At 61.9% G+C, this 44,934-nt stretch carries 43 protein-coding genes and 1 pseudogene; 25 read left to right on the top strand and 19 right to left on the bottom strand.

Translation table 11 applies throughout. From position 1 onward, the window contains the following. Nucleotides 1-244 precede the first annotated feature (244 nt). The gene (locus NCT04_RS31470) at nt 245-1,384 is read left to right on the top strand and encodes a porin (RefSeq protein WP_250469768.1); all 1,140 of its coding nucleotides are present in this window, start codon (nt 245-247) and stop codon (nt 1,382-1,384) included. A 44-nt stretch (nt 1,385-1,428) separates the two neighbouring features. On the opposite strand, the gene NCT04_RS31465 is transcribed toward NCT04_RS31470, so the two are convergent. Beyond that, complete coding sequence (locus NCT04_RS31465) at nt 1,429-2,457, bottom strand: ABC transporter substrate-binding protein (protein ID WP_250469767.1); 1,029 nt, start codon at nt 2,455-2,457, stop codon at nt 1,429-1,431. Nucleotides 2,458-2,628: 171 nt separating this feature from the next. On the opposite strand from NCT04_RS31465, the gene NCT04_RS31460 reads away from it, so the two are divergent. The 16 genes from NCT04_RS31460 to NCT04_RS31385 all read left to right on the top strand — a co-directional run bounded on the left by NCT04_RS31460 (nt 2,629) and on the right by NCT04_RS31385 (nt 19,204). Further along, nucleotides 2,629-3,588: a LysR substrate-binding domain-containing protein gene (locus NCT04_RS31460; RefSeq protein WP_250469766.1), complete on the top strand. Its 960-nt coding sequence runs from the start codon at nt 2,629-2,631 to the stop codon at nt 3,586-3,588. A gap of 189 nt (nt 3,589-3,777) precedes the next feature. After that, entirely contained in the window at nt 3,778-4,815 is a 1,038-nt protein-coding gene (locus tag NCT04_RS31455; RefSeq protein ID WP_250469765.1) for a Bug family tripartite tricarboxylate transporter substrate binding protein, read from the top strand. Nucleotides 4,816-4,854: 39 nt separating this feature from the next. After that, nucleotides 4,855-5,709: an amidohydrolase family protein gene (locus NCT04_RS31450; RefSeq protein WP_250469764.1), complete on the top strand. Its 855-nt coding sequence runs from the start codon at nt 4,855-4,857 to the stop codon at nt 5,707-5,709. Nucleotides 5,710-5,782: 73 nt separating this feature from the next. Continuing rightward, the gene (locus tag NCT04_RS31445; RefSeq protein ID WP_250469763.1) at nt 5,783-7,816 is read left to right on the top strand and encodes a tripartite tricarboxylate transporter permease; all 2,034 of its coding nucleotides are present in this window, start codon (nt 5,783-5,785) and stop codon (nt 7,814-7,816) included. A 23-nt stretch (nt 7,817-7,839) separates the two neighbouring features. After that, nucleotides 7,840-8,370: a carboxymuconolactone decarboxylase family protein gene (locus NCT04_RS31440; RefSeq protein WP_250469762.1), complete on the top strand. Its 531-nt coding sequence runs from the start codon at nt 7,840-7,842 to the stop codon at nt 8,368-8,370. A gap of 49 nt (nt 8,371-8,419) precedes the next feature. Then, a complete protein-coding gene (locus tag NCT04_RS31435; RefSeq protein ID WP_250469761.1) occupies nt 8,420-9,361 on the top strand; it encodes a LysR substrate-binding domain-containing protein in 942 nt (313 codons plus the stop codon). 253 nt (nt 9,362-9,614) lie between these two features. Then, the gene (locus tag NCT04_RS31430) at nt 9,615-10,586 is read left to right on the top strand and encodes an ABC transporter substrate-binding protein (protein ID WP_250469760.1); all 972 of its coding nucleotides are present in this window, start codon (nt 9,615-9,617) and stop codon (nt 10,584-10,586) included. Between the two features lie 20 nt (nt 10,587-10,606). Next, nucleotides 10,607-11,632 (top strand): amidohydrolase family protein, encoded by a 1,026-nt coding sequence (locus NCT04_RS31425; RefSeq protein WP_250469759.1) that lies wholly within the window; start codon nt 10,607-10,609, stop codon nt 11,630-11,632. Beyond that, on the top strand, nt 11,632-12,480 hold the full coding sequence (locus NCT04_RS31420; protein WP_250469758.1) for an amidohydrolase family protein: 849 nt from the start codon (nt 11,632-11,634) through the stop codon (nt 12,478-12,480). The genes NCT04_RS31425 and NCT04_RS31420 overlap by 1 nt, the downstream gene beginning before the upstream one ends. Nucleotides 12,481-12,502: 22 nt before the next feature. Continuing rightward, on the top strand, nt 12,503-13,360 hold the full coding sequence (locus tag NCT04_RS31415; protein WP_250469757.1) for an HpcH/HpaI aldolase family protein: 858 nt from the start codon (nt 12,503-12,505) through the stop codon (nt 13,358-13,360). After that, complete coding sequence (locus NCT04_RS31410) at nt 13,360-14,910, top strand: acetolactate synthase large subunit (protein ID WP_250469756.1); 1,551 nt, start codon at nt 13,360-13,362, stop codon at nt 14,908-14,910. The genes NCT04_RS31415 and NCT04_RS31410 overlap by 1 nt, the downstream gene beginning before the upstream one ends. Nucleotides 14,911-14,945: 35 nt before the next feature. After that, nucleotides 14,946-15,839 (top strand): type 2 periplasmic-binding domain-containing protein, encoded by an 894-nt coding sequence (locus NCT04_RS31405; protein ID WP_250469755.1) that lies wholly within the window; start codon nt 14,946-14,948, stop codon nt 15,837-15,839. A gap of 47 nt (nt 15,840-15,886) precedes the next feature. Continuing rightward, the gene (locus NCT04_RS31400; protein ID WP_250469754.1) at nt 15,887-17,182 is read left to right on the top strand and encodes an MFS transporter; all 1,296 of its coding nucleotides are present in this window, start codon (nt 15,887-15,889) and stop codon (nt 17,180-17,182) included. Beyond that, nucleotides 17,179-18,432 (top strand): MFS transporter, encoded by a 1,254-nt coding sequence (locus NCT04_RS31395; RefSeq protein ID WP_250469753.1) that lies wholly within the window; start codon nt 17,179-17,181, stop codon nt 18,430-18,432. Before NCT04_RS31400 ends, NCT04_RS31395 begins: the two co-directional genes overlap by 4 nt. A gap of 31 nt (nt 18,433-18,463) precedes the next feature. Further along, entirely contained in the window at nt 18,464-18,700 is a 237-nt protein-coding gene (locus NCT04_RS31390) for a hypothetical protein (protein WP_250469752.1), read from the top strand. Nucleotides 18,701-18,925: 225 nt separating this feature from the next. Next, nucleotides 18,926-19,204, top strand: coding sequence for a DUF4148 domain-containing protein (locus NCT04_RS31385; RefSeq protein ID WP_250469751.1), 279 nt, complete (start codon nt 18,926-18,928; stop codon nt 19,202-19,204). Between the two features lie 118 nt (nt 19,205-19,322). Here the strand turns inward: NCT04_RS31385 and NCT04_RS31380 are convergent, their stop codons facing one another. Beyond that, nucleotides 19,323-19,592, bottom strand: a complete 270-nt coding sequence (locus NCT04_RS31380) for a DUF4148 domain-containing protein (RefSeq protein ID WP_250469750.1) — start codon at nt 19,590-19,592, stop codon at nt 19,323-19,325. Between the two features lie 441 nt (nt 19,593-20,033). Between NCT04_RS31380 and NCT04_RS31375 the strand changes: the two genes are divergently transcribed. The 3 genes from NCT04_RS31375 (at nt 20,034) to NCT04_RS31365 (ending at nt 22,205) form a co-directional block, all read left to right on the top strand. Beyond that, the gene (locus NCT04_RS31375; RefSeq protein WP_250469749.1) at nt 20,034-20,303 is read left to right on the top strand and encodes a type II toxin-antitoxin system ParD family antitoxin; all 270 of its coding nucleotides are present in this window, start codon (nt 20,034-20,036) and stop codon (nt 20,301-20,303) included. Beyond that, nucleotides 20,300-20,614: a type II toxin-antitoxin system RelE/ParE family toxin gene (locus NCT04_RS31370; protein WP_250469748.1), complete on the top strand. Its 315-nt coding sequence runs from the start codon at nt 20,300-20,302 to the stop codon at nt 20,612-20,614. Before NCT04_RS31375 ends, NCT04_RS31370 begins: the two co-directional genes overlap by 4 nt. Nucleotides 20,615-20,825: 211 nt before the next feature. Continuing rightward, on the top strand, nt 20,826-22,205 hold the full coding sequence (locus NCT04_RS31365) for an ISNCY family transposase (RefSeq protein WP_250469769.1): 1,380 nt from the start codon (nt 20,826-20,828) through the stop codon (nt 22,203-22,205). A 409-nt stretch (nt 22,206-22,614) separates the two neighbouring features. On the opposite strand, the gene NCT04_RS31360 is transcribed toward NCT04_RS31365, so the two are convergent. The 10 genes from NCT04_RS31360 to NCT04_RS31315 all read right to left on the bottom strand — a co-directional run bounded on the left by NCT04_RS31360 (nt 22,615) and on the right by NCT04_RS31315 (nt 33,919). After that, nucleotides 22,615-23,931, bottom strand: a complete 1,317-nt coding sequence (locus NCT04_RS31360; RefSeq protein WP_250469747.1) for an MFS transporter — start codon at nt 23,929-23,931, stop codon at nt 22,615-22,617. A gap of 51 nt (nt 23,932-23,982) precedes the next feature. Next, nucleotides 23,983-24,876: a type 2 periplasmic-binding domain-containing protein gene (locus NCT04_RS31355; RefSeq protein WP_250469746.1), complete on the bottom strand. Its 894-nt coding sequence runs from the start codon at nt 24,874-24,876 to the stop codon at nt 23,983-23,985. Between the two features lie 48 nt (nt 24,877-24,924). Continuing rightward, a complete protein-coding gene (locus NCT04_RS31350) occupies nt 24,925-25,773 on the bottom strand; it encodes an amidohydrolase family protein (protein ID WP_250469745.1) in 849 nt (282 codons plus the stop codon). A gap of 48 nt (nt 25,774-25,821) precedes the next feature. Beyond that, on the bottom strand, nt 25,822-26,793 hold the full coding sequence (locus tag NCT04_RS31345) for an ABC transporter substrate-binding protein (protein WP_250469744.1): 972 nt from the start codon (nt 26,791-26,793) through the stop codon (nt 25,822-25,824). A gap of 155 nt (nt 26,794-26,948) precedes the next feature. Next, nucleotides 26,949-27,563 carry a c-type cytochrome gene (locus tag NCT04_RS31340; protein WP_250469743.1) on the bottom strand — a complete coding sequence of 205 codons (615 nt, stop codon included), beginning with the start codon at nt 27,561-27,563 and terminating at the stop codon, nt 26,949-26,951. 11 nt (nt 27,564-27,574) lie between these two features. Further along, nucleotides 27,575-29,524, bottom strand: coding sequence for a thiamine pyrophosphate-binding protein (locus tag NCT04_RS31335; RefSeq protein WP_250469742.1), 1,950 nt, complete (start codon nt 29,522-29,524; stop codon nt 27,575-27,577). 135 nt (nt 29,525-29,659) lie between these two features. Further along, complete coding sequence (locus tag NCT04_RS31330; RefSeq protein WP_250469741.1) at nt 29,660-29,815, bottom strand: hypothetical protein; 156 nt, start codon at nt 29,813-29,815, stop codon at nt 29,660-29,662. Nucleotides 29,816-29,944: 129 nt separating this feature from the next. After that, entirely contained in the window at nt 29,945-30,940 is a 996-nt protein-coding gene (locus NCT04_RS31325) for a LysR substrate-binding domain-containing protein (RefSeq protein WP_250469740.1), read from the bottom strand. 195 nt (nt 30,941-31,135) lie between these two features. Next, the gene (locus tag NCT04_RS31320; RefSeq protein ID WP_250469739.1) at nt 31,136-32,149 is read right to left on the bottom strand and encodes a porin; all 1,014 of its coding nucleotides are present in this window, start codon (nt 32,147-32,149) and stop codon (nt 31,136-31,138) included. Nucleotides 32,150-32,686: 537 nt separating this feature from the next. Continuing rightward, nucleotides 32,687-33,919 carry a LysR family transcriptional regulator gene (locus NCT04_RS31315; RefSeq protein WP_250469738.1) on the bottom strand — a complete coding sequence of 411 codons (1,233 nt, stop codon included), beginning with the start codon at nt 33,917-33,919 and terminating at the stop codon, nt 32,687-32,689. Between the two features lie 138 nt (nt 33,920-34,057). Here NCT04_RS31315 and NCT04_RS31310 point away from each other — a divergent pair, with 138 nt between their 5' ends. The 4 genes from NCT04_RS31310 (at nt 34,058) to NCT04_RS31295 (ending at nt 38,424) form a co-directional block, all read left to right on the top strand. Beyond that, a complete protein-coding gene (locus tag NCT04_RS31310) occupies nt 34,058-34,909 on the top strand; it encodes an amidohydrolase family protein (RefSeq protein ID WP_250469737.1) in 852 nt (283 codons plus the stop codon). A gap of 23 nt (nt 34,910-34,932) precedes the next feature. Next, nucleotides 34,933-35,832, top strand: coding sequence for a substrate-binding domain-containing protein (locus NCT04_RS31305; protein WP_250469736.1), 900 nt, complete (start codon nt 34,933-34,935; stop codon nt 35,830-35,832). Between the two features lie 82 nt (nt 35,833-35,914). Next, nucleotides 35,915-37,270 carry a C4-dicarboxylate transporter DctA gene (gene dctA, locus NCT04_RS31300; protein WP_250469735.1) on the top strand — a complete coding sequence of 452 codons (1,356 nt, stop codon included), beginning with the start codon at nt 35,915-35,917 and terminating at the stop codon, nt 37,268-37,270. A gap of 149 nt (nt 37,271-37,419) precedes the next feature. Next, entirely contained in the window at nt 37,420-38,424 is a 1,005-nt protein-coding gene (locus NCT04_RS31295) for a porin (RefSeq protein ID WP_250469734.1), read from the top strand. 14 nt (nt 38,425-38,438) lie between these two features. Here the strand turns inward: NCT04_RS31295 and NCT04_RS31290 are convergent, their stop codons facing one another. From NCT04_RS31290 to NCT04_RS31280, 3 genes are all read right to left on the bottom strand, one after another. Then, a complete protein-coding gene (locus NCT04_RS31290) occupies nt 38,439-39,638 on the bottom strand; it encodes an MFS transporter (RefSeq protein WP_250469733.1) in 1,200 nt (399 codons plus the stop codon). Between the two features lie 10 nt (nt 39,639-39,648). Further along, on the bottom strand, nt 39,649-39,978 hold the full coding sequence (locus NCT04_RS31285) for a hypothetical protein (RefSeq protein WP_250469732.1): 330 nt from the start codon (nt 39,976-39,978) through the stop codon (nt 39,649-39,651). 61 nt (nt 39,979-40,039) lie between these two features. Continuing rightward, nucleotides 40,040-40,492, bottom strand: coding sequence for a MarR family winged helix-turn-helix transcriptional regulator (locus NCT04_RS31280; RefSeq protein WP_250469731.1), 453 nt, complete (start codon nt 40,490-40,492; stop codon nt 40,040-40,042). A gap of 194 nt (nt 40,493-40,686) precedes the next feature. Between NCT04_RS31280 and NCT04_RS31275 the strand changes: the two genes are divergently transcribed. Beyond that, nucleotides 40,687-40,956, top strand: a complete 270-nt coding sequence (locus NCT04_RS31275) for a DUF4148 domain-containing protein (protein ID WP_250469730.1) — start codon at nt 40,687-40,689, stop codon at nt 40,954-40,956. A 14-nt stretch (nt 40,957-40,970) separates the two neighbouring features. On the opposite strand, the pseudogene NCT04_RS31270 reads toward NCT04_RS31275, so the two are convergent. From NCT04_RS31270 to NCT04_RS31250, 4 genes and pseudogenes are all read right to left on the bottom strand, one after another. After that, nucleotides 40,971-42,067: pseudogene (locus tag NCT04_RS31270) on the bottom strand (MFS transporter); the annotation flags it as partial. Between the two features lie 42 nt (nt 42,068-42,109). Beyond that, complete coding sequence (locus NCT04_RS31260; protein ID WP_250469727.1) at nt 42,110-43,660, bottom strand: acetolactate synthase large subunit; 1,551 nt, start codon at nt 43,658-43,660, stop codon at nt 42,110-42,112. Further along, complete coding sequence (locus NCT04_RS31255; protein ID WP_250469726.1) at nt 43,660-44,517, bottom strand: HpcH/HpaI aldolase family protein; 858 nt, start codon at nt 44,515-44,517, stop codon at nt 43,660-43,662. The genes NCT04_RS31260 and NCT04_RS31255 overlap by 1 nt, the downstream gene beginning before the upstream one ends. An 11-nt stretch (nt 44,518-44,528) precedes the next feature. Next, entirely contained in the window at nt 44,529-44,849 is a 321-nt protein-coding gene (locus NCT04_RS31250) for an amidohydrolase family protein (protein WP_250469725.1), read from the bottom strand. Between the last annotated feature and the right edge of the window lie 85 nt (nt 44,850-44,934).

Raw genomic sequence — 44,934 nt, 5'->3', positions numbered from 1 at the left:
TAGTCATATACACAGTCTTATGCCTACCCGCTATTGTAAGTGGGAGACTGTGTCCGGTCTTTCACGGGGCTGTTCCACCGCCCGTCTAACGGCATTAACCATTTGCTCAATCAGAACGCCGTTTTTTTCAACTTATAGATGACATTGCGCTGGCAAAATTCCGTCACTGCATCAATAAACGAAGAGGCTCACGGGCACGGGAAGGCTTTCCCGACTCAGCGAGCACCACGACGGAGACATAGTAATGAAATACCGGACCGCGATGTGCGTCTGCGCTGCGCTTGTGTGTACCTCGTCAGCCTGGGCTCAGGACGAGGAAGAAGATGCACCGCCAGCGCAGCCTGTCGGCGGGAGCATGGTGACGCTGTACGGCCTGATCGATCAGGGCGTCGAGTTCGTCAACAACGTCGCCAACGGTAAGAACAAGACGGCGAACGGTTGGCGCACAGGTGACGGCACTGCGACCTCGTATTTCGGCATCCGGGGCAGTGAGGATTTGGGCGGCGGCATAAAGGCCATTTTTGACCTGCAGGGCGGATTCAGCCCGACGACCGGTGCATCGCGGCAGGGCGGACGGCTTTTCGGACGGCAGTCCTACGTCGGACTCGACGGCAAATACGGCCGCCTGACCTTTGGGCGTCAGTACACGATGCGCTTCTTCGCGACTTCGTTCATCAACCCGTTCGGAACGGGTGCGCAAGGCCTAACTACGCTCGACAACGGCATTGCCAACGCGCGCGCGGACAACTCCGTCAGCTACCGTTACTTCCTCGGCGACTTCGAAGGTGGCGTGAACTACAGCTTCGGCCGTGATGCCGTGGCGGGCAACAGCAACGTTGCCTCGAACTGTCCCGGTCAAACAACTCCGTCGAATGAGTGCCGCGAGTATTCCGCGATGGTCAAGTACGAAGGGCACACGTGGGGCGTTGCGTCGTCCTATGAACGCAACTACGGCGGAACGTCAGCAACATGGGGCGGGCTCACTTCGCCCAAACTCACGGACAGCCGCTTCACTCTGGGCGGTTACTTCATTATTCACAAGGCGAAGTTCGGCATCGGCTGGATCAAGCGTGACGACGAAGGCATCTCCACGCCAAAAAGCAATCTGCTTTGGGTGACAGGCACGATTCCCGTGACACCGTTTTTCCATATCGACGGCATGGTCGCGGACCTCCGATACGAGCATTCGCCCAACAAAGCGCTGATCGAAGTGCTGCGCGGCGAATATCTGCTCTCCAAGCGAACCTTGCTCTATGTGACGGGCGAGCACATCCACAATTCCGGCAACCTGGCACTCGCGGCCACCACACTCACACCCGTGCCTACGCCGACCGCGGGTGGATCACAAATCTCCATCATCGCAGGCATTCGGCATACGTTCTGACTGTCCGAACAAGAAAGAGGGGAAGCATTTGCTTCCCCTTGCATTTAGCGCACACGCTTCGCCGCTTCCCTCGCTGCCGACATATCCGCCACGGCGCCGAACGCTTGCTTGCGCTTCAGGCTTCCCGCGCTGATATCCATCTCCTGCAAATATGCGATCTCGGCTTCCGTCAGCGACAAGTCCCGCGCATACGGACGCTGCGTCTGATTGAAGGTCCAGATTGCGTTCGCGGACGCGGCGTCGAAGCGCTTCTGGGCACGCTTACGTGCATCGATGAACGCATCGTGCGAGGCGGGTGACATCAGATAGTCGTAGAGCGCGCCGTAAGCCGCCATTAGCGAAACGAGTCCATCGTGCTTGTCGCGCAGTGCGCTATCCGATGCATACGCCGTCTGAAAAACGCAATGCGGCAGGGCCTGCCAAATGTTGCCCTCGCGCAGGGCAACCGGTCCGGCATCGCCATTGAGATGGGAAATGCTTGCGCAGCAGGCATCGGCGGCGCCGTTTGCAACTGCATCGAAGCACTGATCGTTGCTTCCGTGATCGACGAAATTCATCCGCGACGCGTCGATGCCCTTCTCCTTCAACATCTGACGCGTAAGCGTGTGCAGCAGCCCGTCTTGCGGTCCGACCGCGATGGTCTTGCCTTCAAGACCCGCAAGCGTCGTTACGGAACCGGGTCGCACGAAGATCGTCAGCGCGCACTTCCTCATGCCCGCACCGACGATCTTGACCGGCGCGCCCTGTTCGATACGCGTCAGCACGAGGTTGTAGCCGGACAGCATGCAGATGTCCGCCGAACCGGCGGCGATGGCATCGAACGGGCCCGTCGGCCCTGGTACCTCGATGATGCGCGCATCGACGCCATAGGTCTTGAAGTAGCCGAGTTCGTCCATCAGTCCGTTCAGCGTCGCGTTTTCCAAACCCGGATTGCTGACGACACGGATCTCTCTCGTCGCCGCGCGCGCATTGAAGGGCGCGAATAAGGGCGCGGCGAGCGCACCCGTTGCTATGCCCGCACTGAGCGCGCCCGTTTTGCGCAGGAAAGCGCGACGCGTCCAGTCGTATGTCATCTCCATGTCTCCAGACGCCGGTCGAGCCGGCCGAAAGTTGTCGGACCGCGCGTTGGAACAAGATCCGCCGAGCGTATTCGAAAGCGGATTTTGCCTTTGCGTGCTGGTAAGGTCGATTGAGTAAAATCGTCGAGAACTTAACCATTTGCTCATGCCGGGAGAAACCCGAACGTGACGGCAGAACTCGACTGGTATCTGCAGGTCAACCTTAAGGCGCGGCATCTGCGCCTGCTGGTGACGATCGACACCTACCGCAGTCTGAGTCAGGTGGCGGAAGTCACGCACGTGACGCTGCCCGCTGTCTCAAAGTCGCTGGCCGAGCTCGAACACGGTCTTGGCGTCGCGCTGTTTACCCGCACGGGGCAGGGTCTCGTCCCCACGCCACACGGCGAATGTCTGACGCGGCACGCACGTTCGATGCTGCACGTGCTGCATCAGGCGGCCGATGAGTTGCAGGCGCTAAGCGCGGGAACCGAAGGGAAAATTGAGATTGGCGTACTGCCGGTGTCGGCGTCGATCCTGCTCACGCATGCGCTACACCTGCTCAAGCAACGCTCACCCGGCACCAATGCGAAGATCGTCGAAGGCTCGGCGGCGTCGCTTCTCCCCGAACTGTGGCAGGGTCATCTTGATCTCGTGGTCGGTCGTCTGCCACCGCCCGATGCGCAGGGCAGCTTCGACGAAAAGGAGCTGCTCGAAGAACCGGTCATGCTGGTGACAGGGCGGCAGCATCCGCTAGCGAGTCGGGAAACACTCAAATGGGCGGACCTGCTGCCCTATCCATGGATCCTTCCTCCTCTCGGGTCGATCCTGCGCGATCCGCTCGAACGCGCGTTGGAAGTGCTTGGCGTGCCGCTGATCAACAACTACATCGAAACGCTCTCGCTGCATGTCATCCGTGCGCATTTGCAAGTGTCCGACTGCATCGCCGTTATGGCCGATGCCTCCGCAATCGACACCGGTCATCCACAACCGCTTCATGCGCTTCCCTTGAGCCTGCCGCGTCTGCTACGTCCCTCCGGCGTGCTCTGGAACCGCGCGCGCCCGCTCACCCACAGCGCGCAACTCATGCTTTCCTGCCTCAAAGACGCTGCCCAGCGCCTCGAGGAAGAAGCGCGCAAGAAGCACTGAACGCCTCGCCGTCACCTTAACCATTTGCTCAACTGCGTAGCGGAATAACTCAATCCGCCCCGCCAGACCCGCTGGCACAATGGTTTCGTGCTCATTGAACGACGGGCGACGACGCGAACCGCGACCGGGGGACACGTTCCCGATCACAATAAAGACGGTTCCGCGCATCCTTACGGAGACAGTCAAAACATGAATTTAAGGACCGCGATCTGCGCGTGTGCGGCGCTCTTCAGCCTCGCCGCGACGGCATCCGCCGCGCCCGCTTCCAGTCAGTCCGTCGAGGATTTTTACCGCGGCAAGGCTTTGACGCTTGTCGTCAGCGCGGACGCAGGCACGCCCACGGACATCATCGCGCGGCAGTTCTCGCGGTTCTTCGTCAAGTATGTGCCGGGACATCCAAAAGCCATCGTGATGAACGTGGTGGGCGCGGGCGGCATGGTCGCGGCGGCATCGCTCCAGTCGCGCCAGCCGAGCGATGGCACCGTCATCGGCTTTTTGCAACGGAATAATCTCTATATTCCGCTGCTCGACCAACGGCAGAATCGCTTTGATCCGCGTCAGGTGCGCTGGTTGGGCAGTCTCAACAAGGTCGAATACTGTCTGGTCGCGATGACTCGCTCAGGCGTGACGAGCGCCAACGATCTAAGAAAGAAGATGTATATCGGCGCGACCGGATTCGCCAACGAAGACCGCACGCTGCCCGCGCTGCTGGACGAATACATCGGCGCGAAGATGAGCATCGTGCCGGGTTACACCGGACGTGGCGAAGTTTATCTGGCCATGCAGCGCGGCGAAGTGGACGGCTGGGCCTCGACCATCGACGGTCTCCAGCAGGGCGAACCGGTGCGATTGCTCAAGACCGGCAAGATGAAAGTGCTGCTGCATCTCGGCTGGAACAGTCCCGCAGGTTACGCGGATGTACCGAACCTGTCGTCCTATATCACGCAGCCGGACGTGAAGGCGCTGTTCAATCTGTTCATCCTGCCGTTTCAGGCGGGCCGTCCGATCGCTGTGCCAAAAGATGTGCCGCAAGACCGGCTCGATGCCTTGCGCGAGGCCTTTGCAAAGACCATCGCCGACCCCGACTTCATCGATGCAATGAAGCAGTCGGGTTATCCCATCGATCCGATCGACGGCAATGCAGTCGAGCAGATCGTCGCGAAGCTATACGCCACGCCCGAACCGCAACTCGCGGATGCGCGCAAGCTCATCTTCAGCGCTCACTGAGCGACGCAAAAGCACACCATCACTGAACGGTAAAGCCAAATGACGCCCGAAATCCTCGATATTCATCCACATATCATCTCGACCGATACCGTGCGGTATCCGATTGCGCCTCAGCACGGACATCGTTCGAAATGGTCGGCGACTCGTCCCGTCACGTTCGAGCAACTGATCGCCGAGATGGACGAAGCCGGCGTGTCGAAAGCCGCGATCGTGCATTCGTCGACGACCTACGGCACCAACAATGGCTATGTCGCAGACAGCGTGGCGAAGCAGCCTGACCGCTTCACGGGCGTCTATTCCTTCGACCTTCTCGCCTCCGACGCGCTAACGACATTCGACCACTGGCTCGGACGCGGCATGGGCGGCATCCGGCTATTCACCGGCGGTGCGACGCATCAGAGCGACGGAAGCTGGCTCGTGAATCCCGCGACTTTCCCGATCTGGCAGCGTTGCGCCGAAATCGGCATGACGATGGCGGTGCAGACCACGCCCGATGGCCTGTTGATGGTGGCCGAGCTCGCCGAACGATTTCCCATGGTGAAGATCGTGCTGGATCACTGCGGCCGGCCGAATCTGGAAGACGGCCCGCCTTATGCGCAGTGCGGGGGTCTGTTTGCGCTTGCGAAGTACGACAACGTGTACATGAAGATCACGCCACGCACTTTCGATCTCGCGCAGGCAGCGCCCGGTGGCGCGGCACCGTTCTTCGCAAAGCTCGTCGAAATTTTCGGCGCGGATCATCTCGCGTTCGGCTCGAACTATCCGGCATCGGCGGGGCCGTTGAAAACGCTCATCAAACAGGGCAAAGCGTGTTTCGCGAATCTCGACGACGAGGCGCGCGCATGGATCTGGGGACGAACGGCCAAGGCGCTCTATCCGATGCTCGCTGGCTGATCGATCGGGCGCGGTTCGCCTTGGACCTAAAAACAGGTGAGCCCACGACGCTCGCCAACCATCAGGATGAGACATGGAGTTCTTCAACGATGCAACGTTGATGGCGGCCGGACACGCGCTGTCGACGATCCTGCAGTTCAACCGCATCATCTTTCTGGTGTTCGGCGTGACAGTCGGGCTGGCGATCGGCTTGTTGCCGGGAATCGGCGGGCTGACGGGGTTCGCGCTACTGGTGCCGTTCACCTACACGATGGACCCGTATGCCGCGTTCGCCATGTTACTCGGCATGGCGTCGGTCATCACGACATCGGATGTGATTCCCGCCGTGCTGTTTGGCGTGCCGGGGCACGCGGCGTCCCAGGCAACCGTGCTCGACGGCCTGCCAATGACCAAGCGCGGCGAGGCATCGCGGGCATTGAGCGCGTGCTACATGTCTTCGCTGATGGGCGGACTGATCGGCGCGGTCATCCTCGCGATCTCGCTGCCGCTGGTCCGGCCGTTCGTGTTGTCCATCGGCACGCCCGAAATGCTCGCGCTCACGATTTTCGGCGTATCGATGGTCTCCGCGCTGTCGGGAAACGCGCCACTGCGTGGCGTGGTCGCGGCGTGTTTCGGCATCCTCGTCGGGATGATCGGGACCAACGTCGCGACTGGCCAGATGCGCTGGACCGGCAACATTCTCTATCTGCAGGACGGCGTTCCGCTAGTGCCGATCATCCTCGGCATTTTCGCATTGCCCGAGCTGTGCGAGTTGGCGATCCGGCGTGCGGCAATCGCCGAGAACGTGCAGTTCACGTCGCGGCAGGGCATGCGTCAGGGCGTCGTCGACAGTTTTCGCAATTGGTTCTTGGTGCTGCGTTGTGGCACCCTCGGCGCGATCCTAGGTGCTGTGCCTGGTATCACCGGCGCGGTGACGGACTGGATCGCGTATGGACATGCGTTGCAGACATCGAAGGGCGCAAAGCAGACCTTCACCAAGGGTGATGTGCGCGGCGTGATCGCACCGGAGGCTGCGAACAATGCGCGCGAAGGCGGCAGTCTTGTGCCGATGCTGTCCTTCGGCGTGCCGGGTGGCGCGGCTCAGGCCATTTTGCTTGGCGCGATGATGGTGCATGGGTTCATTCCCGGTCCCGACATGCTGACCAAGCACCTCGACTTCACCTATTCGATGGTTTGGTCCATCGCGCTCGCCAACATCTTCGGCGCGGGACTGTGTTTTCTGTTGAGCGGTCAGTTCGCCAAGGTCTCGACGTTGCGCTATACGCTGATCCTTCCGGTCATCATGCCGGTGATCTACGTTGGCGCGTTTCAGGGATCGCGCAGTTGGGGCGATTTGTTCGTGCTTTTGATCGCGGGTGCCATCGGCTGGACGATGAAGCGACTCAGATGGGCGCGTCCGCCGCTGATTCTCGGTCTCGTGCTGGGCGTGCTGATGGAGCGCTATATGTCGATCTCTTTTGTGCGCTACGGCACGGAGTGGGTGACCCGTCCCGTTGTGATCGTACTGCTGAGTCTTGCCGCGCTGGTTTTCTTTAAACCACTGTTCACAGCATTGCGCCGCGGCGGCATCGCGCAGTTCAAGCCGAGCGGCTCGATCGTTCTGAAGCGCGAAGACTTCGTGTATGCATTTTTCATTGGCATCGGACTGTATATGCTGGTGAGTTCGCAGAACTGGCTGCTCATGGCGCGGATCGGGCCGACTGTCGTGGCAAGCATTTTGGTGATCGCGGGGAGCGTGAGTCTGGCCTACAAGGTGTTTGTTATCCCGGCGCATGGCAAGGCGCATTCAGGCGGCGGCGTTCATATGGACGTATCGAGCGATCACGATGAAAAGCTCTCCCGCAAGACCGTGCTCACACGCGCGGCACGCTTCTTCGGCTGGTTCCTCGCGTTTCTGGTCTGCATGTCATTGATCGGCATGCTGCCCACCGTACCGGTGATGATCGCAGCGTACATGCGTATTGAAGGTCGCGAGCCCTGGAAACTCAGCTTGATTCTCGCTTTTGGCGTGACGGCGTTTCTCTACCTCGTGTTCGATCGGATTCTTCATATTCCCTGGCCCGACAGCCTCCTCGGACAGTGGTTGCCGGGGCTTGGAGGAAACTGAGTTTTCTACAAAAGGACAAGCACATGACGCAAGACCGGCTGGCGCGCATCGACGCTGAACAGGCCACGGATGAACAGAAGCGCGTCATCGCGCAACTGGGCGCAGGGCGCGGGCGCATTCCGACGCCGTTCAATATCTGGCTGCACAATCCGCGCCTGGCGGAGGGAATGGAGATCATCGGCACGCATGTGGATCGCTCGCCGGTGCTCAGCGAAGCGGAAACCGAAGTGGCGATTCTCGCCACGGCGGTGTTCTGGAATGCGCCGTACGTGATCGCCAATCATCACCGGCATGCGCTGAAGGCAGGCGTGCCCGAGGCGGTTGTCGCGGCGATCCTGGATAAGCGCTCTCCTGAGGCCGAACCGGGGCGTCTCGGACTCGTGTGCGATGCGGTGAGCGACCTCCTCGCGGGCGGCACGATCGACGATGCACGTTTCGTCAGATACGATGCAGAATTGGGGCGGGCGGTCATCGCGGAACTGCTCGTCACGATCGGCTACTTCACCTCGATCTCGCTCGGCATGACGCTGCACGACCTCAAACCCAAGGATTGAACGGACAGCCGGTGCGGATCAACATCGTGAAGTTGAGGGGAGGTTTGACGTGACAGGGCTGGACGGCTATTTGCAAGTGAATCTCAAGGCCAGGCATCTGCGCCTGATCGTGAGCATCGACACGTATCGCAATCTGACGCAGGTGGCGGAAGTCACCCACGTCACCATGCCGGCGGTATCGAAGTCGCTGGCGGAGCTCGAACGTGGACTCGGACTTACGCTCTTTGTACGCACGGCGCAGGGTCTAGTGCCGACTGCACACGGCGAATGCCTCATCCGCCACGCGCGTGAGATGCTGACGATCCTGCATCAGGCGCGCGACGAAATGAAAGCGCTGAGTTCGGGCACCGAGGGCAAGGTTCACATCGGCATGTTGCCCGCATCTGCCTCGGCGCTGTTACCGCAGGCGCTCAATCTGTTGAAGATCCAGTCTCCGGGGACCAATGTGCGCGTGGTCGAAGGCACGCGCGGCGCGTTGCTCCCTGAACTGTGGCAAGGACGTCTCGACCTGATCGTCGGGCGGTTGCCCGCGCCGGACACGCTCGGCAGCTTCGAGGAAAAGGCGCTGCTTGAAGAGCCCGTGACCCTGATGACGGGACGGCATCATCCGTTGGCGCGGCGTAAGAAGTTGGACTGGTCCGACCTCGTGCCTTATCCCTGGATCCTGCCGCCGCAGGGCTCGATCCTGAGGGATTCGCTAGATCGCACGCTGCGGGCGCACGATGTGCCGCTGACCAACAATTACATCGAGACCTTATCCGTTCACGTCACACGGGCGCATCTGCAGATCTCGGACTTCATTGCGGTGATGGTGGGCACGCCTGCCAATGACGCCGCGCAGCCCCTGCACGCGTTGCCCTTGACCTTGCCTCGGTTGCTGAGGCCATCGGGCGTGCTGTGGAATCGCAACCGGGGCCTCACACCCAGCGCTCAACTCATGGTCGCGTGTCTGGAAGAAGCCGCGCAGCAGTTGCAGAGCGGGACCACCTAAGAGACGACGTCGTATCGTGTCGTCGGGTTTCTAAAGTTCATTTAATTAGAATTACATAATAAAATTCCACCTAAGGATAAAGCCCCTTTACCAAACGGTTAAGGTGTGCGCCGGATTTTTCAATAGACGGTGTTGATGGTCTCGAAGATCATCTCATCAACGAAGCACGACCACGTAGCTGCTCGAATCGCCGCATCAAGACGTCACGAATGAATCGGCGGCTCGATCGATCATTCCTTCAAAGGAGACTGAATTGACCAAGAAAGTCCATCTCACGCTCGCGATCGCCGAGCATCCCCACACTTCGGCCATCCGCGACGGTTCGATCCCGATCGAAGGTGTCGACGCGGAGTTCATCACGGTTCAGCCGCAGATCGGCGCGTTCCGCCGGATGGTTCGCGATGTCGAATTCGATGTGTGCGAGCTGGCCCCGACCACCTACATCATCGCCCGCGCTTACGGTGCACCTTTCGTCGCGCTGCCGATCTTCGTGGTGCGCCGCTTTCATCATTCCGGACTGTTGGTGCGCCCGGATGCGGGCATCAAGACGCCTAAGGATCTTGAAGGCAAGAAAGTCGGCGTGCGAGCCTATTCGGTGACGACGGGTGCATGGACGCGGCAGGTTCTGATCGACGAATTCGATCTCGATCCGTCGAAGGTCACGTGGGTCGTCGACGACGAAGAACACGTCACGCAACTGCAACTGCCGCCAAACGTGGTTCACGCGCCCAAGGGCACGTCGCTGGCGGACATGATGGCGAAGGGCGAACTGGTCGCCGGTTTCCACGGTAACGCGGGTATTGGCCGCACGGGCGATCCGACCAGCGGCTGGAAGGAAGTCGAGGCCGATTATCCGGACATGTTCCCTAACGCGGACGAACTCGAAGCCGGGTATTACGCCCGCACCGGTGTGTATCCGATGCACGGCACCATCGTCGTGAAGGATTCAGTGCTTGCGGAGCATCCGTGGGTGGCGAAGTCGATTTATGAAGCCTTCGACCGCGCCAAGAAGGAGTGGCTCGCGAAGCTGAACGCGGGCGAACTGAACGACAAGAAGAACAGGAAATACATCGAACTGCAAAAGATCGTGGGGAATGATCCGCTGCCCTACGGCATCGAGGAAAACCGCAAAACGATCGAAGCACTCGAAGCAACCGCATTCAAACAGGGGCTGACGCCGCGTCGCATGTCCATGAACGAGTTGTTCGTCGATCCTCGCGTTTAAATCACACGGAAGCCAGCAACATGATCATCGATTGCCACGGCCACTTCACGACCGTTCCCGCTTCGTTCCGCGACTGGCGCGCCAAACAGATCGCCGCCGCCGACGATCCGGCCAATGCGCCGCCGTTGTCCGGTGCCCACGTCTCCGACGATGACATCCGCGAAGGCGTCGGCAACGGCCAGTTGCGACTGCAACAGGAACGCGGCGGCGACCTGACGCTGTTCTCGCCGATCGCCGGACTCATGAGCCACCACCTCGGCAACGAGCGCACCAGTCTGGAATGGGCCGAAGTGTCGAACGATCTCGTGCGCCGTGTGTGCGACCTGTATCCGGACAATTTCGTGCCGGTGTGCCAGTTGCCGCAATCGCCGCTCGCCCCGCCCAGGAACTCGGTGCCCGAGTTGCGCCGCTGCATCGAGGAAATGGGCTTCGTCGGCTGCAATCTGAATCCGGACCCGAGCGGCGGCTACTGGACCGGCAAGCCGATGACGGACCGAGAATGGTATCCGGTCTACGAGGCGCTTTGCGATCTCGATGTACCAGCGATGATCCACGTGGCAGCGTCGTGCAATCCGTGTCATCACGGCACGGGCGCGCACTATCTGAACGCGGATACTTCCGTGTTCATGCAACTGCTGCAAGGCGACGTGTTCAAAGATTTCCCCACGCTGCGCCTGATCATTCCGCACGGTGGCGGCGCGGTGCCGTATCACTGGGGACGCTATCGCGGTATGTCGCTCGAAATTGCCAAGCGCCCGCTTGAGGGTCTGCTGAATAACATCTTCTTCGATACCTGCGTCTATCACCATCCGGGCGTCGAGTTGCTGACCAAGGTCGTGCCGACCAGCAACGTGATGTTCGGTTCGGAAATGATCGGCGCCGTGCGCGGACGCGATCCGGATTCCGGTCAGTATTTCGACGATACGAAGCGCTACATCGACGCATGCGAAGCGCTCAGCGAGGCGGATCGCCACGCGATCTTCGAAGGAAATGCACGCCGCGTTTATCCGCGCCTGGACGAGCACCTCAAGGCGAAGGGACTGTAATGAAGATCATCGACATTCATCCGCACATCATCTCAGACGACGAGAAGCGTTATCCGGCCGCACCCTTGTTCGGCAAGCGCTCGGACTGGTCGCAGGAACGCCCGAATACCGTCGAAGCCCTGATCTCGGCGATGGACGAAGCGGGCGTAGCAAAAGCCGCGGTCGTGCATTCGTCGACCACCTACGGCTTCGACAACAGCTACGTGGTGGACGGCTGCAATCGGTACAAGGATCGCCTGATCGCCGTGGGTTCCGTCGACATGCTGGCCGAAGATGTGGCCACTGTCATCGAGGGATGGGCCGACAAGGGCCTCGCGGGCCTGCGCATCTTCACGGGCGGTTCGACCAAAGACTTCGACCCGAGCGAGCTGGATAACCCGAAGTCGTTCAAGGCGTGGGAGGTACTGGCCGAACTGAAGCTGCCCATGTGCATCCAGACCGGGCCGATCGGTCTGCCGCAAGTGCGCATGCTGGCTGAGAAATTTCCGGCTGTGAACATCATTCTCGATCATCTCGCGCGTCCCGATGTGCTCGACGGACCACCGTACGCCAACGCCGCCGGACTGTTCGAATTGCGCGATCTGCCGAACGTCTACATGAAGCTCACACCGCGCATTTTTGGTGATGTGAAGAAAGAGAAAGCCAGCGCGGAAACCTTCTTCCCGCGCGTGGTGGAAGCTTTCGGCGCGCAGCGGCTGGCGTGGGGTTCGAATTTCCCGACCTCGACAGGCACGCTCGGCGAGATTTTCACGACGGCTCAAAAGGGGCTTGCGTGCCTCGACGACGAAGACCGCGCATGGATCTTCGGCAAGACCGCGCAGAAGCTCTATCCGGCATTGAGCGAATAAGAGAAACATAAGCGAGAACATTATGTCAGACACCCGCTTGAACAGCATCATCCGCGCTTTCGAATTGGGCAAGCCGGCGCACGCCGCGTTTGCGAAGCTCGACAAGCAGACCGCCATCGAAATGAGCGATGCGCCTTATGACGGCATCGTCTACGAGATGGAACACAACCCCTACGATGTGTCCGCGCTCGGCGACGCGCTTCAGTACATGTTGAGCCGCAAGCAGATTGCCGAATCAGGTACGGTCGCGCCGAAGGTGACGCCGCTCGCACGCATTCCCGCAAACGGCGCGGAAATGAATCAGAGCTTCGCCAAGCAGGTGCTCGATCGCGGTGCGTATGGAGTGATCTGGCCGCACATCGCAACGGTCGAGCAAGCTTATAACGCGGTTGCATCGTGCCGTTATGCTCGGCCGAAGAACGCGCCGCTGTACGAGCCGAAGGGCGTGCGCGGCGACGGTCCCGCGAATGCCGCGCGCTATTGGGGTCTGTCGATGCAGCAATACTACGAGAAGGCCGATGTATGGCCGCTCGCGCCGCAGGGGGAATTACTGGTCGGCCTGATGTGCGAAAGCACGCAGGCGATCGAGAACCTCGACGATATGCTTTCCAATGTGCCGGGCATCGGCTTCATCTTGATCGGCGAGGGCGATCTGAGTCAAGAACTGGGCTTGCCGCGTCAGTATGAACACCCTGAAGTGCTCGCCGCGATGCACCAGATCGTCGAAACGTGCCGCAAGCACAATGTAGTCGTCGGCAACCCGCATGTGACGGCGAAGAATCATCGACGCCTACAGGAGAAAGGATATCGGTTCCTCATGTCCGCGCCCGCGCGCACGTATGGCGTGGTCGGTCTCTCACGCGAACTGGCAGGCTACTGATGAACGGCGCCGAAAGTCTCGTTTCGACGCTGGTTGAGCAGGGCGTCGACATCTGTTTCGCGAATCCGGGCACCTCCGAGATGCATTTTCTCGCCGCGCTCGGCAACAATCCACGGATGCGCAGCGTCCTTTGTTTGTTCGAAGGCGTGGCCACGGGTGCTGCTGACGGCTGGTATCGCATGAAGGACACGCCGGCCTCCACGCTCTTGCATCTGGGACCGGGTCTCGCGAACGGGCTGGCAAACATCCACAACGCGAAGCGTGCTTCGTCGGGCATGGTCAATGTCGTAGGTGAGCATTCGGTGTCGCATCTCAAGTTCGATCCGCCGCTGACGTCGGATATCGAAGGGCTTGCGCGGCCGCTTAGTCATTGGGTGCGACGCGCGGAATCTTCGGCCACCATCGCGTGGGATGCGGCTCAGGCCGTTGCCAAGGCCAGTGAGCATCCCGGGCAAATCGCCACGCTGATTCTGCCGGGTGATACGTCCTGGCAGGCAGTCGGGGCCGCGCCGCAAACGCTGCCCGTTCGTGCGGAAACGCGTAAGACACCGCGCGCAGAACGCATCGAGCACGTGGCGAAAGTGCTTCGTTCGGGCGAGCCTGCGCTGATCGTTCTGGCGAACAGGGCGACGCGCGGGGCGGCCTTGGAGAAGGCGGGCCGTGTAGCCGCAGCGACCGGTGCCACGCTCGGCTCGCAGTTCTTCACGGCGCGCATGGAGCGCGGTGCGGGACGCGTGCCGCTCGCGCGCATTCCTTATGCGGTCGCGCAGGCTAGCGCGTTCCTTAGGGAATTCAAACACATCATCACCGTCGAGACGCGTGAACCGGTGGCGTTTTTCGCCTATCCGGACAAGCCGAGTCTGTTGAAGGCGGAAGGCACGCTCGTGCATCCGCTCGTCGAGGCCGACGAGGACAGCGAACTTGCGCTCGACATGCTGTTGCAAGCCCTCGGTGCGTTGGGCACGGCGGCGGTGCTACAGCCGCGCATCGACACGACGGTTCCCACCGGCGCGCTGAACCCGACGAGCATCGCGCATGTTCTGGCGGCTGGGTTGCCGGAGCATTGCATCGTCGTGGATGAATCACTTACCACCGGGCGCGAGTCCATGAGCTTGACGATGGGCGCGCGCCCGCACGATCTCATCAACAACCTGGGTGGCTCGATCGGCTACGCCACGCCCGTTGCAACCGGCGTGGCGCTGGCCTGCCCCGAGCGCCGTGTGTTCTGCATGGTGGGTGACGGCAGCGCCATGTACACCATTCAATCGCTATGGACGCAGGCGCGCGAAGGGCTGAACGTCACGACGATCATTTTCGCCAACAACAGCTACGCGATCCTCAAGGCCGAGTACGCCAACATGGGCGCGGGTGCACTGGGCGAGCGCGCGCTGTCGATGATCGATATCGACCGTCCGCGCATCGACTGGCTCGCAATGGCCAAAAGCATGGGCGTGCCAGCGGTGGCCGTGGAGACGGCCGAAGGATTCCACAAAGCGTTGACCGATTCGGCGCGTGAGGCCGGACCGTGCCTGATCGAAGTACGGCTTTGACACCCAACTAAAGGTAATAGGAAGGAGCACACATCATGACGATGACGCAGACCGAAGCGCCGACGCTGCGGGTCAATCTCGCTGAGTATGCAGTGACGAAGGCCATGCGCGACGGGCGCGTGGAATCGGATCTGGCCACGTTCGATTTCTGCGGCCCGACGCCCGCGCATAACGGCTTCAAGGCGATGGTTCGCGAGAGCAAGTTCGACGCGGGTGAACTGGCAATCGTCACCTTCCTTCAGGCAAAGGCGTATGGCAAACCGTATGTCCTGCTGCCCGCGCCGATCTCGGGCCGCTTTCAGCATCACTGCGCGGGCTACAACATCGATTTCGGTCACCTCGATCCCAAGGATATCGAAGGGAAAAAAGTCGGTGTACGTACCTACACTCAGACCACCGCGCTATGGATTCGCGGCATCCTGCGGCACGAGTACGGCGTCGATCTCGACCGCGTCACCTGGATGACACTCGGCGACGGGCATCTCGCGGAATACAGCGATCCGGCGAACTGTCAGCGCCTTCCGGCCGGTTCGTCGATTCCGCAGATGATGCTCGACGGTGAGCTGACAGCGGCGTTGCTCGGTGAAGACATGCCGAAGGACGAGCGCGTTCGCACGCTGGTGCCGGATGCGCCCGCCGCCGCTAAGGACTGGTTCGCGCGCACAGGCGTGGTGCCGATCAACCACATGTTCGTGGTGCACGAGAAGTTGTCGAAGGAGCGTCCGGATATCGTGCGCGACTTGTACCGCATGGTGGTGGATAGCCGCGCCGTCGCTGAGAACGTGCCCGGCATCTTCCCGCCCATCGGGCTGGAGGCCAACCGCAAAGGTCTTCAACTCGCGGTCGACTGGGCGCTCGATCAGAGGATCATTCCGCGGCGCCTGTCCGTCGACGAACTCTTCGACGATGTAACCGGAAGTTTAGGTTAAAGGATCGGACGGTGCGCCTGCCGATAACGATAAACGGAGACGAGAACATGGGAATTACCCGAACGCGACAAGAGAATCGCTGGGCCGTGCTGGCGTTGCTCGCGCTCGGACTGATGATTTCCCACGTCGACCGTACTAGCATGTCCGCCGCGTTCGCGGATCATCATTTCGTGCAGGAGTTTTCGCTGACGCATGTGCAGCGCGGCTGGCTCGGCTCGGCCATGTTCTGGTCTTACGGCCTCTTGCAAATGCCAATGGGCTGGCTCGTCGACCGTTACGGCGTGAAATGGCCTTACGCAATCTGCTTTCTCATGTGGTGTCTCGCGGCGGCGGCCACCGGCGTGGTGAATACGCTCGCGGCGCTCATCATCGTGCGCTTGATGATCGGCGTCGCGGAATCGGTGGTGGTGCCCGCGACCTACCGTTATCTGGCCGATCATTTCGATGAAACGCACAAGGGCACAGCGCTAGGGCTTTATTCCATCGGCGGGAAGATGGGACCGGCGCTCGGCGCACCGCTTGCCACGTGGCTCATTTCGGTGAGTTCATGGAAGTCGATGTTCGTCGTCACGGGTCTGGCGGGCTTGCTCTGGCTCATGCCATGGCTCGCGATGGTGAAGAACGATTTTCCGTCGAACGTGGAACTGGCGGCATCGAAAAAGCGAGCCGCTTCGGTGCCGTTGAAGAACTTGCTCGCGAGTCCGGTGGTGTGGGGCGGATTGATTACCAACTTCTGCTACAGCTATTTCGCGTTCTACTGCATGACATGGATGCCCGCTTATCTCGTCGAGCAGAGAGGTTTGACGCTGACGGAATCGGGGCTTTATACGTTCGTGAGTTTCGTGGGCATCGCGGTCGTCGCGGCGCTGGCGGGCTGGGGCGCGGATCGGCTCATCGCGCGCGGGCGCGATGCCGTATTAGTGCGCAAGACGTTCATCGTGGTTGGATTCATGGGCGCAACAACCGTGCTGCTTGGCGCGTATGCAGATTCGCCGCGCACGGCGCTGTTCTGGAACGCTGCTTCGCTTTCGTTGCTGGGGCTTGTCACAGCGAACAATCTCGCCTTGGTCAAGCTCACGCTGATCCCAAAGCAAGCGGTCGGATTGAACACGGGCTTGCAGCAAGTGGCCACCAGCCTTGCTGGGGGCGTATCCGCGAGCCTGTCGGGCTGGCTGCTGCATGTCGGGCACACGTACACCCTGCCCATGCTCGCAATTTTTGCGTTTCTCCTGCTCGGGGCTACCAGCACCATCGTATTGCTGCGGCGCAAGTGGGCGCCAAAGGTCGATATCAATTCATACGGTGATCGTTCCGCGCCCGCACTCATGCGCGAGCTGCCATGACGCCTTCACGTAACTCTTCAGCGCCCGCCACGCCGACCCGCCCGGACGAAGTGACGTCTCTGCTGCGGCACGCGCCGCTCACGCGCTTTCTGGTTGCGCGCATCGGGTCCATTACCGCCCAGCAAATGCTGATGCTGGCGATCAGCTGGCATATGTACGACCTCACATCGAGCACGTGGGATCTTGGTCTCGTCGGGCTGTTCCAGTTCGTGCCAGGGCTGGCTACGACGCTCATTGCCGGACATTGCGCGGACCGGCTGCATCGCGGGCGCATGGTGGCGGCGTGTCTTGGGCTTCAAGCGATCGCAGCCGCGATGCTGTCGGCATCGACGCTTTCTCATAGCGTGACCCGTGACACGCTGCTCGCGCTTTCTCTCGCACTCGGTGCGATCAGGCCGTTTCAGATGGCCGGCCAGCAGGCGCTGTTGCCCATGCTGGTGCCGCCGAAACTGTTGTCGCGATCAATGGCCTTGAGCACGTCGGTTCAGCAGATATCGGTCATTGCCGGGCCTGCGCTTGGGGGCGCGCTGTTCGCGGTCAATGTGGTGACGGTGTATCTGAGCAGCGCGGCGCTTTTTTGCATCAGCGCGGTGATGTATGCGTTCGTGCGCTACGACTATACGCCGCCGCCACGCGAACCCGTCACCGCCGATACGATCTTCGCGGGCTTGCACTTTATCTGGCGCAATCCGCTGCTGCTTGGCGCGATCTCGCTGGACCTCTTCGCCGTTCTGTTCGGTGGCGCGACGGCGTTGCTGCCCGTGTATGCGAGGCTGATTCTGCATGTCGGGCCGCAAGGACTCGGACTGCTGCGCGCGGCGCCCGCCGTGGGCGCGTTGTGCGTGGGACTGTTGCTGGCACGCCGGGCCATCGTCAGTGGCGTCGGCAAGAAATTGCTGATTGCCGTGGCGATCTATGGCGCGGCCATCGTCGGATTCGGACTGTCGCGCTGGTTTCCGCTGTCCTTGTGCCTGCTGGCGATCTCGGGCGGCGCGGACACGATCAGCGTGATCGTGAGGCAGACGCTGATTCAACTCGAAACGCCCGATCGCATGCGCGGGCGCGTGGCGGCGGTAAATACGCTGTTCATCGGCGCGAGCAATCAGTTGGGCGAATTCGAATCCGGTGTGAGCGCGACTGCGCTGAGCGTGATCGGCTCGGTCGTCGCGGGCGGCTGCGCGACGATACTGGTCAGCATCATATGGAGCCGCATTTTCAGGCCGCTCGCCAAGCGCAATGCGCTGCATTGAACGGCATTTTCGATTTAAGCAGGGACTAGATATGAGCAAGCAGATGACATCGCTCCGGCACCTCGTGCATGACTGGCTGGGGCAGATCGACGGCATTCAGGTGAGCCGCGCAGCACGTTCGGTGAACATGCCGTGGCGCGCTGTTCGCATCGAAGTCATGCGTCGTTCAACACGCTTTGCCATTGTGTTCTTTCGTCATGGCGACGGCTCGTGGTGCGTCTATCCGCCGAACATCGTGGTACCCGCGATGCGGTTTTATCAGACGTAAGCGGGTCCGCCTGTTCCGACGCAGCGCGCCGTTCGCCGCGCGTGCGTTTGGCCCGATCCTTTACACGGATTCTTTCCACGGCACAAGCCGATCGTCGCAACGCATGCAAAGTCACGCCCGATAGGTGGTGAACATCCCAATTTACGAAGCCTGCTAGACTAAGTTTGCCGCCTTCGCGCAAGCCCGTCTCGTCGTGCGGCTACATAGTGCCGGGAGGGTGTCGCCATGAAATCGCTCGCTCACGCAGTCGTTGCGCTGGCGCTTGCAGCGCCGATTCTTTCTTTTGCGCAAGCAGGTCAGCAATCGTTGACGCGCGCACAGGTCCGCAATGAGTTGGTGCAGGCCGAAAACGCGGGTTACAGCCCGACCGCCTGGGCCTATTTTCCGTACGGAGAAGTTCAAGCGGCGGAATATCGTGTGGCCGCGCGCAGGGCGGCCGCGGACCCGACGGGTTGTGGCGCAAGCAGAAACGGAAGCACACAGTGGGGCGATATCGCTCGTTAGTGTTTTTATCGACCTAGCGATGAAATCGACCGGCATCGTGCGATGCGCGTGCGCCTTATGCCGGTCTGGTTAAGTCCGCAAATCCTCTTGCGCGATTCGAACAGTGACGATCTGCTGCTCACCGGCCTGACTGTTTCGAGCCGTCGGATGACTGGCCGTAGCCGGCGCGTGCGCTTCGTTGTTGCCGCGTCAGGATCGCTTCAGCGTGTCTCAGGCTTCCGGGGCAATCGCCGGTGCAATTGTTGGCTGGGTTGTAGCCTGCATTTTCCAGCTGCAAGAGTTCGGTGCGCACTTGCTCGCGTGTGAGCGGCTCGGCCGATTGAGCGAGAGCGCCGGTTGACGTGAGCGTGGCGATGGCAATAAGAACTGCATTGATCGATTGGTTCATGGCTAACCTGACCTGTGGGAATTAGACCGCATGCATTGCGCGGCACAGGTTGCATTTCACACTAGGGTTATCACCTAGTCTATTGAGATTCCCGGCGGTGGGCTTGAGGGTTTGGTAAAGCGCGGAGGCGAGGTAGTGCGTTCCAGTGCACGGGTTTGCTTCGTATTGTGTTTCGTGTCGGACGCCTGGAGGCCGTGTGGGCTCATTGGGCGACGGACAAGAACCAGTACGGCCGCTTCACGGCCGAAATGTTCGGTCAGATCGTGCAGATTAGAGAGGCAGTAAATTATGTTTCCGCATTCTACGTACTTGACACAGCATAAATTGACCCCAATTTAGAGCAACATTTTGGGGTTGAATAGCGGGGAGGTAGGCCGTTGTACCGTGTTGCACGATAAGTCGGGAACGAGTAGGATTAAATCCTATTGAGCGGAGGCTGGTATGAGAACGACCCAGCAAATGAGCATTACGTTACCCAACGAGATGGCCGAATTCGTGCGCGCGAAGGTGGCAAGCGGCGACTACGCATCTGACAGCGAAGTGCTGAGAGACGCACTTCGTGCGCTTCTCGAGCGTGACCGTGCCGTTGAAGCATGGTTGCGCAACGAAGTCGTTCCTGCAGCGCAAGCGCTTCGAGACGATCCGAGCCGCGCACTGTCTGTCGATCAGGTACGCGCTGAGCTGAAAAAATCTCGCACGCGTCACGAATGAATTGGCGGATCCAGTTCGCACCCGAAGCGCTCGATCAACTGCGCAGACTTGAAGCACGCATCGCAAACGCCGGCGCTCCAATGACGGCTGAACGATATGTCGATTCGATCGTCGATTTCTGCATGGCGCTCCAGACTTTTCCTGCACGTGGCGTCGAGCGCGACGATCTGCTGCCGGGACTTCGCATCACTCATTTCCGCAAACGATCGATCATCGCCTATACCTTGGAGGCGGACGTTGTTTCGATCGTTGGTGTCTTCTACGGCGGTCAAGATTATGAAGCAGCCCTGTCGCCTGATGACGACCAGTGATTCGGTATATAAGCGCGATTACCGGTCGCTATGATATCGGACGATCGTCTATTTGACATAAACCTAATTAACGCACTTTTAATTTGTAGCGGCAATATCCTAATGTCGTGTTCTAGCAAGATAGAAATGTCGTGTTTTGCTGCGGGTGCCATGCTGGGCGCTTCCGATCTGACGCCGGGAGTTCGCCATGAAGCCAACCGAACGGGTGACCTTGACCATGCGCGAACTCGACCGTCTCAAAGTCGTTCAGGCCGTAGTGGACCGGATGCTCAAACCGGGGCTCGCCGCGCAGCGTTTGCAACTGACGGTCCGTCAGGTCGAACGGCTGGTGGCCCGATACAAACAATCCGGTGCAGCCGGCGTCGGCCACACCTCGCGTGGTCGTCCGGGCAACCGGAAACTCGATGAAGCGATCGCTGGTCGTGCGCTGACGCTGATCCGGGATCGCTACGCCGATTTCGGCCCGACGCTGGCCTGCGAGAAGCTGCGTGAATGTCACGGCTTAACCTTATCCAAGGAAACCGTGCGCCACCTGATGACCGCAGCCGGCCTGTGGATTCCCCGCACGCAGCGCCCGCCCAAGATTCACCAGCCGAGGAATCGGCGCTCGTGCCTGGGCGAACTGATTCAGATCGATGGCAGCGATCACAGATGGTTCAAGGAACGCGCACCGGCGTGCACGTTACTGGTGTTTATCGACGATGCCACGAGCCGGCTGATGACCCTGCACTTCACCGCGACCGAGTCGACCTTCAGCTATTTCGAGGCGACGCGCAAATACATCGAGGTGTACGGCAAGCCGGTGGCACTCTATAGCGATAAGGCCAGCGTGTTCTCGTGCAACAGTCATTCGAGTACGCCCGGCAAGGGCGTCACCCAATACGGACGGGCCTTGTACGAGCTCAACGTGGATACGCTATGCGCCAACAGCAGTCAAGCGAAGGGGCGCGTGGAACGGGCCAATCTGACTTTGCAGGATCGGCTCGTCAAGGAATTGCGCTTGCGCAAGATTGACACCTGGGAGGCGGCGAATGCTTATGCGCCCCACTTCATCGCTGACTTCAATGGTCGTTTTGGGAAGGTGCCACGCAGTGGCTTCGATGCCCACCGCGCGCTGCGTGAGGATGAGAATCTCGATCTGATTCTGACGCATCGGGTGTCGCGTTGCGTGTCGAATAGTTTGACGTTGCAGTACGACCGGGTGATCTACATGCTGGACGACACGCCGCAGACACGCGCCCTCGCCCATCGCTATATCGAAGTGTACGAATACCCGGATGGTCGCATCGAAATTCGGGCGGACGGAGACGCATTGGCCTATCGCCAGTACGACCGGTTATCCGTGGCGGATCAGGGTGCCGAAGTGGATAACAAACGCCTGGAGCATGTGCTGGCGTTATCGCGTCAGGTGCAGATGGAGCGCGACAACCGGCGCGCCTCGGACGCACCTTCAAGAACGAATCAGGGCGAGCCGGTCAGACCGAAGATGCGGGCCAACAACACGCGCAAGCAACGCGAACTGAAGCCGGTCGACCTGAACGCGATGATGCTGAGAACCGCCGAACTGCGGGCAGCCGCGGTGGAGAAATGAGCTTTTAAAGAGAGATTTAATGACTGAAAACCCGACATTTCTAAAAAGTTACCCCGACATTTCAATCTGGCCGTGACAAACCGACCCGAACTAAATTGATTTATGTCAAGTCAAACATAAGTTCATCTCCTGCGGTCCGCTATTTTGGTGGCATGAGCTCCGTAAATTGCGATGCGGCAACAACCTACGTTGAAGTGCTCTCTCCACAAAATCCTGCGAGCTCCACCCTGGTTTTTCGGAGCACTGGGACGCACACGGAAAGCGTCGTTGCGACCGTCGATCGTGGCGGTTTTCCCTGCAATCAGTGGCGACGCCTGTCATGTGAAGCATGCGATCAGCCGGCGCGATGCGAGAGAGCGATCAGCGCGAGGGACGCGGCCAGTCCCACAGTTCTGACGGGAACAAGCGCTCAACGCACCCCTTGACTCATCGCCGCCGGCGGCACGGCCTCGCGCTCGGAAGCCTCTTTTTTGACGCCATTCACTTTCGGCGCCCACTTGCGCCGCATGAGCACAATCGTGCTCATTGCGCCGACCAGCAGGAACACGAAAATAGCCATCATCGGCAGCGTGTAGCTATGCCCCACATGCAGCAGCCAGCCCGAGAGACTGGCGGACACGCCGCCGGCGAGGCTCGTCGCCACCTGCTGCAAGCCGGTGTTCAAGCCCACCGCCTGCTTCGGAATCAAAGTGAGCTTGACGAGCGCGAGGTTGTTCGTCGTGACGAGACCCACCAGGGTCAACGACAACACGTTCCAGAACAGCGCCATCTGCACGCTCGGCGCGTAGGCCCCGAACAGCACCGTCATGCCGCCGATGAAACCGACCACCATGAACGACTTGCGCACCACGACGGCATCGTGACCGCGGGCAATCAGCCGGTCCGCCAGCCAGCCGCTGAGCGCAGCCGTAACAGCCACGCCGCAGAAGCTGAAGGCCGTGTACAAGCCCGACTGCTGCAATGAAAGCCCCCGCTGCTCCACCAGATACGCAGGCATCCACGTCATGCAGTAGAACGCGAAATAGGCGTAGCAGAAGTTGGTCAGCAAGCCGCCCCACACCACTGGGCTCGCCAGCAGATTGCGCAGCGGCACTGAGGCGGCGCGCTGCTTTCTCGATGCGAGTTCTGTCGCGTCGGGGAAGTCGTTGCGCACCATCAGCAGCCAGGGCAAGAGCCACACCAGCCCCGCGAGACCCGTCACGATGAACATCATCTTCCATGACGTGCCCGCGATCAGCCACGCAGCGGCCGGCGCACCGAGGGCCGGACCCATCTTGCCGCCGACCGAATAGATGCCGAGCGCCGTTCCCTTCTGCGTTTCCTCGAAGCGATTGGCAATATACCGATAGGTCGCCGGCACGACCACCGCTTCCGCCGCGCCGATCAGCACCCGCACGATGATGAGCGCCGACAGCGTGGTGACGATCCCGGTAACCGCCGCCGCGATACACCACAGCAGGAAGCAGATTGCGTAAGGCCATTTGACGCCGTAGCGGTCGACGAGCCAGCCCATCGGCAGTTGCAACAGCCCGTAGGCCCAGAACACCGATGAGCCCAGCCAGCCGCGCTGCACCGACGTGAGCGTGAAATGCTGGACGAAATGATGATCCGCGAGCGCGGCCGACATGCTAGTGCGATCCATGAACGCGATCATCAGGCCAAAGGCGAGCAGGAATACGATGCCCCAACGGTTCTCGAGGCGCGCTGCTCTTCGAATAGTCTCCATCACTTCGTCTCCGTCTGATTTTTTATTATCACTGCGCGCCCGTGCGCGGGTCTATCCGAGGCTGCCGGTCACCTCGTCGAACAGCTCGTCCACGGAAACGCGGCGCGGGATGATCTTCTGGTCGAGCGCCCAGTCGATGGCGAGCTGGATGCCCTTGCGGTTCGCTTCCAGCCCGAACGGCGGGATCACGGCAGGCACGCCCTCGCCCAGTGCGCGGCTCTCCACGATCATCCGGTACAACTCGCGCACGATGTCCGGCCGCTCCTTCGACAGCCTCGCATGCACGACGAACATATGATTGATCGGCACCACGCCTTCGCGCGCGAACCAGTCCTTTGCGACGGCCTGGGCATCGGGCACCAGGGTCTTCACGCGCGGGTCCTTCGGCATGTCCTCGCCCGCCAGCACCGCCGCGAGTTCGCCGTCCAGCATCATCTGCCCGACCGACGATCCCTTCGGCAGCCGCTGGCAATTGGCCGGGTCCGTGTACTCGGCGAGATGCCCTTCGCCTTGCGTCATCCACTTGACCTTGTCGAGATCGACGCCGTATTCATGACGCAGGATGCCGCGAATCCACAGGCCTGTGGTCTGCGCATAGGTGCGCACGCCGACCCGCTTGCCCTCGATGTCCTTCGGGTCGAGATGACCCAGCTCACCGTTATAGCCCGCGCAATGATGCTGGAAGCGTCCCGAGATCGGCGCCGGAAGCAGCACGTAAGGCTTGCCGTAAGCCTTCGCTTGCAGATACGTGACGATGGCCAGTTCGCCGGCATCGAAGGCATTCTCGCGCAGCATCGGCTTGAAGCCGTCGTGCGCGCGCGCCGGGCCGCAGTAGTCGAGATTGACCACGCTCGACGACACGCGGCCGTCTCTCATCGCCTTCGTTGCCGCGTAGTCGGCCAGGTTCACCCGCAGCGTCGGCAGGTCGGTTTGAATCGTCGCCATCTGGTTGTTCCTCATGCTTCGTTCACTGGATATCTGTCGCCACGCCGCTCAGGCCAGCGCCGGATACAACTGCTGCGCCGTCTTGCCGAAGATCCACGCGCGGTCGTCGTCGTTCAGGCAGCGCAGGCCCGCTTCGGCCGTCGCGAGAATCTCGGGCAACGTGCCTGTCGAACTCGGGAAGTTCGAACCCCATGCCAGACGCTGCGCGCCGAACACTTCAATCAGGCGCGGGAAGAAAGTCTCTGCATTCGCTGCGCCCTTCTGCATGTCGTCGAAGATGCGCGGCGTCAGCTTCATGTAGATGTTCGTGAGCGGTGCGAGATCGAACATGGTCTGCGCCTTTGCGTAAGGCGCGCCGTCCGTCACGTCGGGGCGGCCGAGGTGATCGAGAATGATCTTCACGTTCGGGAAACGCCGCGCCAGATCGGCAACCTGCGGCAGGCCAATCGGACCTGTCTGGATGCACATCGGCAGATTCAGTTCCGCACAGGTTTCCCAGGCGGGCCACGCGCGCGGATCTTCGAGTTCGCGCGGATCGAAATCCTTCGTGCTGCCGCCCGTGAACATGCGCAGGCCCGCAAGGCCGCGCTCCACGCAGGCGCGAATGGTGCGCGGCGCATCGGGCAGCGTCACGTCGACGGAACCCACTGCAACGAGACGGTCTGCATAAGCCGCGCACGCATCGAGCACGTAGCTGTTGTCGAAGCCATATGTGGTCGATGAATGCACGACGGCGGCCTTCGCCACGCCGGCCTCGTGCATTGCCGCGATCAGCGATTCGACCGTGGAAGGACGTTCCTTCGACCAGTCGGAACGCTTGCCGCCCAGCGGCGCGACGGGATAGCGCGCTGTATCGTCGGAGATGATGTGCGGATGAATATCAACGATGGATGCCATGAGTCGTTCTTTGATTCGATTGAATGGTTATTCGGTGGGGGCTTTGGATCAGGCAAGCGGATCGACGAACAGCTCGTCCATCGACATCCGGCGCGGCGTGAGCCGCTGCTCGAAGGCGGTCGCTTCCAGTGCCTCGATCGTCTTGCGATTCGCGTCGATTCCGTACGGCAACGGATCGTGCCCGACGATCTTGCGCAGTTCGAGATACTTCTTGTCGCTGGCGTTGGTGGGGTCGTTGGTGTCGAGATCGGCGAGCCATGCTTGCTTGGCCTGCTCGAATGCGTCGTAGAGCGACTTCGCCACCCACGGATGCTCGGCAAGCACCGAATCCTTCACGACGATCGTGCCGTGCATCGGATACACGCCCGTGCGGCGGTAGTAGTCGGCTTCGAGTTCGGCCGCGTTCGGCAGCAGGTGGGGACAGTCGGCTTCCACTTCCTGCCAGCCACCGTTCGGATTGCCGGTGCGACCGATGCCGGCATTCGCGGCAAAACCCGCCGCGAGTTCGCCCGACGCCATCAGGTCCGCCAGCGACTTGCCCTGCGGCGCGTGAATCACATTCGACGGAAGCTCGAGTTGCGTGACGTGTTCTTCGTCGTCGACGACCCAGGTGACCTTCGACGAATCAAGACCGAACTCGTCGATCAGCACCTGGCGCGTCCATACGCCGGTCGTGACGGAATACGCGCGCACGCCGACCTTCTTGCCTTCGAGATCCTTGGGTGTAGCGATGCCCGCATCGGGGCGCACGAGCAGGCCGCCATGATGAAAGCGCCGCATGACGAAGATGGGCAGCGCGACGAACGGCGCGCCATAGGCTCGCGCGATGATGTAGGTGGTCGGCGCCAGCTCGCACACGTCGAACTCGACATCGCGCACCATGCGGCGAAACGCGCCGATCTGCGGCTTGACGGTGACGATCTCCGCATCGACGCCTTCAATGGGAATCGAGCCGTTGCGAATGGCCGACGTATGCGGGTACTGGGCAATGGCGATCTTGAGCGGGACTTTCCTGGTCAACGGGGTCTCCTGTTGGATTCGAATGATGTTCGGGGACCGTCCAGCGATCCGGTCAAAAGATCATCGAATAGCGTGTCTTTCCCGTCTATTGAAATAACCCGTAGGTGCGTTAACCAATTGGTAAATGCTTCTGGATCCGACCATGTGCGTGTCTGTCAGCGCAACTGCGCGACATAGCGCGCCACGTCGCGCACGTCGTCATCGTTCAGGACGTGCGGATACAGGCGCGGCATGATGCCGGAGGGTTCGCGAATGCGCGCTTCGATGTCGCTCGTTCCATAGCGGCTCGCGATGCCGCGCAGCGCCGGTCCCACACCGCCTTCGCCGCCCGCGCCATGACATGCCGCGCAATTTGCCGCGTAAATGGTTGAGCCGTGTCCCGGTGCCACCGAGGCTTGCGGCGTCGGCGCCGCGCCGTCGATGAGCAGCGCGATGCGCTCGGCTGACGGACTCGGCGGCAAGGAAGCGAGATAGGCGTGGATGCGGGCGATCTCGTCATCGGAGAGAATCCGCTTGCTGTAGACCGGCATTTCGCCCTTGGGATCGTGCACATACGCCTGCATCGCCGACAACGCGATGGGATGCGGCGCGAGCGCCGGCCCGGTCGATGCGCTGCCTTGTCCCAGCACGCCATGACATTCGTAGCAACCCTTCTGCATGAAGAGCGCACGGCCGGTTTCAATATCGGAGCGAGTATCGGCGTGTGCTTCCGGCTTGGCGAGCACGATGAACGCAAGCGCCGCGATCAGCGAACGTGAATAGAGGGTCATCGCGGCAATCGTCATCGAGGTTGAGTCAGCACGTCGAGCAGCGCGGGCTTGCCGCTTCTGACCTGCGCCATCGCGCGTGTCAGGGCCGGCCCGAGATCGGCGGGATTGGAGATCGGGCCTTCCGCCCACACACCCATGCTCTTCGCCATCGACGCGTAATCGATCGGAGGATCCTGCAACACGGTGCCGATACGCCCGCGCTCCGGATGACGATCGCGCCGTCCCGCCATGCGCTGGATATGCATGGTCTCCTGATGCCACGCGCGGTTGTTGTGCATCACCATCAGCAAGGGCACTTGATGATGTGCCGCCGTCCACAGCAGGCCGGGCAGCACCATCAAGTCGCCGTCGGTCTGGATGCTGACGGCGATGCGCCCGGCGTCGCGATGCGCGATCGCCGCGCCCACGGCGGCGGGTGCCGCATAGCCGACGCCATAGCCCCCGCCCGCGCCGATGAACTGATACGTCTTCGTAAAGTCCCACAGGCGATTGGGCCACTGGCTGCATGCGCCCGGCGGCGAAACGAGCGCCCAGTCGTCATGGCGGATGACGTTCCACACTTCCTGCGCGAGACGCGCCGTGCTGACCGGCGTGCCGTCCCATGCGCGCGTGGCGGCTTCCCGGGCGGCGTGCTGCATGCTGTCATGCGAGGCGCGCAGCGTCGCCGCGCGCGCTTCGACGGCCGTGCGTTGTGCGGCTGTCATCGTCGAACGGACAGCCTGTGTCAACGCGGGCATCGACGCCTCGGCATCCGCGCCGATGGGCGAGGTCGAAGCGTAATAACGCTCCGCATCCTGCATGTTCGACTTGCCGCAGAGATAGGACGTCGAGATGCTGATGACACGCACGTCCGGCTTCGCACGCCGCTTCGATGTGCGGCCGATCGTATCCGGCACGCTTTGCGTCAGTCCCCAGACATCGCCTACTTCGAGCGCGAGGATCACGCCCGCATCGGCCAGCAGGCGCGCCTGCATCGACGAATGATTGAGGGTGTGCCGTGTGGGAAAGTTCATGCGGCCGAGCAGGTCGATCACCGGCGCATTGAGCGATTCAGCGAGCGCGACCAGCGACTCCAGGCCCGCTTGCGTGCGCACCGCGCGATCCGCGACGATCACGGGCGCCTTCGCCGCGCACAGCATCGTGGCGGCGGCTTGCAAGGCATCCGCGCTTGCGGCGGGTGGCGACACCTGGCGCAGCGGCGGCACCGCGATGTCATGCGGGACCGCAATGGGCTGCTCCTGCAACTCGGCATCCGCGACGATCAGCACGGGCGCCATCGGCGGCGTGACGGACATCGTGCAGGCGCGCATGAACGATTCGGCGTAATGCTGGAGCGACACCGGATAGTCGTCGTACTTGGTGTAGTCGCGCACCAGTGCACCGAGGTCCTGCGCCGTGTGATACCACTCGACACCGGGCCGGCGCTTCGTTGCGTCGGCGATATTGCCGGCGATGACCACCATCGGCACGTGATCGCACCATGCGTTGTAGAGCGCCATCGACGCATGCTGCAAGCCCACCGTGCTGTGCACGAGACAGGCCATGGGCTTGCCCGCGACTTTCGCGTAGCCGTGCGCAATCGCCGCCGACGCTTCCTCGTGGGTGCATACGATCATCTGCGGATGCGTGTCGCCCGCGTAGTTCACGATCGACTCGTGCAGACCGCGAAAGGTCGAACCGGGCATCGTCGAGACATAGTCGATGCCCGCGATGCGCAGCAAATCCACCATGAAGTCGGAACCGGGATTGCCGATGTGCGCGGCATCCGTGGCAGGCGCTTCGTCGAGCGACGGTGCAACGACATCGCTTTGCGCTTCCGCCGCAATTAGCGCCGACGAGGGCCGGCTCACCGAAGACCGCTGCGGCGCACTGGATGTCGGCGTGGCCACCGCAGGCTTGACGAGCGCCGCCGCCGTGCCGGTGATGAGCGCGTCTTTCAGAAAGGTACGTCGGCCTGTCATGCAGGATCTCCTTTTTATAGTTTGTATCGTCGTGTGTTGGCCGTGCGCGCAGGCATATGGAGACCGGCCGCGCATGCGCGCGGCGGAGATGAACGCTGGATGACGGGAACAGGAAGCGCCTTCGGACAGCGAAGGCTAGCGTCGCGGCTGGCTCAGATCGTCCATGCCGAAGATGTGGATTAACACCGGAAACTGTCCGGGCCACGCCCGCGCGAGTTCCATCGTGTTGCGCGCCGCCGTGCCGCACCATGCGGCCGCGCGACGCCATACGCTCATCATGGGGATGGGCATCCGTCTGTCTCCTGTTCGGTCAGTCGCCGGCGCGTCAACGCGCTCTTGATGCGAGTTCGATGAAGCCATCATCGCGCCGCATGCGTGTCCAGTCCATTGAATAAAAGGGCAGATGCCTTAACCTTCCGGTTAAGCCCCTTGACCGGACCCGGCATGCTCCGCCATCGCGGCAAGGTCGGCTTCATCCCTGACATCGGTCGGCGGACATTCGCGTTCGAGACATTGCAGCAGCAGCATGGCGCTCGGCGCGAGCGGCTTGTCGGCGCGCCAGATCACGCCCAGCGGACGCGTCGCGAGGTTCATGTCGAGCGGCAGCACATGAAACGGGCTGGCACCCGAATCGGGATAGATCATGTCCACGGTATGCAGCGCAATCGCGTCGTTGATCTGGATATAGGCGCGGATCAAGTGCGTCGAAAGGGTCTCGATGGTGTTCGACGGCATCGACAGGCCATGGCGCGCCAGCGTGTTTTCGATCGGCTCGCGCAGCAGCGAACCCGAAGGCGGCAGGATCCACGGATAGTCTTTCAGGTCCGACCATTGCACGGTGCTTCGGCTTGCGAGCGGATGCTGCACGCCCGTGACGAGCTTGATCGGCGTGTTGATGAGCGCGCGTTCATGCAGGCCCACGGTGTCCGCGCGATTCGGCAGGCGGCCCACGATCATGTCGAGGTCGCCGCGCCGCAAGTCCTGCAACAAGGCGTTCATGCGGCCTTCGAGGATCGAGACGTTGGTCTGCGGCGCTTCCTGTTTCAGGCGCGCGAGGGCGCGGGGCATGAGGGTGGAAATGAGCGTCGGCAGTGCGCCCACGTGCACCTTGCCGGCGCTGCCGGTCTGCAGCGCCTTGATCTCTTCGGCAGTCTGGTTCAGGCTGCTCAGCACGGCGCGGGCGTGCCGCACCACGCATTCGCCATAGGCGGTGGGACGCAGGCCGTTGACGGTGCGTTCGAAGAGTTTGACGCCCAGCGCGCTTTCAATTTCGCCTAGTGCCTTCGATACCGCTGGAACCGTTATGTAAGAATTCGACGCCACTTGCCGCAGGTTGCGGAAGTCATAAATGGCGACGAGCAGGCGCAGATGACGCGCCTTCATGTTGACGCTCAAATACCAGTCCAGCTGACTCATAGTGTCTCCGATGCGCCCCGCGCATCGGACGATGACACGTTTCGGCGCTAGTCGTTCTGCGTGCGGCTTTCTGATCCCGCTGCCGCGTGATTCTTATGCCGCAGTTGTTCTGCGATGGCAAAGAATAACGCAGCAGGATAATGGAAACGACAGGGAACGTGCAGAACCAGCGCCGTAGATGCGCTGATCGGCATATCAGAAGCCATGGTTGATCCCCACGGTGAACGCGAGCTGATGCGGCTGCTGGGTTGCATTCAAGGTCTTGTTGGTGATGTAGGAGCCGGAGAACTTCGTGTAGTCGAATTCGGCGTAAAGCACGGTCTGCTTCGACAGCGAATAGGCAATGCTCGCCAGTCCCTGACTGCGCTTGCCGCCCGTATTCGGCAAGTCCGTGATGTAGTACGCGGCGCCCAGGCGTGTGTACGGCGTCAACTGATAGGTCAGGCCGCCCCAGTAGTTGAGCGTGCGCACGTCGCGGTTCGGCGCGGCCACGTCGAGGTTATCGTTCATGTAGCCGCCAGCGAACCGCAAGTCACCAAAGGTGAGTGCCGCGCCGAGCGTGTAGTAGTTGTCCGGCTGATAGGTCGTGCCTGAGAGCACCGAGCGATGGATATAGACACCGCCCACGTTCACCGGTCCCATTTTGTATTGCAGGCCCACGCCGCGCGCCGATCCCGCGTTGAAATCGCCCGCTACGCCGCCGAAGGAATTCTCCGCGCGGAAGCGGAACGGTCCATATGTACGGCTGTACTTGACGTCGTTGTTGAAGCGCGTGCCCGCGGTCGCGGGCGTGAGCGGCGTGATGCCGGGATACTCGAAGTTGAAGGGATCGTAGTCATAGATCACATCATGCGCGATGGTGTACTGGCGGCCGAAGTCGAGCGACCCGAACCATCCGCCCAGGCCGACATACGCGCCCCGGTTGAACGCCACGTTATTCGTGTTGTCGTATGCGCCGTTGCCGAGATTGAAGCCGCTTTCGAGCCTGAAGTGCGCGTTATAGCCGCCGCCGAGATCTTCCTTGCCGATGAAATCGAGCCGGTTCGAGGTGAAGAAGCCATTCGAGTTCATCGAATACTGGCTGCCCAGTCCGGTGTGCGTATAGCGAATGCCGCCGTCTACCACGCCTGCCAGCGTGACATAGGATTGCGCGTGAGCCACGCCCGCGAACTGACAGGCGGCGAGAGCGAATATTAATTTCCCGATCATGGGATCTCTTCGATGAGGTGCGGTATTGCGTTCCCCACGCCGTCCATGCGACCTGGCCGGCCATGGAGCCGTCTGTCAGTCTTTCGGCGTGCTGCTCCGCTCTCTCTCGCGATGATCCTGTAAAGGTCTCGTGCGCTTGCTTGCATGCATGGCTTGTCTCCAATATGGCGCCTTGTTTCAGGCTTCTTTTTTTGCGGGCGTGAGTGCCCCTCACCGCCTTGTCGGGCATTGAATCCTGCGTTGATGCGTGATGGGAATGCGAAGGCCAAGTGCCTCCGCGAGCGCACGTGTCAAGTCGTCAGCGTGCGATCGTGCGAAGCCCGTGCTTGTCTGCTCGTGAGGCTGCAACCGCTACATCCATGGGCTCGTGGCTCAAGACACGGACTTGCAACGCGGCTTGCAGCAAGTCGTCTGCGGCTTTCGATGCTTGCATCGTCTCATCGCGACCCGGCAGCGTCCATTGAATAAATTTCTCGACGCGTTAACCTTTGAGTAAAGGCATATGCCGGATTTGGTGCGGCACGTGAACGATCGCGCTTACGCGGGCAGCGCGCATTCTTCCCGCAGGCACTCGATGAACGCCTGCTGGACCGCGGTGCCGAGCCAGTCGCTTCGCACCGTGTAGCCCACTGCGCGATCCGCCTCGGGCGTCTTCAATTCGAGCGCGACCATGTCGCTGCCGGGATAGGCCTCACGTATCTGCGAACGCGACAGCAAGGTAATGCAATCGCTCTCGACGAGCATCGCGATCATCATCGCGAGCGAGCTTGTTTCGACGACGAGCGGCGGCGTGGCGGGCAGGCGCGCGAAGAGGCGGTCGATCACCGCGCGGCGCGGCACATTGCGCTGCGGTACGACCCAGTCGTAGTCGGCGAGATGGTTGGGCATGATCGACTTCTGACGCGCAAGCTTATGCCCCTTGCGCACCGCGACCACATACGGGTCCGCGAACAGCTCGGTTTCCTGCACCGCGCCGGTGAGACGGGGCTCGCGCAAGCCGCCGACGATGATGTCGATGCCACCCGCGCGCAGATCACGCAGCAGCGGTGCGTGCGAGCCTTCGTCCACGGTGATGCGGGCCGCTGGATAACGTGTGCGCAGCCGTTGAATCACGCGCGCGACGAGCTGCGGCGGCAACAACGGCAACACGCCGATGGCCACGCGCCCGGTGCGCTGGCCGCGCGCATAGGCGAGATCTTCGCGGGCCTGCGCGATCTCATACAGCGCGAGACTGAGCCGCCGCGCGAATTCGACGCCCGCTGGATTCGCCGCGACGCTGTGCACGCGCCGTCGATAGAGCGACACGCCGACGGTCTGTTCGATCTGCCGCGCCGCGCGATGCACGGCCGGCTGCGAGATGCCGAGCTGCTGCGCCGCCTCCGCCGCCGAGCCGGCCTGCGCAATGGCGATGTGGCAACGCACCTGCGCATCGGTGAGATGCCGGCAGATCGTCGCGCTCTGCGGGGAAGGTTCGTCATGGCCGGTCAAAGACGCGACCGCGCGCTCCATCTGATCGAGCATACGCCGCGTGCGCCGTTGCAGGATGCGCCCTTCCACCGTCAGTTCGCTGCCGCCGAAGCCGCGGTCGAACAGTTGTCCGCCGAAGCTTGCCTCCAGCTTGGCAATGGCGAGGCTCACTGCGGGCTGGGTGCGTCCGGCGCGCGCCGCCGCCTGTCCGATACCACCCGATTCGCACACGGCATCGAACAGGAACAAGCGGCGCAAGCGCGTGAGATCGTCATTTGGTGGGTCGTCTTCGCGGTTCGCCATGGCGTTCAACACTATGTGAAAACCCTTAGCTTAACCAGAATTTATGCCCAAGCGCAAAGTTCATATTGAGGGATTCGCTCGCAAGCGGCTTACAGTGACGTCCATTCCATTGCAAAAAGACATCCCTGGAGCCGCTTCATGTCCGTTGTCATCGACACTCACACTCACGCCATTTCCCCGGATACACAGCGTTTTCCGCTCGCGCCGGTGGGCGGCCACCAATCGGAATGGTCCGCGAAGCGCCCCGTCAGTTTCGAAGGCCTGCTGGCCTCGCTCGACGAAGCCGGCATCGACCGCGCCGTGGTCGTGCAGGCATCGACTGTGTACGGCAACGACAATAGTTATGTCGTGGAAGCGGTGCGCAGTCATCCGGATCGCTTCGCCGGCGTGTTCTCCATCGACGTGCTGGCGAACGACGCCGTCACGCAACTGCAACGTTGGCTCGACGCCGGCCTCTCCGGTCTGCGTCTCTTCACGACGGGCAGCACGATGCCGGGGCAAGCGGGCTGGCTCGATGACGAGCGCTCGTTCCCGGTGTGGGAATACGCGGAACGTCATGGGGTGTCGATCTGTCTGCAAATGACGGCGCAAGGCATTCCGGCGCTGCTGAACATGCTTGCGCGCTTTCAGAAGATCCGCGTGTTGCTCGATCACCTGGCGCGACCCGACCTCGCGGGCGGCGCGCCGTATGAGGCGGCTGCGCCGCTGTTCCGCCTTGCATCGCACGAGGGTGTGTATCTGAAGCTCACGAACCGCACGATCGCGGAAGCGTCGCGTGGCGCATCGACGCCGGCGGCCTTCTTCCCGCGCGTGCTCGACGCTTTCGGTGCACACCGTATCGCGTGGGGCTCGAATTTTCCCGCTGCGGAAGGCGCGCTGCCGCAACTGCTCGCCGATGCACGCGCCAGCCTCGCGATGTTGCCCAGCGATGCACAGCAAGCCATCTTCGGCGGCACCGCGCTGACCGTCTATCCGGCGCTGGCCGCCTGAATCCGCTTTCCGTGGGTCATGACATGCAACCGTTGCTGCTGAAAACCGCCCTGAAGACTTACCCGCACACGCGCGCGCTGAAGCGTGGCGAACTGACTGATCCCGCCGTGCAACTCGTGTTCGACGAGGTCGAGCCGATTCACGACGCGTTCGCGCCCATGGCGCGCCGCCAGGCTTATGACGTGAGTGAGCTGGCCATCGTCACGTATTTGCAGGCCAAGGCTTATGGCAAACCGCTCATCCTGCTGCCCGCCGTCGTGGCTGCGCGGTTCCAGCAAGGCTGCATTATTTATAATGCGCGGCGCGGCAAGCTCGATATCGAACATTTGTCGGGCAAGAAGATCGGCGTGCGCACTTATACGCAAACCACCGGCATGTGGGTGCGCGCCATTCTCTCGGACACGTACGGCGTGCCGGTCGAAGCGAACGAATGGATCACCATCGAAGGCGCTCATCTCGAAGAGTATGCGGATCCGTCATTCGTGCAACGCGCCGCGCCCGGCAAAAAACTGCTGCCGATGCTGCGGGCCGGTGAACTCGATGCCGCCATCCTCGGCAACGACCTGCCCGACGAAGCGGGTCTCGAACCGCTGATTCCGGATGCCGCGACGGCCGATCTCGCGTGGTACGCCGCGCATCGCTACGTGCCGATCAATCATGTTGTCGTCGTGACGCAAGCGCTGGCCGATGCGCATCCGCAAGCCGTGCGCGCCGTGTACGACCTGCTGTGCCGCGGCAAGGCCTCGGTGGCCGCGGAGAATGCGGGCAAGCCCGACAAGCTGCTGTTCGGTTACGACGCATTGCGCGCACCGCTCGAGGAAACGCTGGCCTTCTGCGAGGAACAAGGTCTGCTGCCACGCAAGCTGACCGTCGATGAAATCTTCGAGGACAGCGAACGCATGCTCGGCGACGCGGGACGCTGAACCGCATCGCACGCCGCCTTTCTATTTATTTCATTCCTAGAAGCGAATTTCAATTCGCCACCTGCACCGCAAGGAGACATTGATGAGCTTGCCCGGCAAGGCCGTCACGCAATCCAGGAAACGCCGGCCGTTCTATCGCGACCTGTCCTTCCAGGTCCTCGCCGGCATGGCGCTCGGCATCGCCACAGGCTATCTGTTCCCGAAGTTCGGCATCAATCTGCAACCGGTCGGCGACGCCTTCATCCGCATCATCCAGATGCTGATCGGCCCGATCATCTTCTGCACGGTCTGCAGCGGCATCGCGGGCGTTAAGGACTTCAAGAAGGTGGGCCGCGTCGCGATCAAGGCGCTGTTCTACTTCGAAGTGGTCACGTCCCTCGCGCTGGCGCTCGGACTGGTCGTCATCAACGTGCTGAAGCCGGGCGTCGGCATGAACGTGGACATGCACAGCGTGCACTCCGCCGCCGTCGATGCGTATGTCGCCAAGGCCCATCATGTCGTCACCACGAGCGAGTTCCTGCTCAACGTGATCCCGCACACCGCCTTCAGCGCGTTCTCGGGCGGCGACGTGCTGCAGGTGCTGTTCTTCTCGGTCCTGTTCGCGTTCGGCCTCGCGGCTATCGGCGACCGCGCGAAGCCCGCGCTCGATTTCATCGACTCGGTCTCGGGCGCGCTGTTCTGGGTGATCGGCCTGACGATGAAGATCGCGCCCATTGCGGCATTCGGCGCCATCGCGTTCACGGTCAGCAAGTTCGGCTTCGGCACGCTGCTCTCGCTCGGCAAGCTGATCCTCGAGTTCTATCTGACCTGTGCGCTGTTCATCGTGCTGATCCTGTGGCCGATCGCCCGGCTGAACGGCTTCAGCCTGCTGCGGCTCATGCGCTATATCGGCGCGGAGTTGTTGCTCGTGATCGGTACGAGTTCCTCCGAAACCGTGTTCCCGCAGTTGATCGACAAGCTGGAACGCCTGGGATGCGAACAGTCCGTGGTCGGTCTCGTGCTGCCGACGGCCTACACCTTCAATCACGACGGCACCTGCCTGTACTTCGCCGCTGCCGCCGTGTTCCTCGCCCAGGCCACCAACACGCCGATGGGCTGGCACGAACAACTGGTCCTGCTCGCGGTGCTGCTGCTCACCTCGAAAGGCGCGGCGGGCGTTTCCGGCGCGGCCATCGCGGTGCTCGCGGCGACGCTGGCCGCATCGAACACGATTCCTGTCGAGTCCATCGCACTGATCCTCGGCATCCACAAGGCCATGTCGAGTGCGTTCGTCTTCACGAACATCATCGGCAACAGCGTGGCGACGATTGTTGTCGCGAATTGGGAGAAGGCCCTCGATCGCGTGGCCCTGACGCGCGAACTGAAGTCCGGATTCCGTCCGTCCGACGTGCAGATCGGACCGATCAAGCAGGCGAGCGGCAGCTCTGCCGGTCACTGACTGACCACCGCCGGCATCGACTCGATTCCGGCGGATTATTTTCGGAAAGGACAGTTCCGAAAATAGTTAGTCATACCAATCGCAAAAAATTCTAATGAAGATGGAGACACGTTGTGAAGAAGATAGCTTGGAAAAGGCTAGGACTGGGTATGTCCGCAGCCGCCGGAATGGTCTCGGCATTGCCCGTGCATGCGCAGACGAGCGTGACGCTGTACGGCACCGTGGATGGCGGCATCCGTCATCAGACCGACGCGGCCAAGGGCGGCGGCTCCGTGACCACGATGAATTCGAACGGTTACTACAGCTCCAACAAACTCGGCTTTCGGTTGAAGGAAGATCTGGGCGATGGCTGGAACGCGCATGCCCAACTGGAAAGCGGCTTCAACCTCGGTAACGGCCAGTTCGACAACACGGCCAACCGCGAATTCAACCGGCAGTCGTTCGTCGGTATCGGGCATCGGACTTACGGCTCGATCGATCTCGGCCGGCAGTACACGATCGCGCACGACATCATCAGCATTTACGATCCCTTCGGTTTTCACTTCACGCCGATCCTGCCGCTCACCGTCGCCTCCGACGGCACGCGCAACGACAACGACGTGAAATACAAAAACCGGATCGGTTCGTTGCTGTTTGAAGCAGACAACTCGTTTGGCGGGGTCGCGGGGAATTTCAGCAGCGGCGCGGCGCGTGCCGTGGGCATAAGCTACGCGGCGGGCGCCGTGGCCGTGGGCGGCGTGTATGGACACCGCAATGTGCTGAACGGCACGCGTTACCTGGGTGACAGCTACTACATGCTCGGCACCAGCTATGCGATCGGACCGGTCAAACTGTCCGGCGGCTTCATGGCAGAAGACCTGCAAGACCCCGCTGCGCCGCATACAGTGACGAACAATGCGTTCGGCGGGCTGTCATGGACGGTGACGCCCTTTATCGTGTTTCGCGGCGGCTATTACCAGACCAACGTCTCCACCGACAAGGCCGGACGCCGCAGATTGTCTGTGCTGTCGCTGGCCTATCTGCTGTCCAAGCGCACGACGCTCTATGCCGAAGCCGACTACACGTCCTATCGCCACGCTGTGGTCAGCACGCTGAACCCGGCCGGGGCGAACAGTCAGACTGCATTCACCATCGGTATCGATCATCTGTTCTGAAGTGACACGCGCTGTTAACGCCGGATGCGGGACGCCGCATAGCCGCCTATCGATACGGCGGCGAACCCTGACAGCGCGCCGATCCCCAATGCCCAGCGCGGCCCCAGGTGGTTGGCGACCCACCCGACCACGGGCGCGCCAACAGGCGTACCGCCCAGCGCAATGGCCAGCCGCAGCGCCATGACGCGCCCCCGCATCGCGGGTTCGGTCGAGATCTGCATCAGACTGTTCGTGGTGTTCGTAAAAGTGAGCGCCGCCACGCCGATCACGACCAGCGCACCAGCGAACAGCCAGTAAGTCGGCGCAATGGCGGCGAGCGTGCAGCCCACGCCGAACATGCCTGCTCCGGCCAGAATGGCGCCGAAGCGCGGCCGGCCGCGCCCTGCCGCGAGCAAGGCGCCCGATATCGTGCCGATCGCCATGAACGACGAGAGCAGGCCGTAGCCGCGCGCGTCGGTATGGAAAACGCCGACGGCCATCGTCGAAATGAAAATCGGAAAGTTGAGACCGAAGGTGCCGATCAGGAACAGCATGACGAGAATCGCCTTCAGATCCGGGCGTGACCACGCATAGCGGAAGCCTTCGGACATGCCCTTCCGGGCGCGCCCGGCGCGCGCGCTTTCGCGCAGCTCGGACGTGCGGAACCACGACATCGAAACCAGCACGGCGACGAAGCTGACACCGTTGACGAGAAACGCCCAGCCCGTGCCCACCGAGCCGATGACCAGCCCCGCCACCGCCGGTCCGATCATCCGTCCCGCGTTGAACGACGTGGAGTTGAGCGCCACTGCGTTGTGCAGGTCCGCGTCGCCCACCAGCGAGCCGACGAAAGTCTGCCGAACGGGCCCATCGAAAGCCGATGCACATCCGAACAGCAGCGCGAACACATACACATGCCACAGCACGACGACGCCGGCAACTGTCAGCACGCCCAGCGCCAGGGCCAGCGCGCCCATGGTCGCCTGGGTGAACATCAGCAACTTGCGCTGGTCGTAGTGATCCGCCGCATAACCCGTCCACGGCAGCAGGACGATCTGCGGCCCGAACTGAAGCGCCATCACGGTGCCAACCGCCGACGCGTTGTGATGGGTCAACTGCGTCAGGACGAGCCAGTCCTGCGCGGTGCGCTGCATCCAGGTGCCGACGTTCGATACGAGCGCGCCGGCCGCCCACAGGCGATAGTTGAAGACCTTGAGGGAACGGAATGCCTGCACTGCTTGAACCTCACGTCCGCATAGTCATCCGGCCACCGTGGAAGCGGCCAAAGTACGTGGCCAGGAACAACCCGATGGCCAGCATGCCGAGGCCGAATGCCAGGGCGTCGACGGTGTTGTGAAAATCGAAATGACCGACGTGACACACCAGCCCATAGCCGATGACGAGATTGAAGAAGCCCCACACCACATTCACCGTGGATGAGGAAAGCCCTTGGCCGGGTGGTGTGGCAAAGGGACTCTGGAACGGTTCGCCGCGTACGCCGCTGAGCAGATGTGGCAACGCGTTGCAAAAAAAGACGCCACCGAAGAACCAGGCGATGAGATCGAACCATTCCATTTTTTTCGAACGCCTTGTGTGGTGAGAGGGGCCTTCCGGAGACGCATGAAGACAAGCAGGTTCACTCGTCCACCAGCCGCGCGAGCAATGCCACGGCGGCGGCGATTTGCGCCTGCTCGGTGGAGGACAGCCGCGCGCGGATGGTGCGGGACAACCAGTCCTGCCGCGCGCTGCGCCCTTTGCGGATCATCGTGAGGCTGGTTTTGGTGAGGGACAGGATGGTGCGGCGTCCGTCGTCCGGGTCCGGCGTGCCCGCGATATGCCCGCCCGCAACGAGCGCCGCAACCGCCGTTCCCATGGATTGCGTGCGAATGCCCTCGGCTTGTGCGAGTTCCGATACGGAGGCCGGGCCATCTCGCTCCAGACGCAGCAGAACGGCGGTCTGCGTGCCGGTCAGATCGCCATAAGTCGACTGTGCGCGCATGTTGCGTTTCAGCCTGGAGACGACGGAACGCAGCGCGGACGCGAGTTCGTCGGCGCTGTCGGGTTGTGAGCTTGCGGGTTGTGCGGCCATGTCGTCACTCTGACACATGCAAAGCAAACTGCCAAGATAACTTACCAATTGATGCCGGCCAGAAACCTGAACGCCCTTAACCAAACCGTCAACTCACACACCGAAAAATTCAATAGAGTAGGTAATTACCCTATGGTGAAATACGACCTGTCGCCGCCGAACAGTCGGCTCTCATCAAGCAGTAAGGTCAAATCATGAAACTCGCCCTCCACGCCGTATTGGTCGCCGCCGCCATCCTCGTTCCCGCAGCCGCCTTCGCTCAGTCGAGCGAGCCGCTCACGCGCGCTCAGGTTCGGGCAGAACTCGTGCAACTCGAGAAGGCCGGCTATAACCCGCTCAGCAACTGCGACGGCAATTGCCCGGACAGCCTCCAGCGCGCCGAAGCCACCCTGATGCGCAGCCGGAATGACGCGGCTGCCGCTTACGGCCCGGCGTTCGACGGCACGCAGCAAGCCGGCCGATGAGCCCGGCGCTGCGTTCAATGCAGCGCGTCGCGCGTGGCGAGCGGCTTGAACAGGCGGCTCCACGCGAGGCTCACGAGTATCGTCGCGACGCCGCCCGCGACCACTGACCCGATCACGCCCAATCCTGTCGCCGTGACGCCGGATTCGAACTCGCCGAGCTGATTGCTTGCACCGATGAACAGCGTATTCACCGCCGCCACGCGACCGCGCATGCGATCCGGTGTTTCCAGCTGGATGAGCGTCTGCCGCACGACCACGCTGATGGTGTCGGCACCGCCCGAGACGGCCAGCAGGATGAGCGACAACGGAAACCATGTCGACAGCCCGAAGCCGACTATGGCAACGCCATAGACGCCCACCGCAACCAGCAGCTTCTTGCCGACACCGCTGGCAATGGATCGTCGTGACAGGAATACGCCGACACACAATGCGCCGACGGCGGGCGCCGAGCGCAGCAAGCCGAGGCCTTGCGGTCCCACATGCAGGACTTGCCGCGCATAGACCGGCAGCAACGCGGTAGCGCCGCCGAACAGCACGGCGAAGAGATCGAGCGAAATGGCGCCGAGCAGAAGCTTGCGGCTCCAGATGAAACGCAAGCCTGCAAGGATCGAATCGGCGGTGACGGGTTCACGCGGCGGCGGCGTGTAGTCATAGCGCACGAAGCTGTACAGCAGCGCGCTGAAGCAGAACAGCGCCGCACTGGTCAGATACACCGTGACCACGCTGACAGCGAACAGCACGCCGCCCAGCGCCGGCCCGGCAATGACGCAGGTCTGCTGGACCACGGTGCTCAGCGCCATCGAACGGGCGAGGAGTTTGGGCGGCACGAGCATCGGCAAAAGCGCCTGCTGGCCTGCCATCTGGAATGGCCGGATGGCGCCGAGGCAAGCGACAGCGCCAGCAGCGCGTCACGCGTGACATGGTGCGTGGAGGTGGCCGCCGTCAGCAGCGCTGCCGCAACGGCTTGCAGAGCGAGACACGCGGCGACCATCCGTCCGCGATGCAGGCGGTCCGCGCAATGACCGGCGACGAGCGTCGTGGCGAGCCCCGGCGCGAACTGGAACAGGCCAACGAGCCCGAGGTCCCACGTGCTCGATGTCAGGTCGTGCATGGTGTGTGCTCTTTCGTTGCTTGTACCGTGCTTGTGATGGATTCAGAGGCGCACTTCGATCAGGCAAGGTCCGTCCGCGTGCGTCGAATCGGTCAAGGCCTTGTGGAAGCCCTCGGCCGTCTCGACCGCCACCGCCGGCACGCCCATGCTCTTCGCCATCGCCAGCCAGTCGATACGCGGCTTGTCGATGTCGATCATCGACAGTGCCCGCTCACCCGGCGCACCCGCACCCATGTTCGCGTACTCTGCCTTGAGAATCGCGTAGCTGTTGTTGGCGAAGATGATCGTCGTGACGTTCAGGCTTTCGCGTGCCTGCGTCCACAGCGACTGGATGGTGTACATCGCGCTGCCGTCGCCGACCATGCAGAACACGCGGCGGTCGGGGCACGCCAGCGAAGCGCCGGTGGCTACCGGCGTCGCATAGCCGATCGAGCCGCCCATGTTGTTGATGAGATCGTGCGGACGCGCGCCCATCGTGAGGTTCATCGACTCGCGCCCGGTCGTCAACGATTCATCCACGACGATGCAATGCTCCGGCAAGGCTGCCGCCAACGCATGCGCGATGCTGGCCGGATTGAGCGCGCCCGTGGGAGCCGGCGTTTCGATGCGCGCCTGCAGCAACGGCGCCGTGCCGGATGCACCGAGTGCCTGCAACAGCATGTCGAACGCGAGCTCGCTGTCTTCATCGCCGTCGACGAGCGCATGCACTAGCGTGCCTTCGGGCTTGAGCAAACTCGACTTTTCCGGATACGCGAAGAACGCTACCGGCTCGCGTGTCTCCACCGTGATGATGTGCTGGAAGTCCTTGAGGAAGGCCGTGGCCTGCGCGACCGCATAGGGAATGCGCGCGAGCGGCACGCGCCCCGCGCCGCGCTCGATGCGCGCCGTGAAGAACTGCGACCCCAGCACCGCGCCGGTCGCGGCGGCGACACGGCCTGCCTTCTCCAGCGCCACGCCGCGCGTCGCCCTGTTCGCGAGCACGATCAGCGCGGGTTCGCCATAACGCAGCACGCGCGCAATGTGTTCGATGCGTTGCGCCGATGGCGTCTTGCGGCCCGCCGCACGCGCGGGCAACGCTTGCGGCACGGCGCTGGTCTGCTGCCAGGACGTGTCGCCTGGAAGAATCAATGTTGCGATCTGCCCCGGATGCTCGCTTGCCTTCGCAACCGCCTGCGTGGCGTCCCATGCGATGGTGTCCGTGGATTCGGCACGGCGCACCCAGTGACTCAACGGCCGCGCGAGCCCTTCGATATCCGAGGTCAGCGGCGGGTCGTACTTGAGATGCGACACCGAATGCTCGCCGACTACATTGACCATGCCCGAGGACGCACGCTTCGCGTTGTGGATGTTCGCAAGCCCGTTCGCGAGACCCGGTCCGAGATGCAGCAACGTGGACGCGGGCGTGTCCTTCATGCGATACCAGCCATCGGCGGCGCCCGTGGCCACGCCTTCGAACAGGCACAGCACGCTGCGCATGCGCGGGTTGTTGCCGAGCGCGGCAAGGAAGTGCATCTCCGAGGTGCCCGGATTCGCGAAACAGATATCGACGCCCTGATCAACCAGCGTCGCGACGAGACTTTCGGCGCCGTTCATCAGTAACCTGCCAGTTCGCGTGCGAGACCGACGACGCCATACGTGCGTGCCGGCGCGGACATCAGGAAGCGATAGCCTTCTTCCTGCAAGCGGCGATGATTCTTCGCGGTTACGTGCGGATTGCCGACGACCACGTTGTGCTTGTGACAGGTCTCGGCGATCTGACGCATCGCGGCGACCACTTCCGGATGTTCATACTGACGCGGCAGCCCCAGCTCCTGGCTCAAGTCGCCCTCGCCGATCAGAATAAAACCGATGCCCGGCACGTTGGCAAGGATATCGTCGAGGTTCTCAATAGCCTGCGTGCTTTCGCACATCAGGCCCACGAGGATCTCGCCTTGCGGCGCGAGCGGCCAGACATCGGCCTTCTCGTAGTATTGCTGCAGCGACAAGCCCCAATAGCGCGCAGCATTCGCGGGACCATCGCCGCGCACGCCCTTCGGTTCGTACAGCGGCGCGTTCTTCGGGCGTGCGTACCGGCACGAGGCCACGGCGTTATAGGCCTGCTCGACCGTCGCCACGTGCGGCCAGATCACGCCATATGCGCCGCGGTCCAGCACCTGCTTGGCGAAGCTCTGGTTCATTTCCACGCCGTTGGCGGGAATTCGCGCCAGCGGCGTTACCTTCGGCGCAACCGAGCCGGAATCGGCGATCTGCTTGCGACTCAACATGTACTGGAAGGCATCGCCGAGCGCGGTCACGTCGTACGGGTTGTGCTCCATCTCGAAGACGATGCCGTCATAAGGCGAATCGCTCATTTCGATGGCGGTCTGCTTGTCGAGCTTCGCAAACGCCGCGTGCGCGGCCTTGCCCGATTCGAAAGCGCGGATAATGCTGTTCAGGCGAGTGTCTGACATGATGGTCTCCGTTATTTGCTTAATGCCGGATAGAGCTTCTGCGCGGTCTTGCCGAAGATCCATGCGCGATCTTCTTCGCTGAGGCACGCGAGCCTTTGCTGGGCCGTTGCGAGAATCTCGCCGAGCGTGCCGGGCGAAGTCGGGAAGTTCGAACCCCACGCGAGGCGTTGCGCGCCGAATGCCTCGACCACGCGCGAAAAGAACGTTTCCGCGCTGGCCTTCTCCTTCTTCACGTCGCCGAAGATGCGCGGCGTGAGCTTCATGTACACGTTCGACAGATCGCGCAGCGCGAACAGTCCCGCAGCGTTTGCATAGGGCGGGCCGTCGAGCACATCGGGCCTGTCAAAGCAAAATTGAAATGTCGTACCGCCGGCTAAATACAGATGTCGGGTTTTTGATGTGTGATTGGCTCTGTTT

Origin of the sequence: Caballeronia sp. GAFFF2 (genome assembly GCF_023631485.1) — a bacterium.
Lineage (GTDB): Bacteria > Pseudomonadota > Gammaproteobacteria > Burkholderiales > Burkholderiaceae > Caballeronia.
This window is presented reverse-complemented; position numbering and strand designations above follow the sequence as displayed.

What these genes read in the sequence shown, in the direction of transcription:
- NCT04_RS31340 (WP_250469743.1), bottom strand. Translation starts at nt 27,563, where the DNA reads ATGACCCTCTATTCACGTTCGCTGATCGCGGCGCTTGCGTTCATCGTG.
- NCT04_RS31295 (WP_250469734.1), top strand. Translation starts at nt 37,420, where the DNA reads ATGTCCGCAGCCGCCGGAATGGTCTCGGCATTGCCCGTGCATGCGCAG.
- NCT04_RS31385 (WP_250469751.1), top strand. Translation starts at nt 18,926, where the DNA reads ATGAAATCGCTCGCTCACGCAGTCGTTGCGCTGGCGCTTGCAGCGCCG.
- NCT04_RS31415 (WP_250469757.1), top strand. Translation starts at nt 12,503, where the DNA reads ATGTCAGACACCCGCTTGAACAGCATCATCCGCGCTTTCGAATTGGGC.
- NCT04_RS31470 (WP_250469768.1), top strand. Translation starts at nt 245, where the DNA reads ATGAAATACCGGACCGCGATGTGCGTCTGCGCTGCGCTTGTGTGTACC.
- NCT04_RS31425 (WP_250469759.1), top strand. Translation starts at nt 10,607, where the DNA reads ATGATCATCGATTGCCACGGCCACTTCACGACCGTTCCCGCTTCGTTC.
- NCT04_RS31305 (WP_250469736.1), top strand. Translation starts at nt 34,933, where the DNA reads ATGCAACCGTTGCTGCTGAAAACCGCCCTGAAGACTTACCCGCACACG.
- NCT04_RS31400 (WP_250469754.1), top strand. Translation starts at nt 15,887, where the DNA reads ATGGGAATTACCCGAACGCGACAAGAGAATCGCTGGGCCGTGCTGGCG.
- NCT04_RS31380 (WP_250469750.1), bottom strand. Translation starts at nt 19,592, where the DNA reads ATGAACCAATCGATCAATGCAGTTCTTATTGCCATCGCCACGCTCACG.
- NCT04_RS31445 (WP_250469763.1), top strand. Translation starts at nt 5,783, where the DNA reads ATGGAGTTCTTCAACGATGCAACGTTGATGGCGGCCGGACACGCGCTG.
- NCT04_RS31335 (WP_250469742.1), bottom strand. Translation starts at nt 29,524, where the DNA reads ATGACAGGCCGACGTACCTTTCTGAAAGACGCGCTCATCACCGGCACG.
- dctA (WP_250469735.1), top strand. Translation starts at nt 35,915, where the DNA reads ATGAGCTTGCCCGGCAAGGCCGTCACGCAATCCAGGAAACGCCGGCCG.
- NCT04_RS31370 (WP_250469748.1), top strand. Translation starts at nt 20,300, where the DNA reads ATGAATTGGCGGATCCAGTTCGCACCCGAAGCGCTCGATCAACTGCGC.
- NCT04_RS31360 (WP_250469747.1), bottom strand. Translation starts at nt 23,931, where the DNA reads ATGGAGACTATTCGAAGAGCAGCGCGCCTCGAGAACCGTTGGGGCATC.
- NCT04_RS31375 (WP_250469749.1), top strand. Translation starts at nt 20,034, where the DNA reads ATGAGAACGACCCAGCAAATGAGCATTACGTTACCCAACGAGATGGCC.
- NCT04_RS31330 (WP_250469741.1), bottom strand. Translation starts at nt 29,815, where the DNA reads ATGCCCATCCCCATGATGAGCGTATGGCGTCGCGCGGCCGCATGGTGC.
- NCT04_RS31440 (WP_250469762.1), top strand. Translation starts at nt 7,840, where the DNA reads ATGACGCAAGACCGGCTGGCGCGCATCGACGCTGAACAGGCCACGGAT.
- NCT04_RS31405 (WP_250469755.1), top strand. Translation starts at nt 14,946, where the DNA reads ATGACGATGACGCAGACCGAAGCGCCGACGCTGCGGGTCAATCTCGCT.
- NCT04_RS31255 (WP_250469726.1), bottom strand. Translation starts at nt 44,517, where the DNA reads ATGTCAGACACTCGCCTGAACAGCATTATCCGCGCTTTCGAATCGGGC.
- NCT04_RS31350 (WP_250469745.1), bottom strand. Translation starts at nt 25,773, where the DNA reads ATGGCATCCATCGTTGATATTCATCCGCACATCATCTCCGACGATACA.
- NCT04_RS31325 (WP_250469740.1), bottom strand. Translation starts at nt 30,940, where the DNA reads ATGAGTCAGCTGGACTGGTATTTGAGCGTCAACATGAAGGCGCGTCAT.
- NCT04_RS31315 (WP_250469738.1), bottom strand. Translation starts at nt 33,919, where the DNA reads ATGGCGAACCGCGAAGACGACCCACCAAATGACGATCTCACGCGCTTG.
- NCT04_RS31260 (WP_250469727.1), bottom strand. Translation starts at nt 43,660, where the DNA reads ATGAACGGCGCCGAAAGTCTCGTCGCGACGCTGGTTGATCAGGGCGTC.
- NCT04_RS31465 (WP_250469767.1), bottom strand. Translation starts at nt 2,457, where the DNA reads ATGACATACGACTGGACGCGTCGCGCTTTCCTGCGCAAAACGGGCGCG.
- NCT04_RS31280 (WP_250469731.1), bottom strand. Translation starts at nt 40,492, where the DNA reads ATGGCCGCACAACCCGCAAGCTCACAACCCGACAGCGCCGACGAACTC.
- NCT04_RS31310 (WP_250469737.1), top strand. Translation starts at nt 34,058, where the DNA reads ATGTCCGTTGTCATCGACACTCACACTCACGCCATTTCCCCGGATACA.
- NCT04_RS31355 (WP_250469746.1), bottom strand. Translation starts at nt 24,876, where the DNA reads ATGGCGACGATTCAAACCGACCTGCCGACGCTGCGGGTGAACCTGGCC.
- NCT04_RS31390 (WP_250469752.1), top strand. Translation starts at nt 18,464, where the DNA reads ATGAGCAAGCAGATGACATCGCTCCGGCACCTCGTGCATGACTGGCTG.
- NCT04_RS31275 (WP_250469730.1), top strand. Translation starts at nt 40,687, where the DNA reads ATGAAACTCGCCCTCCACGCCGTATTGGTCGCCGCCGCCATCCTCGTT.
- NCT04_RS31320 (WP_250469739.1), bottom strand. Translation starts at nt 32,149, where the DNA reads ATGATCGGGAAATTAATATTCGCTCTCGCCGCCTGTCAGTTCGCGGGC.
- NCT04_RS31420 (WP_250469758.1), top strand. Translation starts at nt 11,632, where the DNA reads ATGAAGATCATCGACATTCATCCGCACATCATCTCAGACGACGAGAAG.
- NCT04_RS31455 (WP_250469765.1), top strand. Translation starts at nt 3,778, where the DNA reads ATGAATTTAAGGACCGCGATCTGCGCGTGTGCGGCGCTCTTCAGCCTC.
- NCT04_RS31285 (WP_250469732.1), bottom strand. Translation starts at nt 39,978, where the DNA reads ATGGAATGGTTCGATCTCATCGCCTGGTTCTTCGGTGGCGTCTTTTTT.
- NCT04_RS31395 (WP_250469753.1), top strand. Translation starts at nt 17,179, where the DNA reads ATGACGCCTTCACGTAACTCTTCAGCGCCCGCCACGCCGACCCGCCCG.
- NCT04_RS31410 (WP_250469756.1), top strand. Translation starts at nt 13,360, where the DNA reads ATGAACGGCGCCGAAAGTCTCGTTTCGACGCTGGTTGAGCAGGGCGTC.
- NCT04_RS31450 (WP_250469764.1), top strand. Translation starts at nt 4,855, where the DNA reads ATGACGCCCGAAATCCTCGATATTCATCCACATATCATCTCGACCGAT.